This is a genomic window from Sphingomonas sp. 67-41 (assembly GCF_001899725.1).
Taxonomy (GTDB): domain Bacteria; phylum Pseudomonadota; class Alphaproteobacteria; order Sphingomonadales; family Sphingomonadaceae; genus Sphingomonas; species Sphingomonas leidyi.
Genome location: NZ_MKWJ01000013.1, coordinates 53,808 through 100,614, shown reverse-complemented (window position 1 = coordinate 100,614; position 46,807 = coordinate 53,808). Strand labels below are relative to the sequence as shown.

Annotated in this window: 36 protein-coding genes and 1 tRNA gene (1 of these 37 running past the window's edge); 22 read left to right on the top strand and 15 right to left on the bottom strand. The window is 67.9% G+C overall.

Annotated features, from left to right (window positions below; genetic code table 11):
- Positions 1 to 219: 219 nt before the first annotated feature.
- The 3 genes from BGP17_RS07465 to BGP17_RS07455 are packed head-to-tail and all read left to right on the top strand — an operon-like array spanning position 220 to position 3,589.
- A complete protein-coding gene (locus BGP17_RS07465; protein WP_286711533.1) occupies positions 220 to 1,827 on the top strand; it encodes a hypothetical protein in 1,608 nt (535 codons plus the stop codon).
- Between the two features lie 41 nt (positions 1,828 to 1,868).
- Positions 1,869 to 2,312 (top strand): MarR family winged helix-turn-helix transcriptional regulator, encoded by a 444-nt coding sequence (locus BGP17_RS07460; RefSeq protein WP_286711532.1) that lies wholly within the window; start codon positions 1,869 to 1,871, stop codon positions 2,310 to 2,312.
- The gene (locus BGP17_RS07455) at positions 2,309 to 3,589 is read left to right on the top strand and encodes an MFS transporter (RefSeq protein WP_167298161.1); all 1,281 of its coding nucleotides are present in this window, start codon (positions 2,309 to 2,311) and stop codon (positions 3,587 to 3,589) included. Before BGP17_RS07460 ends, BGP17_RS07455 begins: the two co-directional genes overlap by 4 nt.
- On the opposite strand, the gene BGP17_RS07450 is transcribed toward BGP17_RS07455, so the two are convergent.
- Together BGP17_RS07450 and BGP17_RS07445 are read right to left on the bottom strand one after the other, a co-directional pair.
- A complete protein-coding gene (locus tag BGP17_RS07450) occupies positions 3,586 to 5,178 on the bottom strand; it encodes a methyl-accepting chemotaxis protein (RefSeq protein WP_286711531.1) in 1,593 nt (530 codons plus the stop codon). The two genes, BGP17_RS07455 and BGP17_RS07450, sit on opposite strands and share 4 nt — an antisense overlap.
- 36 nt (positions 5,179 to 5,214) lie before the next feature.
- Positions 5,215 to 6,351 (bottom strand): acyltransferase family protein, encoded by a 1,137-nt coding sequence (locus tag BGP17_RS07445; RefSeq protein ID WP_286711530.1) that lies wholly within the window; start codon positions 6,349 to 6,351, stop codon positions 5,215 to 5,217.
- 112 nt (positions 6,352 to 6,463) lie between these two features.
- On the opposite strand from BGP17_RS07445, the gene BGP17_RS07440 reads away from it, so the two are divergent.
- A complete protein-coding gene (locus tag BGP17_RS07440; RefSeq protein ID WP_286711529.1) occupies positions 6,464 to 7,237 on the top strand; it encodes a DUF3108 domain-containing protein in 774 nt (257 codons plus the stop codon).
- Between the two features lie 10 nt (positions 7,238 to 7,247).
- Here BGP17_RS07440 and BGP17_RS07435 read toward each other — a convergent pair whose 3' ends face one another.
- The 7 genes from BGP17_RS07435 to BGP17_RS07405 form a co-directional block, all read right to left on the bottom strand.
- Positions 7,248 to 7,586, bottom strand: a complete 339-nt coding sequence (locus BGP17_RS07435; protein ID WP_286711528.1) for a gamma-glutamylcyclotransferase family protein — start codon at positions 7,584 to 7,586, stop codon at positions 7,248 to 7,250.
- 13 nt (positions 7,587 to 7,599) lie between these two features.
- Positions 7,600 to 8,217, bottom strand: a complete 618-nt coding sequence (yihA, locus tag BGP17_RS07430) for a ribosome biogenesis GTP-binding protein YihA/YsxC (protein ID WP_167299345.1) — start codon at positions 8,215 to 8,217, stop codon at positions 7,600 to 7,602.
- 17 nt (positions 8,218 to 8,234) lie between these two features.
- Positions 8,235 to 9,938 carry a membrane protein insertase YidC gene (gene yidC, locus BGP17_RS07425; RefSeq protein WP_286711527.1) on the bottom strand — a complete coding sequence of 568 codons (1,704 nt, stop codon included), beginning with the start codon at positions 9,936 to 9,938 and terminating at the stop codon, positions 8,235 to 8,237.
- Between the two features lie 22 nt (positions 9,939 to 9,960).
- On the bottom strand, positions 9,961 to 10,173 hold the full coding sequence (gene yidD, locus BGP17_RS07420; RefSeq protein WP_137863464.1) for a membrane protein insertion efficiency factor YidD: 213 nt from the start codon (positions 10,171 to 10,173) through the stop codon (positions 9,961 to 9,963).
- A gap of 34 nt (positions 10,174 to 10,207) precedes the next feature.
- Positions 10,208 to 10,540: a ribonuclease P protein component gene (gene rnpA / locus BGP17_RS07415; RefSeq protein ID WP_286711526.1), complete on the bottom strand. Its 333-nt coding sequence runs from the start codon at positions 10,538 to 10,540 to the stop codon at positions 10,208 to 10,210.
- A 17-nt stretch (positions 10,541 to 10,557) separates the two neighbouring features.
- Positions 10,558 to 10,692, bottom strand: coding sequence for a 50S ribosomal protein L34 (gene rpmH / locus BGP17_RS07410; RefSeq protein WP_086128886.1), 135 nt, complete (start codon positions 10,690 to 10,692; stop codon positions 10,558 to 10,560).
- Between the two features lie 87 nt (positions 10,693 to 10,779).
- A complete protein-coding gene (locus BGP17_RS07405; RefSeq protein ID WP_286711525.1) occupies positions 10,780 to 11,103 on the bottom strand; it encodes a hypothetical protein in 324 nt (107 codons plus the stop codon).
- A gap of 145 nt (positions 11,104 to 11,248) precedes the next feature.
- On the opposite strand from BGP17_RS07405, the gene BGP17_RS07400 reads away from it, so the two are divergent.
- From BGP17_RS07400 to BGP17_RS07385, 4 genes are all read left to right on the top strand, one after another.
- Positions 11,249 to 12,853, top strand: coding sequence for a glycoside hydrolase family 18 protein (locus BGP17_RS07400; protein WP_286711524.1), 1,605 nt, complete (start codon positions 11,249 to 11,251; stop codon positions 12,851 to 12,853).
- A 99-nt stretch (positions 12,854 to 12,952) separates the two neighbouring features.
- Positions 12,953 to 14,461, top strand: a complete 1,509-nt coding sequence (locus BGP17_RS07395) for a YifB family Mg chelatase-like AAA ATPase (RefSeq protein WP_286711523.1) — start codon at positions 12,953 to 12,955, stop codon at positions 14,459 to 14,461.
- A gap of 74 nt (positions 14,462 to 14,535) precedes the next feature.
- Positions 14,536 to 14,970 (top strand): DUF805 domain-containing protein, encoded by a 435-nt coding sequence (locus BGP17_RS07390; protein ID WP_286711522.1) that lies wholly within the window; start codon positions 14,536 to 14,538, stop codon positions 14,968 to 14,970.
- 125 nt (positions 14,971 to 15,095) lie between these two features.
- A tRNA-Leu gene (locus tag BGP17_RS07385) sits at positions 15,096 to 15,181 on the top strand.
- 61 nt (positions 15,182 to 15,242) lie between these two features.
- Here the strand turns inward: BGP17_RS07385 and BGP17_RS07380 are convergent.
- Together BGP17_RS07380 and BGP17_RS07375 are read right to left on the bottom strand one after the other, a co-directional pair.
- A complete protein-coding gene (locus BGP17_RS07380; protein WP_286711521.1) occupies positions 15,243 to 16,112 on the bottom strand; it encodes a tyrosine-protein phosphatase in 870 nt (289 codons plus the stop codon).
- Between the two features lie 12 nt (positions 16,113 to 16,124).
- Positions 16,125 to 18,422, bottom strand: coding sequence for a TonB-dependent receptor (locus BGP17_RS07375; protein WP_286711520.1), 2,298 nt, complete (start codon positions 18,420 to 18,422; stop codon positions 16,125 to 16,127).
- A gap of 121 nt (positions 18,423 to 18,543) precedes the next feature.
- Here BGP17_RS07375 and BGP17_RS07370 point away from each other — a divergent pair, with 121 nt between their 5' ends.
- Entirely contained in the window at positions 18,544 to 19,773 is a 1,230-nt protein-coding gene (locus BGP17_RS07370) for a TetR/AcrR family transcriptional regulator (RefSeq protein ID WP_167298172.1), read from the top strand.
- 40 nt (positions 19,774 to 19,813) lie between these two features.
- On the top strand, positions 19,814 to 21,157 hold the full coding sequence (locus BGP17_RS07365) for an MFS transporter (protein ID WP_286711519.1): 1,344 nt from the start codon (positions 19,814 to 19,816) through the stop codon (positions 21,155 to 21,157).
- A 62-nt stretch (positions 21,158 to 21,219) separates the two neighbouring features.
- Here BGP17_RS07365 and BGP17_RS07360 read toward each other — a convergent pair whose 3' ends face one another.
- The 3 genes from BGP17_RS07360 to BGP17_RS07350 form a co-directional block, all read right to left on the bottom strand.
- On the bottom strand, positions 21,220 to 23,991 hold the full coding sequence (locus tag BGP17_RS07360) for a TonB-dependent receptor (RefSeq protein WP_243857198.1): 2,772 nt from the start codon (positions 23,989 to 23,991) through the stop codon (positions 21,220 to 21,222).
- Positions 23,992 to 24,204: 213 nt separating this feature from the next.
- Complete coding sequence (locus BGP17_RS07355; protein ID WP_286711518.1) at positions 24,205 to 25,689, bottom strand: DUF885 family protein; 1,485 nt, start codon at positions 25,687 to 25,689, stop codon at positions 24,205 to 24,207.
- 14 nt (positions 25,690 to 25,703) lie between these two features.
- Positions 25,704 to 29,471: a LamG-like jellyroll fold domain-containing protein gene (locus tag BGP17_RS07350; protein ID WP_286711517.1), complete on the bottom strand. Its 3,768-nt coding sequence runs from the start codon at positions 29,469 to 29,471 to the stop codon at positions 25,704 to 25,706.
- A gap of 404 nt (positions 29,472 to 29,875) precedes the next feature.
- Here BGP17_RS07350 and BGP17_RS07345 point away from each other — a divergent pair, with 404 nt between their 5' ends.
- From BGP17_RS07345 to BGP17_RS07305, 9 genes are all read left to right on the top strand, one after another.
- Positions 29,876 to 30,679, top strand: coding sequence for a 2-keto-4-pentenoate hydratase (locus tag BGP17_RS07345; protein WP_353681865.1), 804 nt, complete (start codon positions 29,876 to 29,878; stop codon positions 30,677 to 30,679).
- Between the two features lie 44 nt (positions 30,680 to 30,723).
- Entirely contained in the window at positions 30,724 to 32,034 is a 1,311-nt protein-coding gene (locus BGP17_RS07340) for an MFS transporter (protein ID WP_167298178.1), read from the top strand.
- Positions 32,035 to 32,050: 16 nt separating this feature from the next.
- On the top strand, positions 32,051 to 33,499 hold the full coding sequence (gene uxaC / locus BGP17_RS07335; RefSeq protein WP_286711516.1) for a glucuronate isomerase: 1,449 nt from the start codon (positions 32,051 to 32,053) through the stop codon (positions 33,497 to 33,499).
- 15 nt (positions 33,500 to 33,514) lie between these two features.
- On the top strand, positions 33,515 to 34,357 hold the full coding sequence (kduI, locus tag BGP17_RS07330) for a 5-dehydro-4-deoxy-D-glucuronate isomerase (RefSeq protein ID WP_286711515.1): 843 nt from the start codon (positions 33,515 to 33,517) through the stop codon (positions 34,355 to 34,357).
- 148 nt (positions 34,358 to 34,505) lie between these two features.
- Positions 34,506 to 35,261 carry a 2-dehydro-3-deoxy-D-gluconate 5-dehydrogenase KduD gene (kduD, locus tag BGP17_RS07325; protein ID WP_167298181.1) on the top strand — a complete coding sequence of 252 codons (756 nt, stop codon included), beginning with the start codon at positions 34,506 to 34,508 and terminating at the stop codon, positions 35,259 to 35,261.
- A complete protein-coding gene (locus BGP17_RS07320) occupies positions 35,258 to 36,265 on the top strand; it encodes a sugar kinase (protein WP_286711514.1) in 1,008 nt (335 codons plus the stop codon). The genes kduD and BGP17_RS07320 overlap by 4 nt, the downstream gene beginning before the upstream one ends.
- A gap of 42 nt (positions 36,266 to 36,307) precedes the next feature.
- Positions 36,308 to 37,870 (top strand): carboxylesterase/lipase family protein, encoded by a 1,563-nt coding sequence (locus BGP17_RS07315; RefSeq protein ID WP_286711513.1) that lies wholly within the window; start codon positions 36,308 to 36,310, stop codon positions 37,868 to 37,870.
- An 82-nt stretch (positions 37,871 to 37,952) separates the two neighbouring features.
- A complete protein-coding gene (locus tag BGP17_RS07310) occupies positions 37,953 to 38,987 on the top strand; it encodes a LacI family DNA-binding transcriptional regulator (protein WP_167298184.1) in 1,035 nt (344 codons plus the stop codon).
- 433 nt (positions 38,988 to 39,420) lie between these two features.
- On the top strand, positions 39,421 to 42,747 hold the full coding sequence (locus tag BGP17_RS07305) for a TonB-dependent receptor domain-containing protein (protein WP_167298185.1): 3,327 nt from the start codon (positions 39,421 to 39,423) through the stop codon (positions 42,745 to 42,747).
- 153 nt (positions 42,748 to 42,900) lie between these two features.
- Here the strand turns inward: BGP17_RS07305 and BGP17_RS07300 are convergent, their stop codons facing one another.
- A complete protein-coding gene (locus BGP17_RS07300) occupies positions 42,901 to 44,799 on the bottom strand; it encodes a potassium transporter Kup (RefSeq protein WP_380926182.1) in 1,899 nt (632 codons plus the stop codon).
- Positions 44,800 to 44,992: 193 nt separating this feature from the next.
- On the opposite strand from BGP17_RS07300, the gene BGP17_RS07295 reads away from it, so the two are divergent.
- The 3 genes from BGP17_RS07295 to kdpA all read left to right on the top strand — a co-directional run.
- Positions 44,993 to 45,286 (top strand): hypothetical protein, encoded by a 294-nt coding sequence (locus BGP17_RS07295; protein ID WP_167298187.1) that lies wholly within the window; start codon positions 44,993 to 44,995, stop codon positions 45,284 to 45,286.
- 108 nt (positions 45,287 to 45,394) lie between these two features.
- On the top strand, positions 45,395 to 45,484 hold the full coding sequence (kdpF, locus tag BGP17_RS07290; protein ID WP_086128909.1) for a K(+)-transporting ATPase subunit F: 90 nt from the start codon (positions 45,395 to 45,397) through the stop codon (positions 45,482 to 45,484).
- Positions 45,485 to 45,496: 12 nt separating this feature from the next.
- Positions 45,497 to 46,807: the 5' portion of a potassium-transporting ATPase subunit KdpA gene (gene kdpA / locus BGP17_RS07285; RefSeq protein ID WP_286711512.1), read on the top strand. It continues 390 nt past the right edge of the window; only the first 1,311 of its 1,701 coding nucleotides appear in the window; the start codon lies at positions 45,497 to 45,499; the stop codon falls past the right edge of the window.

Genomic DNA, 46,807 nt, shown 5'->3' with positions numbered 1-46,807 from the left:
GGGCTGGCAACCGCCACGAAATGTCGACTCCCTTGACGCTCCTTGCGGGCGCGCGTCGGGGCGAAATGAAGGGGAATTGGAACACAAAGTGAACATATGAGACGTCGACATGTGTAGGAAAGTGCTGAAATATTGCTATTTAACAACGACTTGATTGGCGGTGGCGGCAGGGTTGCCAATGCGGAACGGCAGGCTAAGCTGGTCGAAAGGGGGGTGTTCATGCTGAAATCGGGTTGGATCGCGCTTGCGGTGATGGCGGCTGTCGTGCCGGCGCATGCCCAGACGGTGCCGCAGGCGCTGGATGCCGAAGCGCTGGACCAGGTCGGGATCGGGCGCTTTGCCGAGCCTTCGGAGCGCGCGTTGCTGCCGGTCCTGGCGACGGCGTTGATGGAGAAGGAATCCAAGGAAAGGCTGGCCGCCCTCGACGCGCTGCTCGCCAAGCTCGATCGGCCGACCCGGTTGCGGGGCATCGTCCAGTCGCTGCGCGGCACAATGCTGCTCGACGAATATCGCCATCCCGAAGCCCTCGCGGCGGTGGAGGAAGCGATCCGGCTCGCGCCCGGCGTGCCGCCGGTCAGGCTCTATGCCGTCCATGTGATGATCTTCGCCGGCGCGCCGCAGCGCGCGGCGGACCTGTGGCTTGCCATGAGCCGCGAATATCCCGCGATCGCGGCCGGGCTTGGCGGCTATGAATTGGATACGCTGCGCGACCGGCTGCGGGATATCGGCGACAACAAGCGGGCCGACGCGCTCTCCGCACGGATCGCGGAGGTGGGGGTGGTCACCCATTCCGGGCCGCGAGCCTCGGACGGCGCGCTGGCGCAGATCCGGCTCCGGATGGTCGAGGGGAAGATCGCGGAAGCGGCGGCGCTCGTCCCGGCCGTGCTGGTGACGCGCGACCTTGCGCAGCTCTATCTCGATCGCCGCTACGAGAAGCTGTGGCCGGCGATTGCCCGCTGGGGCGGCCAGGACCTCGGGCTTAGCCAGAAGCTCTATCTCGAGGCGCTGCGCCGCGATTGGCATGCGAGCAACACGCTGGAGGGCGCGACCGACTATGCCCGGGCGCTGAACGGAATGCGCGCCTATGCGGCGGTGACCCAGCTCTTCCTGCCGCTGCTGGCGCCCGAGGCGCTGAAACTAGACAATGACGGGGCGGAATATCTCGCGCCGCCCGTGGCGCGGGCGATGCTGGGGCAGGGCAAGGCCGAACCGGCCATCGCCCTGCTCAAGCGCGTCGATGCGACCTTCACGGAAGATACTGCGCAGAAGCTGAACCTGAGCGGCAACCTGGCGGAGACCTATCTCGCGATCGGCCGCTATGCCGAGGCGAGCGCCACCGCGAGCGAATGGCTGGTGATCGCGCAGCGCATGGGCGCGGAGATCAACAAGGCGGCGTTGATCGGCGTGCAGGCGATACGCGCCTGCGCGCTGATCCGCGGCGGCAAGGCGGATCAGGCCGGAGGCGATGTGGCCGATGTGCTGATATCGCGCACAGGGCTGCCCGATCCGGCAATGGACATCTATGCGTGCCGCGACAATTTCGCCGGCGGCAAGGCGCTGATGATCGAGAGCCTGAACGACGAACACCGGCGCGGCTGGGCGTTGCGCTGGCTCCAGCCGAGCGGGGTCAATCTCCCGTTCGAGGAATCGCGCCGTTCGGACCGTTCCCAGAAGCGGATCGCCGCCGATCCCGATGTGCGCGCCGCGGCGGAGAAGGTCGGCCGGATCCTGCCCATGACGGTGATCGAGCGCCTGCCCGACGGTTTCGACCCCATGGCGCCCGCCGATCTCCACGCACCGGATCAGGAGGCGCCTCCGGTGAGTTGAGGCTTGATCATGCATATGCATCATGCATACACATGATGCATATGCATGATGATTCACTCCCTTCCGTCTGCGCCTGCACGATGCTGCGCAAGGCCGCGCGCATTACCGGCCGCCTCTATGATTCCGCGCTGGCCGCGCACGGGATGACGACTGCGCAATTCGCGATCCTGCGGCACGTCGCTCGGGGCGAGCCGCTGGCGTTGAGCCGCCTGGCGGAGCAGCTCGAGATGGATCGCAGCTCGCTCTACCGCGCGCTTGCGCCGATCGAGAAGCGCGGCTGGGTGGGCGTGACTGCCGGGGCCGGCCGCAGCAAATGCGCATCGCTGAGTGCGGCAGGCAGAGAGGCGCTGCACGCTGCCGAGCCCGATTGGGCAGCGATGCAGCGGCGGGTGGAGGCGGAGGCGGGCCCGGCGCTATGGCGGGAGCTCAAGGCTGGAATCAAGGGCTTCACGCAAAGCCTCGAGCGCGCGGGAGGCCGGGCATGATCGCGCTGCTTTCCCGCCTGCCGGTGGGCGCGCGCGGCTATGCCGGCATCGTCGCCGCGATCACGTTCGTCGCACTGCTCGTCTCGGCCGGCCTGCGCTCCGCGCCGGGCGTGATGATGCTGCCGCTGGAGCAGCATTTCGGCTGGGACCGCGCGACCATCTCGGCCGCCGCGGCGATCGGCATCTTCCTCTACGGGCTGGTCGGCCCGTTCGCCGCCGCGCTGATGCTGACGATGGGGATCAGGCGGACGATGCTGGGCGGGCTGGTGCTGATGTCGGTGGCCACCTTCTCGAGCCTGTGGATGTCCGAGCCCTGGCAATATGTGCTGAGCTGGGGCGTGTTCTCGGGCGTGGGCAGCGGTGCGGTCGCCTCGGTGCTCGGCGCGGCGGTGGTCAATCGCTGGTTCGCGACGCGCCAGGGGCTGGTGATGGGCATGCTGACCGCGAGCACCGCGACCGGTGCGCTCGTCTTCCTGCCGTTGCTCGCCTGGCTGGCCGAGGGCGGGGCGTGGCGGCCAGTGGCGCTGGCGGTTTCGATCGCCAGCGCGGCGGTGATCCCGCTGGTGCTGCTGTTCGTGCCCGAGCATCCGCAGCAGCTGGGCGTGCGCCGCTTCGGCGAGACCGAGGCGAGCATGCCGCCGCCCCCGCTCAAACAGGCGGCGACGCCGGCGCTGGCCTTCACCGCGCTGTTCCGCGCTTCGAAGAGCATGACCTTCTGGCTGTTGTTCGGAACCTTTTTCGTCTGCGGGCTTACCACCAACGGGCTGGTGGGCACCCATCTGATCGCCTTTTGCGGCGATCATGGCATCGCGCCGGTGCAGGCCGCCGGGCTGCTCAGCCTGATGGGGCTGTTCGACCTGATCGGCACCACGGCATCGGGCTGGCTGACCGATCGCTATGATCCGCGCAAGCTGCTGTTCGTCTATTACGGGTTGCGCGGCCTTTCGTTGCTGGCGCTGCCGTTCCTAGATTTCAGCGCCTCCAGCCTGCTCCTGTTCGCGATCTTCTACGGGCTCGACTGGATCGCCACCGTGCCGCCCACGGTAAAGCTCGCCAATGTCCATTTCGGCGAGCGCGATGCGCCGATCGTGTTCGGCTGGGTGATGGTGGGGCACCAGATCGGCGCGGCGACCGCGGCGTTCGGTGCGGGGGCGGTGCGCGCCTGGACGGGAACCTACACGCCGGCTTTCCTGGTGGCGGGCGCCTTCGGACTGGTCGCGGCGGTGGCGATCCTGGCGGCGCGGGCGGAGAAGGCGCCGCGGCCGGCGCTGGCCTAGGCTGCCCGCAGCGTCTCTAGGAAGCTGCGCATCTCGCCGAGCAGGCGGCGGGCCTGGTTGACCAGCTCGTCGGTGGCGGCGTCCATCTCGGCGGCGGTGCGCGCGGCTTCGCCCGTGGCGCTCTCGGCGCCCGCCGCGCCGGCCTGGAGATCGGCGGTGAGTGTCGCGGCCGTGCCCGCATAGGCCTGGATCGAGCGGATCACCTCGCCCTGATGCCGTACCGCATGACCCACCGCTCCACCGACTTCGCCGATCCGGTCGAAGCTGTCGCGCATATCGCCGACGATGGCGGTAGTGGCATGGACCGCGCCGGTCATCCGGGCGAGCTGGGCGCGGATGTCGTCGGTGGCGTGCGCCGTCTGGGCGGCGAGGCTCTTCACTTCCTGCGCGACGATCGCGAAGCCGCGGCCGGCCTCGCCGGCGCGTGCCGCCTCGATGCTGGCGTTGAGCGCGAGCAGATTGGTGCGTGCCGCGATCTCGGCGATCATGTCGGCGATGGTGCCCACGCTGGCACTGTGCTCGACCAGCGTGGCGAAGCGGGTATCGGCCGAGCGGGAAAGGCCATAGAGGTGCGCGGTGGTCTCGCTCTGGGCGTCGAGGCTGGCTTCGACCGCGGCAAGCGAGCGTCCGAGATTGGCCGATTCCTCGAGCAATGTCGCGGCGCCGGTGTCCGCGCGGGCGGCGCGATCGGCGACGCCGCGAATCTCGTCGCGCGTGGCGGCGGCAGTGCCGACCAGGCCGCCGGCGGAGGTGCGGGTCTGTTCGGCCGCGGCGGCGAGTTCGCTGATCGCCGCGACGAACTGGCGCTCGAACCGGTCGGCGATGCGGGCGATCTCGGCGCGGCGGTCGCGCTCGGCATCGAGCTGGGCGCGGTGGCGCGCTTCGGCGGCCTGGGCGACCTGTTGCAGCTCGTCGCGCTGGGCCGCGGCGCGCAGCAGGTCGCGCTCGCCGGCGGCGCGGGCGAGCGCCTCGCCCTGCGCGAACTGCTCGCCGACCAGCGCGGCCTGGCCCATCACCGTGCGGGCGAGCAGGGCGACGAAGACGGCGAGGAAGAGGAACACGCCCGCCGGGATGTTGGCGAAGATGGCATAGAGCGCGCAGATCACCACGGCGATGCCGAGCCAGGCAAGGCTGGCGGGCGGCAGCGGGGCATAGCGCAGCGCGCCGATCGCGACGACGCCGGCAATGGCGGTGGTGGTGACGATCAGTTCCTGGTCGGTCGCGCCCAGGCCGATCGTGGCGAGAAACAGGAACCAGCCGAACGCGGAAGCGGCGGCCTCGATCACCGCGGCACGCAGAGTTGCGGCGGGATCGTCGACGCGCCAGTCGCGGCGCTTGCCGTCACGCCAGCGGACAAGGACCGCGGTGCCGATCGCGAGGTGCAGCGCCAGGGCGGCGATGTGCCAGGACCAGAAGCCCTCGGCGTGGATCGTCAGCGCCAGCGCGATGCTGACGAAGACGCTGGCGGCATAGGAGACGGGATAGCCGCGCTGGATGGCGACGGCATGGGCGCGCATCAGCAGCGGCGGGAGCGCCGCCCATCTGTCCCAGATCGCCCGCCGCAGGGCGTGTGCGCTCGCCTCTCCCATTCGGCACCGATTAGCTCAGCATGGTTACCATGGCGTTTACAGTCGCAGGTGGATGCCGCGGCGGTGGAGCGGGATCAGCAGCGCCAGCACGAGCAGCAACGCCGCCAGCGCGAAGAGGAACGAGGCGAGGAGGAGATTGCCGGGGAGGAGCGCGGCGAGCGCATTCCACGCCCAGGCCTGGAATCCCGTGCGCATCGCGGCGAGCGAAAGCAGCAGCGAGAGCAGATAGCCGAGGATAGCGTTCATCCCCAGTACGTCGAGCGGCCACAAGACCTTGCGGACCGCTGCGCTGCGCGCGGCGAGGATGCAGCCGGTGAACAGGATCGCTGACAGGCCCGAGGTGAGCAGCGCGAAGCTGCTGGTCCACAGCTTCTTGTTGAGGGGAAGCCAGGGTGCGAGCAGGAGGCCGAGCGCGGCGAGGGCGATGCCGGCGAGCAGGATGCGCATCGTCGCGCGTTCGGGCGCCGCCTTCCAGAGCAGGGCGGCGAGCGCGCCGAGCAGGACGTTGACCAGCGCGGGGAGGGTGGAGAGCAGCCCCTCGGGATCATAGACGATATTGCCCGCCGCATCGGTGCCGAGGCGGTACATATGGTGCGTGGTCACCGCGATCCGGTCGACATAGCCGGCGAGGTTGCCGGCGGGGCTGAGATCTCCCGCGCCGTGCTCGGGCACGGGCACGAAGGCCAGCAGCGCCCAATAGCCGAGCAGCAGCACGACGCTGGCGATGCCGAGCGCGGGGGCGCTGAGATGCGCGCGCCCGTCCGCGTCGCGCCGGGCAGTGAGGATCGCCAGCGCGGCGGCGAGGCCGTAGCAGAGGCCCAGGCGGGGCAGGACGCCGAAGACGCGGAAATCCGCCAGGCCGGGGCGGGCAAGCATCTGCCACGCCCAGCCGATCAGGATCAGCAGTAGCGCGCGCCGGACGACACGGCCCCAGAGCCGGGCATCGGCCCTGCGGGGGAAGGACAGGCCCAGCGCCACGCCCATCGCGCAGAGAAAGGCGGGGAAGACGAGGTCCGTGGGCGTGAATCCGTGCCACTCGGCATGGTCGAGCGGCCACCAGACATGCGCCCAGCTGGCCGGCGTATTGACGAGGATCATGAAAGCTACCGTCAGCCCACGGAACAGGTCGAGCCCGCCGAGCCGTGCGCCTGCCTCCATCCTGCCTTCGGTCATCGCGTCCCTCCCGGCCGCACCATGGATCGGTTGGGTCGCCCGGTCAAAGCGCCGCGCTTGCAGCGGAAACGGGGTGTGTTAGTGATCTAGCACGATAATGTGGGAGACGGGCATGGGCGGAGTGAGGATCGGCCGGCGGGGCGTGCTCGCGGCAGCGGTGGCGGCGCCGGTCGCGGCGATGGCCAAGACGGCGCCGGCCAGGCTCACTGTCGGCGACCGGCTGGCGCGCTTCGACCTGCTTCGCCCCGGTGCGCGCAGCTATCTCCGTTCGTCCGAGAAGGACGGCGCACATGTCGCGCGCGACATCTGGCGGCGGGAAGTGCGGTTCGAGACGATCGACGGCGTGCGGAAGCTGCGCATCGTGCAGCGCTGGGACGGGACGGGGGCGAAGCCCTCGCTGGTCACCCGCGATTCGGTGTTCGAACCGGGGACCTGGCGGCCGTCCAGCCATCTGCGCGTCACGACGGTGGACGACAGGAAGACGGTGGAGGGTTTCCTGTTCGCGCCCGACAGGATCACCGGCCTGCCGGGCGTGGCGGACAACAGCCGCGCCGATTTCAATGTCGCTTTCCCGGAACCCATGTTCAACTTCGAGACCGACATGGAGATGCTCGGCACGTTGCCGCTGGCGCCGGGCTATCAGGTGTCGATCCCCTTCTACCATCCGGCCGGCGGTCCGCCGGCGCGCTACTTGTGGACGGTGACCGGCGACGAGAAGCTGGCCGGGCTCGACGGGCGGCCGATCGACTGCTGGATCGTCGAATGCGACTATAACAGCGGCAAGGACCCGTCGCGCTTCTGGTACGCCAAGCGCACGCAGCAGTTCATCAAGCTGGAGGCGAAGGCGCCGGACGGATCGCTGTTCCGCAAGACGCTGTTGTTCTGAACGGAGGCGTCTACGCCTTCACATACACCCAGGCCGTCGCGCCGCTCGCGAGCGGCGCCTCGACCCGGACATAGTTCTCGCTCTCATACACGTCCGCCGCGGCCAGTTCCCCGAGCGTCAGGCGGAAGACCTTGCCGGGAATGGGCGGGGCATCGGCGTCGGGAACCAGGGCCAGATGCACCGCGATGCCGCTGGCTTCCAGCACGTCCGGGTCGCGGATGGTGATCTCGATCTGCCCATAGCCGTGGAGAACATCGTCCTCCCCTTCGAGCAGGCGGCCGAACTGGCTGAGTTGCACGCTCGCCAGCTGGAGCGTGCCATAGGAGAAGAGCAGTGCGCTCCCGCTCATCCGGCGACGCCGCTCACCCGATCGCTTCGAGCACCGCGGCGCGCAGCTCGGGAATGCCCATGCCCTTCTCGCTCGACGTCGCGATGATGTCCGGATGCGCGGCGGGCCGCTTGCGGGCCTCCGCCTCGGTGCGTTCGCGGACTTCGACGAGTTCGGTCGCCTTGATCTTGTCCGTCTTGGTGAGGACGATGCGGTAGCTCACCGCGGCGCCGTCGAGCATGTCGAGTATCTCGCGATCGACTTCCTTGATCCCGTGGCGCGCGTCGATCAGCACCAGCCCGCGCTTCAGCGCCTGGCGGCCGCGCAGATAGTCGTTCACCAGATAGCGCCATTTGCGGACCATGTCCTTGGGCGCCTTGGCGAAGCCATAGCCGGGCATGTCGACGAGGCGGAAGCGCAGCGGCTCGCCCACGTCGAAGAAGTTCAGCTCCTGGGTGCGGCCCGGCGTGTTCGAGGTGCGCGCCAGGGCGTTGCGCCCGGTCAGCGCGTTGAGCAGCGACGACTTGCCCACGTTCGAGCGCCCCGCGAACGCGACCTCGGGCACTTCCTGGCCGGGCAGGAAGGCGAGCGTCGGCGCGGACTTCAGGAATGTGACCGGGCCGGCGAAGGTCTTTCGCGCAGCCTCGATCATATCTTCGTCGAACCCGCTCACTTCGCTGGGGATTCCTTCTTCACCGGCTGTTTCAGCACCGGGTGGCGCGAATAGAGCCATTGCTGCTGCAGGATGGTGATCACGTTGGAGGTGATCCAGTAGACCTGCAGGCCCACCGCGAACGGCGCCATCAGGAACATCAGCATCCACGGCATGATCGCGAAGACCTGCTTCTGGATCTCGTCCATCGGCGCCGGGTTGAACTTCATCTGGAAGTACATCGACACGCCCAGCAGCACCGGGATCACGCCGATCGCCAGGAAGGAAGGCGGCGTGAAGTGGAGATAGCCGAACAGGTTGATGATCGTCGCGGAATCGGGCGCCGAAAGGTCGCGGATCCACAGCACGAAGGGCTGGTGGCGCATTTCGATCGTGAGCAGCAGCACCTTGTACAGCGCGAACATGATCGGGATCTGGAGCAGGATCGGGAGGCAGCCCGCCAGCGGGTTCACCTTCTCTTCCTTGTAGAGCTTCATGATCTCCTGCTGCTGGCGCTGCTTGTCGTCCTTGTAGCGTTCCTGCAGCGCCTTCATCTTCGGCTGGATGACGCGCATGCGGGCCATCGATTCGAACTGCTTGTGCGCGATCGGGAAGAGCAGGCCGCGGATGGTGATCGTCAGCAGGATGATCGCCACGCCGAAATTGCCGACCAGGCGGAACAGCATGTCGAGATAATAGAAGATCGGCTGCTCGATCACGCCGAACCAGCCCCAGTCGATCGCATAGCTGAACCGGGTGATGCCGAGCTTTTCCTGATAGGAATCGAGGAGCTTCACTTCCTTCGCGCCGGCGAAGAAGCGGCTGGAATAGCTGGTCTGCTTGCCCGGCGCGATGACGAGCGGCTGATCGAGCTGATAGTCGGCCTGATAGGCCTTGCTGGGGTTCTGGCGCTGGCCGAAGGTGACGCCCAGCCGCTGATCGGGGATCAGCGTGGTCAGCCAATAATGGTCGGTGAAGCCGGCCCAGCCGCCCTTGGTCCTGAATTCCTTGGGCGTGCCCTCGACATCGGCCCAGCCGAGATAATGGGCTTCGTCCGCGGTGGCGGCGATCGGGCCGACGCGGGCGGCCCATTGGCCGGCGTCCTTCGAACGCTCGGCGCGCGAGACCGAGGCATAGGGCGTGACCGAGACCGGCGCCTGGCCGAGATTCGCGACCGTCTGGCGGATCGTGAACATGTAATCCTGGTCGACCGCGAGATCGATGCGGAAGGTCTGGCCGGTGGCGGTCCTGGCCGTCAGCGTCACCGGGGTGGTCGGCGTCAGCCGGGTGCCGCTCGCCTGCCACACGGTATTCGCGTTGGGCGCCTGCACGCCCGCCCCCGACCAGCCGAACTCGGCGAAATAGGCGCCCTGCGTGCCATTGGGCGAGAGCAGGTGGATCGGCGGCGAGTTCTTCGCGGTGGTCTCGTCATATTTGACGAGGACGAGATCGTCGATCCGCGCGCCCTTGAGGTTGATCGAGCCCTTGAGCGAAGGCGTTTCGATTGCGACGCGCGGGCTCTCGGCCAGCACGACGGCGCGGTCGCGCAGCGCCGCGGGGGCATCCGCGGTCGGCAGCGCCTTGGCCACTTGCTTGCCGTTCACCATCTGGGTGGCGGCCGGCTGCTGCGGGAAGAACCAGTGCATGGCATAGGGCCATGCGAACAGCAGCAGCCCCGCGATCACCGCGAACAGCAGGAAATTCTTCTGATCGTCCTTCACGTAACCGATTCCCCGGAAAAACTTATGGCACTGGGTCGTAGCCGTGCCCGCCCCATGGGTGGCAGCGGGCGATCCGCCGGATGGCGAGCCAGCTGCCTTTGACAGCCCCATAGCGGCGAAGCGCCTCGATTGCATAGGCCGAACAGCTGGGCTGGTAGCGGCAGCTGGGCGGAAGCACCGCCGACGGGCCGATCTGCCACGCGCGGGCGAGCAGGATGAGCAGCCTGGCCATCATGCCGATTCCCCAGGATGACGGACAAGGGCGCAGCTCACCGCCTTATCTTCCCCAAGGCCTTGACCAGCTCGGCCCTGAGATCCTCGAACGGGCGCTCGATGCCGCCATTGCGGCCGATCAGCACATGGTCGGCGCCGGGCAGGCCGGCTTCGGGCAGCACTTCGCGGGCGAGCGCCCGGAACCGGCGCTTCATCCGGTTGCGGATCACCGCGTTGCCGACTTTCTTGGATACGGTAATGCCGACCCGCATGACCGGATCGGCATCGTTGCGCGCATGGACGATCAGGACAAAGCCGGGCATGGGCGCCCGCTTGCCCGCGTTCGCCGCGAGATAGTCCTTGCGCTGCGTGAGCCGGCCAAGGCTCACCGCCGCACCGTCGGCGATTACGCCGACAGCTTGTTGCGGCCGCGGGCGCGGCGGGCACGGATCACGTTGCGGCCGCCCGGGGTCGCCATGCGGCTGCGGAAGCCGTGCCGGCGCGCACGCACCAGGTTGCTCGGCTGAAAGGTCCGCTTCATCGCTCATCCTCAAGTATCTAGAACGTAAAAGGGCCACCACAGGGGCGGCCGCGTGTCGGGTGCCCATAGTGGGGAGATCCGGCCGAGTCAACGCGTTCCATTCCGCAAACCGGGCAGTTCGGCCTCCGCACGCGCGATTTCCGCCGCCCCTTCGCGCAGGCGGCGCCTGCGGGCGCTGCGGCGGCGGAGCGCCATGTCGGCATAATGGCCGAATCGCGGCCAGCGCCGCTTGGCGCGACAGAAGGCCCGCTGCGCCCAGGCCGAGGTCCGCAGCACGAGGACGAGCCCGGCGGCGAAGACGAAGATCCCGCCCGGACCCGGGAGGATGCCGACCAGCGGCGAGACGGCGATCACCAGCACCCCCGCGACGAACAGGGCGGTGCGGACGATCGGGCTGCGCGCGCTTGCCATGCGATCGAAATGGGGAGTGTGTATTGCCTATGCAAGACACGTCGGCCGTGGTTCATCGCTGCTTAGCCTTGTTTCGTCGCCCCCCGGTCGCCCCCGGTCGCGCGCGCGTCGCTCCCTTCGGAGGGGAATCGGCATAGGCGCGGCCATGACCCGCTCTTCCTGCCTGCTCGCCCCGATGCTGTTCCTTGCCGCCTGCAGCGGCGGGGGAGGCGATGGCGGTGTCGTCGCGCCAGTGCCCACGCCTTCGCCCAGCCCGTCTCCGTCTCCGTCGCCGACGCCCACGCCGAGCCCCACCTCCGCGGTGGTCGTCGAAGTCGGCCCCGCGGCCTTCTCGCTGCCCACCCAGGCGACTCGCCACTTCGCCTGCAACGTCACCGGCGCGACCGACACGCGCTGCACCTGGTCGGTGCAGGAGGCGAATGGCGGGGCGATGTCGGCCGACGGCATTTATGCCGCGCCGGCCAGTCCGGGTACCTATCACGTCGTGGCGACGAGCGTCGCCGATCCCGCCAGCTCCGCCAGCACGGCAGTGACGGTGACGGTCCCGGTCACCAACAAGCCCTGGGTGACCGGCTATTATCTCGGCTATTTCTCGCACACCATGTATCCGCCGGCGCAGGTCGACATGACTGCGCTCACGCATTTCGTGTTCGGCCGCGTCGCGCCGGGCGGGGGTTCGCTGGACGGCAATCCGGGCGATGTCGTGCTCGGCGGCGGCAATTCGCACGATCCCGGCCTGTCGCCCGACGGGGTGCGGAGCATCGAGGACTATCTGATCAAGAAGGCGCACGATGCCGGGCGCAAGGCGCTGCTGATGATGGGCGGCGCGGCGGACGGCGATGGCTTCCTGCTCTCCACCACCGATGGCCGCCGGAAGGACTTCGCGCGCAAGATCGTCGATTACATGGTCGCGCACGACTATGACGGGCTCGACCTTGACTGGGAGGACAAGTTCGAAGGCAGCGACGAGATCACGCCGCATGTGAGCGGCGCCGAGGCCAAGCGTCGCGCCTTCGCGCTGATTGCGGATCTCCGCGCCGAATTCGCCCGGCGGCCGCGCTATCAGGGTGCGGGCAGGGCGGCGCTGCTCACGCTGCCGGGCTACACGGTCTCGATCAACGATCTGGAGCCGGGCGGCAGGGTGGAGCAGTGGCAGGCCGATCTGGCCAACAGCGTCGACCAGTATAATCTGATGAGCTACGGCATCGGGACGACCTGGAACGGCAATGGCTGGCTGTCCTGGTTCAGCAGCCCGATCTACGGCGCCACCGGCGTCACCCCGCGCGACCTCAACACCAGCGTCGAGGCCTATGAGCGGAGCGGCGTGCCGCGTGGCAAGATCGGTGTCGGCATCGGCTTCTACGGCATCTATTTCGGCCCCACGATCACCGGGCCGCGGCAGGACACCGAGCGCAACCCGGTCTACGAGACCGATGACGTGGCGCTCAACTATGCCGACATGGTCGGGATGGGGTACATGTCCCATGGCACCTATCATTGGGACGAGATCGCGCAGGTCGGGTATCGCAGCTATCCGAATGGTGGCTATATCCCGACGGGATCGGGCCGGAATCCGGCGGGCTTCCTTTCCTATGAGGATCCCCTCTCGATCGCCGCCAAGGCGCGCTATGTCCGCCAGGCGGGGCTGGGCGGCGCGATCATCTGGGCGATCAACTATGACTATCTGCCCGACGGCACCAGCCCGCTGCTGGGTGCGGTGAAGCGCAACTTCCTCACCGCCACGCCCTGACCGTCACGCTCTGATCGATTGGTCCGTTCCGGGGACATCCCGGTGCGCACCGGGCGCCATCGCCGCTATCGTCCGGCTCCGGTTTGGGGGGAAACGGGCTTGGTCGCGAGCGTATCGACGGTTGCCTATCTGGGACTCGAGGCGCGTGCGGTGGAGGTGCAGTGCAACCTCGTCGCCGGGCTGCCCAAGTTCGTGGTGGTCGGCCTGCCCGACAAGGCCGTGGCGGAGAGCCGCGAGCGCGTCCGTGCCGCCATGGCCGCGATCGGGCTCGCATTGCCGCCCAAGCACATCATCCTCAACCTCTCGCCTGCCGACCTGCCCAAGGAAGGCTCGCATTTCGACCTGGCGGTGGCGCTGGCGCTGCTGGGGGCGATGGGGGTGGTCGATGCCGAGACGCTGTCCGGCTATGTCGTGGTCGGCGAGCTGGCGCTGGACGGACGGATCGCGCCGAGCCCCGGCGTGCTGCTCGCCGCGCTCCACGCCGCCGAGATGGGCAAGGGGCTGGTCTGCCCTGCCGCCCAGGGGCCGGAAGCGAGCTGGGCAGGGCAGGTGGACGTGGTCGCCGCGCCCGATCTCATCGCGCTGCTCAACCATTTCAAGGGCGACCAGCTGTTGCCTGCGCCCATGGCCGGCACGGTCGAACCGCCGGCTCCGGGGCCCGACCTCGCCCAGGTGAAGGGGCAGGAGACGGCGCGGCGCGCGCTCGAGATCGCGGCGGCGGGTGGGCACAATCTGCTGATGTGCGGGCCGCCCGGAGCGGGCAAGTCGCTGCTCGCCTCCTGCCTGCCGGGCATCCTGCCGCCGCTCGATGCCGCCGAGGCGCTGGAGGTGTCGATGGTCGCCTCGGTGGCGGGGACGTTGCAGGGCGGGCGGCTGACGCGGACGCGGCCCTTCCGCAGCCCGCATCACTCGGCCTCGATGGCGGCGCTCACCGGCGGCGGGCTCAAGGTGAAGCCGGGCGAAGTGAGCCTGGCGCATCTCGGCGTGCTGTTCCTCGACGAACTGCCCGAATTCCAGCGGGCGGTGCTCGATTCGCTGCGCCAGCCGATCGAGGCGGGCGTGGTGAGCGTGGCGCGGGCGAATGCGCACGTTACCTTCCCCGCGCGGGTCCAGCTGGTCGCGGCGATGAATCCGTGCCGCTGCGGGCATCTGGGCGACCCCGCGCTCGCCTGTGCCCGGGCGCCGCGCTGCGCGGCGGACTATCAGGCCAGGGTCTCGGGTCCGCTGCTCGACCGGATCGACCTGCATGTCGAGGTGCAGCCGGTGCGTGCCGTGGATCTGGTGCTCGATCGGCCGGCAGAGGGCTCGGCGGCGGTGGCGGAGCGGGTGGCCGAAGCGCGGGCGGCGCAATCCGCGCGCTATCGCAATGTTCCCGCGCGCACCAATGCCGAGGCGGACGGTGATCTGCTCACCGATCACGCCCTGCCCGACGAGGCCGGCCGCAAGCTGCTGGCGCAGGCGGCCGAGGCGATGCGGCTCTCGGCGCGCGGCTATACCCGGGTGTTGCGTGTCGCCCGCACGATCGCGGACCTCGCGGGCGCGGATGGCGTGGGGCGCATGCACGTCGCCGAGGCGCTGAGCTATCGCCGCCAGGCCCCGCGAAGCTGATCGGGATTGTATCGCGGCCGGTCTTGTGTCCTGATGCCGGCGCTTCGCTGGGGATGCGTTCGAAAGGGGATTGCATGCGCTGGATGACGATGCCGCTCAGGCGCTATTTCGATTTTTCGGGCCGCTCGCGGCGGCTCGAATACTGGATGTTCGTGCTGTTCGTGTTCCTCGCGGCGTTCGCCTGGATAATCTTCTTGTTCCTGCTTGGCGACGTGACCGGGAGCGATTTCCGTTCGTCCCGCGTGTTGAACGGCGCGGAGACGGCCTGGGTGGTGGTGGGCTGCCTCCTCTATCTCGCGATCCTGATCCCGGCCATCGCCGTGCAGGTGCGCCGCTTCCACGATCAGGACAGGACGGGCTGGCTGTGCCTGCTCAACTTCATTCCCTATGTCGGGGGGCTGATCGTGCTGGTCTTCATGCTGCTGCCCGGCACCAGGGGCGAGAACCGCTTCGGCGACGATCCCAAGGATCCGCACGGCGCGGAGCAGGCGGCCGACGTCTTCAGCTAGGACGCATGCATGTGGCGAGCGCCGGGCCTGGCGCGCGCCACAGGGCATCTTAGTATCTGGAAATCCTGCCAGCGCCTTCCTATAGGGGGGGCCAAGTCGATCCATGGCCCCGTGCCGATCGGCATGCGGGTGTGGCGGAATGGTAGACGCAGCGGACTCAAAATCCGCCGTTGGCAACAACATGTCGGTTCGAGTCCGACCACCCGTACCATCGAAATCCCCGGGAAGTGCCGAAGGGGCCGGCGGCGCGGCGCCGCCAGCCCGGATGTCGGTCAGCGCGTATAGGCCTTGCGCAACTGGGCCAGCTTCGCCGGGCTGAGGCCGAGCGCGTCGTTCAGATAGCCGGCAGCGCCGCCGCGATGCCTGTCCATCACCGCGAACACCGCTTCGATATAGGCGCGATCGGCGGCCATATAGGCCTTGAGCACGTCCATCGGCAGCTTGCGCCACGCCTGCGAGGCCTGGTCGTCGGCCTGCACCGCCTTGCGCGGATCGAAATATCTGTTGGTCAGCAGATAGTCCTGGATCACCGTCTCGCGCGGCACGTCGAGCGCGGTGAGGATCAGCGCGGCGGCGACGCCGGTGCGGTCCTTGCCCGCGGTGCAGTTGAACGCCAGCGGCGCCCGCCCGGCGAGCAGCTCGCCGAACATGCGGCGATACTGGCCGTTGAACTGCTTCAGCAGTTGCGGATACAGCGCGGTCATCGTCGCCTTCGCCTCGGCTGCGCTGGGCGGGCGATCCGGCCGGGGGGCGAGCGCCGCCGTGTCCATCGCATAATCGTCGGCAAGCACGCGCGGCGCCTTGCCCGCCGGCCACGCCACCGGCTCGGTGCTGCGCTCGCTGGTGCTGCGGAAGTCGCAGACGGTGCGGATGCCGCGCTTGGCGAGATAGTCGAAATCCGCGCGCGTCAGGAAGTGCATCGAGCCCGAGCGATAGAGCATGCCCCAGCGCACCGTGCGGCCGGTGCGGGTGCGATAGCCGCCGAGGTCGCGGAAATTCTGCCCGCCCTGGAGCGGGAGCAGCCGCGCATTCTCGCCCTGTGCCGCCGGGGCCTGCTGCTGGAGGGCGTTCGCCGCGAGCGGCACCGCCGCGGCGGCCAGCACCGCAAGGCCGATCACGCGGAAGGAAGTGGTGATACGCATGTCGGGTTCTCCTTAGAAACGGACCGTGCCGGTAAGGCCGTAGGTGCGGGGCTCGTTGAAGATCCCGTAGGTGCCGAGCGCCGCGCTGGTGTTGCGCAGGTACAGATACTGGCTGTCGAACAGGTTGCGGGCCCAGACCGAGAGCTCGAGGCGCGCGGCGCCGTCGTCCAGCGCGATGTCCGTCAGCGCCAGGCGACCGTTGACGATGAACGAGGGATCGCCCAGCGTCGGGTCGCTGGTCGAGCTGTACTGGCTTGAGGCGTAGTTGCCGTCCAGATGCGCGACGAGCGTCGCGGCGCCCATCGGCACGCGATAGTCGATCGCGCCGCTCGCCGAATTCTTGGGCGCGAAGATCGGATAGACCGGCACCAGCGGATTGCCGGCGACGAACGGATTCGGCGCCGCGGGCAGGCGGATATGCTGGCGGGTATAGTTGCCCGACAGGGTGAGGTTGGCGACGGGCATCACCGTCAGTTCGGCCTCGAAGCCGGAGATCCGGCCCTTGCCGGCGGTGTTGGTCGTCTCCAGCGTGCCGCGGTTCGAACCGGGGATGACGGCGTTGAAGTCGATCTGCACGTCCTTGTAGGTGCCGGTATAGGCGGCGAGGTTCAGGCGGGCATGGTTATCGAGGAAGCTGGCCTTCACGCCGCCCTCGAACACCGAGACCGATTCCGGGCCGAACCCGCGATAGGTGAGCGAACGCGAATTGGCGCCGGCCGACTTATAGCCCGTGCTCCACTTGCCGTAGAGCATCACGCCGTCGGCGACGTCGAACGACAGGTTGACCAGCGGATCGACGCGATCCGAGGTGACGTTCATCGGCACCACTGCGGTGACGCCGTTGACCGTCGGGATCCGGCCGTTGACCTGGTCGAGCTCGCCGGTCTTCTTGTCGTGCGAATAGCGGCCGCCGAGCGTCAGGTGCAGCCGGTCGCCCAGCAATGCCGGGGTGTAGGTGAGCTGGCCGAACACCGCGGCGCTGTTCGTCCTGGCGATGCTGGCGCGATCGGGGAAGGGCGTGGCCGAGACCGGCGCGGGCAGCACGCTATAGCCGGTGCCGTCGGCGTTGAACTTCAGCGTGTTGGGCGCGAAGGCGTTATCGCCGACATGTTCGTTGTAATAGAAGGCACCGGCCACGAAGCTGAGGCGCGGCAACTCGCCGAGCAGCTGCACTTCCTGGCTGAACTGGCGCTGCCCGAAATTGGCGATGCTGTAGCGCGCGAAATTGCCGTTGGGGGCGAACACCGAGAGGATCGCCGAGCCATTGTCATACTGGCTCTGGGTCAACGTGCGGTAGCTGGTGATGGAGCGGGCGCGGAGGCCGCCGCCCAGCTTCCAGTCGAGATGGAGCGACATGCCGGTGGTGTCGCCGACGCTGGGCTGGAGCGGCACGCCGACATTGCCGGCCTTGGCGCGTTCGGGCTGGAGCTTGAGGATCGGCGCGAGCGGCAGGCTGCCCTTGCGGAGCAGCTGGAGATAATTGGGCGAGCCCTCGTCATGCGAAACGTCGAACTGCCAGAGCGCGCTGAACTTGTCGCTCGGCTCCCACAGTGCGGCGACATGCGCGCCGCGGCGGTCATGGCTGTTGAAGTCGAGCTGCCCGGCCATCGGATTGTCGATCGTGCCGCCGCGCTTCTGGATCACGCCGTCGAACTTCAGGCTGATATTGCCCGCACGCGGCAGGTCGAGGTGCAGTGCGGTTTCGTAGCCGCCGAAATTGGCGATGCCGGCCGAGGCATTGAGGCGGAATTCGCCGCTCGGCTTCTTCGTCACGATGCTGATCGCGCCGCCCTCGGTATTGCGGCCGAACAGCGTGCCTTGCGGGCCCTTGAGCACTTCGATCCGCTCGATGTCGTAAAGGGCAGTGCCCAGGCCCTGGGCGCGGCCGAGATAGATGCCGTCCATATAGACGCCGACGCCTTGTTCGCGGGCCGGCTGGTTGGCATCGCCCAGGAAGCCCACGCCGCGAATGCCGATCACCAGCGCCGAAGTGCGCGAGAAGAAGGGCGCGACGCGCAGGCCCGGGACCGAACCGTCGGCCAGGTCGGCGAGGGTCTGGATGTGACGGTTCTGGAGCGCCTCGCCGCTCAGCACCGCGATCGAGATCGGAGTCTTCTGGAGATTGGTCTCGCGGCGCTGGGCGGTGACGACGATCTCGCCGAGGCCGCCGCTCTGATCCTGTTCGTCGGCCGCGACCATGCTGGCCGTATTGGCCTGCTGGGCGAAGGCCGGCGCGGCGAGGAGCAGCGCCGAGGCGGCGGCTCCGGACAAGGCTGCCAGGCGCAGCCGGTGCTTGACGTTCCGTTTCATGATGACCCCCATCTGGCTGATGACGAGCGGGCAACTAGAACGATTGTATGTATCTTCTGTGACGCTTGTATGGAGTTGCGCATTCCGGCATTGGCTTGGGCGCGAAAAGGGGGAGGGCGGGATGTCCGGTCAAGGTATCGCAGCTGCCGGCAAGGGCAGCGGGAGTGCCGAAAAATGGATTGCGGCGGTGCTAAGTGCCTGGGAAGTGAGCGGCCAGGCCGCGGTCTCGGCGCGCGGGCTCGCGCAGGCGACCGGGCTGCCGGCGTCGTCCATTTATCACCATTTTGGTGACCTTGAACGTTTGTATGTATGCGCGCACGAACATGCCCAGGCACTGGCGGCGGAATGGTGCGGGGCGCGGCTGGATCAGCTTGCGGACGTGCCCGGGGGCGCCGAGTCGCTGCCGGCCTTGCTCGCCGCACTGATCGACGATTGGTGCGAGGGGCAGCGCGGCCTGGCCTTTGCCTGGCGCGAATGCCAGCTGCTGGTCGCGCGCGATCCGCGCTATGGGCCGGCCGCCCAGCGCTGGCGCACGCTTTGGGCGGGATTCTGGCGCCATGTCTGCGACCGGCTCGGCATCCCCGGCACCGCGACGATCACCGAACGGCTGTTCGACGGGGAGAGCTTCCTGCACATGATGCGCTGGCGCCGCTCGGTGGATCGCGCCGCGCTGGACGAACTGTGCCGCGGCTGGGGCAATTGGCTGGGCGGCACCCTGGCCGGGCCGTCGCCCTGGCGCGACATGGCGCGCGGCTGCGCCCAGCGTTCCGCGCCGCTGCCCGAGGCGCGCGACGAGACTGCGGAACGGATAGCCGAAGCGGCGGCGGCGATCGTCGCGCTGGGCGGGGTGGCCGGCGTGACGCACCGCGCGGTGGCGGCCGGGGCCGGGCTGACGCTCGGCGTGGTCTCGCACAAGTTCCGGACGAGCGCCGAGTTGCTCGGATCGGCCTTTGAAGTGATCTATCGCCACAACGTGCCGGCCGGCGAACTCGAGGCGGAACTCGCCGCGGCGACCGATGGCGACGGCCGGGCCATGCTCGACAGGCTCGGCGAGCGGCCGGGGGCGGAGGCGTTCCGCCTCGCCACTTCCGAACTGATGATGGCGGCGATGCGCGATCCGGCGCTTGCGCCCTTCGCTGCGCAACTGCGCTATCTGCGCGGGCGCACCTCGCGGCTGTTCCTGCAGGCGATGATCGGTCGCGACCGGCCGGTCGGCGCGCTCGACGCGGCGATCTTCTCGAGCTTCGCGATCGGACAGGGCAATGCGCACCGGGGCCTGCCCGACGACGAGCGCCAGGCGGCGAGCCTAGCCGAGACCGAGGCGCTGCTCTCCTTCCTGCGCGGCGGCTGACGGTCGCATATTTGTCATCCCCCTGGGCCAGAGGGGATTGGTGAGCGGGGATATCCGATCGAGTCGAACCGAGCGGCTGAGCCGGGTGGACCTGTTCGCCTTCTCCTCTCCGGTCATCCTGTTCCAGGCGGTCGAGCTTGCCTGGCGAACCTATCTTCCCGCCTTCTTTGCCGCGACGCTGGGGCTGCCGATCGCGGCGGTGGGCATGCTGCTGCTTGCCGCGCGGCTGTTCGACGGGTTGATCGATCCGTGCATCGGCTGGGCAAGCGATCGGTTCCCGACGCGCTTCGGCCTGCGCCGGCCATGGATGGTGGTGGGAGCGCCGCTGGTCAGCCTGGGCGCGCTCGGGCTGTTCTGGGCGGTGCCCGGCACCGGCATCGCGACGCTCGCCGCGTGGAGCCTGGTGTTCCATCTCGGCTACACGCTCATCGCCACGCCGCATGGCGGCTGGGGGCTGGAGCTGTCGCGCGACGCGCATGAGCGGGTGCGGGTGATGGGCGCGAAGATCTGGGTGGCGATGGCGGGAATGATCGTCACCCTGGTGCTGCCGAGCCTGCTCGAGCGCGGTTTCGGCCTGGGGCGGGCGGCGCAGGTGGGGGCGCTGGGCGCGGCGATCGTGCTGCTCGCGCCGATCACTGTATTGCTGGTGCTCCGCCGGATTCGGGAGCCGGATGCGCCTTCGACCACGCGCGTGGCCAATCCCTTCGCGCTCTTCGCCGGAATGCTGCGCACGCGGGAGATGCGGCGCATCCTGATCCTCTACGGCCTGGTCGGCATGGCCGATGCCGCTGCGGCCGGCACCTTCCTGTTCTTCGTCGAGCAGGCGCTCGCGCTGCCCGGCTGGGGTAGCACGCTGATGCTCGTTCAGGGCGTGGTGCCGCTCGCATTGCTGCCCTTCTGGGCGCGGATGAGCCGGCGGTTCGGCAAGCGGCGGGTGCTGCTCGCCGGCTATGGCTGGCAGGCGTTGGTGGCGCCGCTGGCGCTGCTGCTGCCCGCGGGCGGGCTGGCGCTCCTGGTCCTTTGGCTGATCGCGCGCAGCCTGGTCTTCGGGGTCGACTACATGCTGCTGCGTGCGATGGTGGGCGATATCACCCGGCGCGAAGTGGAGCAGGGGCAGCGCTGGGCATCGAGCCGCTATGCGTTGTTCAATGTGACGCTCCGGCTGGCGATGGGGCTGGGCGTCGCCGCGGCGCTGGGCGCGCTGGGCTGGGCCGGTTTCGCGCCGGACGAGGCCGGGCAGGCGGAAGCCCTGTTCGCGGTGCGCGCCGCCTATGCGCTGCCGCCGACGGTCGCGGCGCTCATTGCCTGCGCCTTGCTGTTGCGCGGCGGCGAAGCGCGCCCGGCCGGGCCGGCGGAACGGCCGGGCGCGGCCCTGGCGGCCTGATCCCCAAAGGAAAGGGCCGCCGCATCGAATGATGCGACGGCCCCTAGTGGTCGCGGAGGCGATCAGAGTTTCAGGCGCGCGCCGAACAGGATCGTGCGGCCGAAATGATTATACTCGTAGTTCCGGTTCGCGGCCGTGTCGGTGTAGCGGTCGCGATAGGCGTCGGTGAGGTTGGTGCCCTCGACCGACAGCTCGATCCAGTCGGTGAGCTTGTAGCGGACCGAGGCGTCGACATTGGTGATCGCATTATAGCCTTCGAACACGTTGCCGGTGCCCGAGCCGGCATCGACATAGGGCCCGCGATAGCTGACCGAGGCGCGCGCGCTGAACTTCTTGTCCTCATAATAGAGCGTCGCGTTGAACGCCTTTTTCGACACGCCGTAGAGCGTCGAGGTGAAGGGCCGGTTCGGCAGCGTCAGCGAGCCGTTGGCGTTCACCGCCGTGGCCGGGGCGGACTGGCTGTAGGTCGCGGTCGAATCGATGAAGGTCGCGTTCGCGATGCCGCCGAAATTCTTCAGGAACCCCGGCAGGAAGCGGAACGGGGCCTGCACCGCGATCTCGATGCCCTTGAGCGAGGCGCCGGTGCCGTTGACCGTGGTCACCACGGTCCAGATCGGCTGGGCCTGCTGCGCGGGGTTGAGGAAGGCCGGCGACGAGGCGGAGAGCACGGAGGCGGGGAGGCCGGTCGAAGTGAAGGTCTGGCCGGTCAGCGTGGCGCTGACCGGGAAGCTCTTCACGTCCTTCTTGAACACTGCGACCGAGAAGATCGACTGCGGGGCGAAATACCATTCGGCCGCAAGGTCATAGGCGGTGGCGCGATAGGGATCGAGGTTCGGGTTGCCGAACGAGACCCGGTAGTTGAAGCCGTCGGCCGAGCCGCCCGGCGTCAGGCTGCCCAGCGTCGGTCGCGTCATCACATCGGCGATGGCGCCGCGCAGGATGATCTTGTCGGTCGGGAACAGCGCGATGTTCATCGACGGCAGCCAGTCGTCATAGGTGCGCTCGAAGGTGACCGGCAGCGTCCCGTTGATGCCGGTCGAGCTCTGGCGGGTCGATGCATAGCGCATGCCGGCGTTGAGCGCGTAGCGCAGGCCGAGCAGCTCGCCCTTGGCGTCGAACTGCAGATAGCCGCCCTTCACTTCCTCGGTCACGCTGCGATTGTTGCCCACGTCGAGCAGCAGCGGGCGGTTGTAGAGGCCGGTATAGGCCGCCGCCGCGTCGATATTGGCGATCACCCAGCTCGTCGTGGTGCCTGCCGGCTGGCCGGCCTTGCCCAGGTTGACCAGCTCGGTCAGCGCCGGCGTGGCCTGGAAGCCGTACACTGCCGTCGGACCGAAGGCCGAGGTGGGCGAGCAGGTGATCGTCTTGAGTACCAGATCGAGGCCGCCATTGCCGCACACCGCGGTGTCGCGCTGGAACGCCTTCACGTCATAGTCGAAGCGGCGGTACATCGCGCCGGACTTGATCTGGAAGCCCTCGGCCACGTCCCATTCGGTGCGCAGCTGGGCGGTACGGAACTTGTTGGTGACATTGGACGGGCGATCGCGGATCTCTGCGAGCTGGAAGTTCGCCGGATCGGTCACGCTGGTGCCGAAGCTGAGCACCGGGCTGCGCATGTTGGTGTAGTCGTAGCGATAATTCTGCGCATCGCGGTCGTCGAGGACGATGGTAGTCTCGACCGGGATGTCGGCGTTCGACTTGGAGAGGCCGCCGAGCAGCGTGAAGCGGAAGCTGTCGCCCAGCTGCTGGTCCCAGGTGCCGCCGATCTGGTAGAATTCGGTGTCCGACTTGCGCAGATAATGCTCGGTGCGCACCCAGGCGTCGTTGAGCGTCGCCGAGATCATGTTGTTGTTGCCGTCGTAGACCGGATTGACGACATTGATCGAGCGCTCGTTCGAGCGCAGCAGCACCTCGAGCCACTTCTCCTCGCGCGTTTCCTTGAATCGCGAATAGAGGCCGTCGATCGAGATCTTGGTCGCGTCGCTCGGTGCCCATTGCACGCTGCCGGTGAGGCCCAGGCGCTCGCGATCGTGGCGGACGCTGCCGTAGCGCGGGATGCGCGGATGGAAGGCGAGCGCGGCTTTCGAGCAGACCGCGCTGGGGACATAGGTGCCGCCCGAATTCGCCGTGGTCCAGCAATTGGTGCCGTCGACCTGATCGAACGTCGCCTGCGCCCAGCGTACCGAGTTGTTGCCGAGCTCGAGATTGTCGGTCTTCGAATAGGCGCCCGAGACCGCGACGCCGAAGGTGCCGCTGGGCGACTTCCACGAGACCAGACCGGCGACGCGCGGCCCCCAGTTCTTCGAGAGGTCGTTATAGCTGCCCTGAACCGATCCCACGAAAGTGAAACCGGCCTTGCCGGCGAGCGGATTGCCGGTGTTCAGATCGACCACCGCGCCGAGCGAGCCCTCGTCGAGCGATGCCTCTGCGGTCTTGTGGACGACCAGCGAGCTGAACAGCTCGGAAGCGAACACGTTGAAGTCGAACGCGCGGTCGCGATTGGCCGAAGCGCCGTCGGTCGACGTGGCGACCGTCTCGAGCCCGTTGACCCGGACGCGCGTGAACTGGGCGCCGAGGCCGCGGACGGTGATCGCGCGGCCTTCGCCTGCGTCGCGCTGGATCGAGATGCCCGGGATGCGCTGGAGCGATTCCGCGAGATTCTGGTCCGGGAACTTGGCGATGTCCTCGGCGACGACTGCGTCGACCGACGACACCGAGGCGCGCTTCACGTTGAGCGCCTTGTCGAGCGATTGGCGGAAACCGGTGACAACAATGGCGCCGTCGCTGGTCTGGTCCTGCTCCTGCACGCCCGTATCGGCCGGTGCCGCGGGCATATCCTGCGCCAGCGCCGGGGTCGCGATGCCCGCACCGGCGATCACGGCCAGAGAAACGCCGGCGCACCACAGATTCCGCCTCAAAATCCCCTTACGCATCCCAATTCTCCCATGGTCAGTGTTTCCGGGGCCGCACCGTCTTCGCGGCTCGCCCGGCATTTCGGCCGGCTTGCGCCAGCTCTCTGTTGCTTCCTGGCCGGCTCTCGCCCGCCGCTATGCGATCATCGCGAAGCGTCTGCGCCCGTCGGCGAGCAGCCTGCGATGGAATTTCCTGAGCGATTCCGGTCCGTTGCGCTGCGCGGTGGACCCCAGACGGGTCAGCCCGAGCCAAGTGAGCGCCTCCGCGGCGCGCATGGCGGGCTCAATGCAGATTCGCTCGATATCCTGCGCCATCGGCGCGAAATAAGCCGCCTCTCCCTGCAATGTCGCGAGCTTGCTGCTCGTCTGTGCCAGTGTTTCTTGTCCGATATGGACACCGGTGTCAACCAGTCCGCGGCCAATCCGGAACAGCAGCCAGTGCAAATGGCCGAGAAGGGCATGGTCGTCGCCCGCGAATGCGCCCCGGGCCGCCATCAGCTGCTCGGCATAGATCGCCCAGCCCTCGGCGAAGGCGGGGGCATATTCGATGCGCAGCGGATGCGGCTCCGACGCCGCCTCGATGGGCAGCTGGATCATGTGCCCGGGCAACAGCTCGTGATGGACGACGGCCGGCAGCGTCCAGGAAGGGCGATCGCGGATGCGCGCGAGGTCGGGGAAATAGGCGCCCGCGATGCCGGGGGCGGGGATGGTGCGATAGCCCTGCTTGCCCTCAGCCTCCTCCTGTGGGGGCATCCGCAACGCCGACACGTTCAGGCATTCGGGCGGCAGCGGGCCGAACAGCGCGGGCAGGTGCGGGCGGGTGGCGGCCAGCGTGGCGTTCATGTCGGCCACCGCGCGGTTCCGCCCGGCATCGTCGTCGCTGTAGAGGAAGCGGCGATCCTTGAACGCCGCGCTGATCCGGGCGCCGACGGTGCCCTGGGCATGGCCCAGGCGCTTGAGCACGGCATCGGCGCGCGCCGTGAGCGCTTCCGCCACGGCGAGCATCTGGCGATGCGCTTCGGCCGGGGCGATGGCGGCGCCGTAATGGCGCTCGAGCAGGAGGGCGAAATAGCGGGCGCCGCCGGGAAAGCGGCTGGTGCCGGGCTCCTTCGGCGCGCGCGGGGCGAGGTCGGCAAGCAGCCGGGCCTGGCCGGCGAGCGCCGCCGCGGCGGGACCCGTCGCCTTGCCCGCTGCGGCGATGATGCCGGAGCGGGTCCTTTCGAGCAGCGGCGCCGGAAGGAGCACGCCGTGCCGGGCATCCGCGGCGATCTGCGCGTTCTCGGCTTCGATGCGCTGGGCGTCGGGTGCCTTCTCGCGCCAGGCGCCGGCATTGGGGGCGATGACATAGGGTGAGCGGCCCAGCCGGCCCACAGGCAGGCTGCGGAGCAGCTCGGCATCGACGGCGAGGCCGGCGCGCACCGTCTCCAGATCGATCCGGGCCGAGGGCGAGAGCGACGCGGGATCGAAGCCCTTCAGCCGCGCGCGCCTGGCGGCGGGCGTGTCGAGCTTCGCCAGGCCGTCGAGCGCTGCGCGAAGATCGGCATCGCGGTTCGGCACGGCCAGCGCGGCGCGGGGAAGCGCGGCGACACTGGCGGCGGCGAGGAACTGGCGGCGGTGCATCGCGGCTCTCCGGTTCAGCGGGGCAGCTGCACCACATTGTTGAGCCGGGTCACTTCGGGGGCATTGCCGGGAAGCGCCACGCGGATGCGCGCCGCCCCCTTGGGGAGGTTGAGCTTCACGGTCGTGGCTCTGGGGACGAGGTCGAGCGGGGCGGCGAGGGCCGGGATCGGAGCGGTGGCGAGCGCCTTGCCCGCCGCGTCCTCGATCGTGAGCGTGCCGCCGGCCACATCCTGCGCGCCGAGGCTGTGGACGGTAACCGCCAGCTTGCCGCCCTTCACCACCACATCGTCGCTGCCGATGCCGAGGTCCGGGCGCGTGGCGACATCCTCGCCCGGCGTCTTCAGGGTGAACGCGATCTCGGTCGTCGCATGCGGCGCGAAGGTCACCCGGGTCGCGGCGCTGCGTTCGAGATGGAGCACGGTGGTGGTGCCGTTCGTCACCATTTCCCATTCGCCGGCAGTGATATTCCACGTGCTCATCTCGGCGGTCTGCGGGGTGTCGCCGGTGTTGTAAGCGATCACCTTGAAGCGGGTCGGCGTTGCGCCAGGCACCAGGATCGCGGTCTTCAGCGCGCCTTCGGGATCGTCGAAGCGCCAGCTCACCGCATTGCCCGGCCAGGTCTGGTTGCGGCGGAGCGCGATGCCGCCAAGCCGCTCGCGCTGGAGGATCTCGTTCGGCTGGTCGACCCGATCGGACCACCAATGGCCTTCGGTATACATGTATTGGCGCTGCGATTTGTCCGCGATCGCCGCGGCGTGGAGCGATTCCAGATATCCGGTGTCGCCGGTCGCATCCCATGCGGCCCATTGCTCGAAGGCGCCGCCTTTCTTCGCCTTGTCGGCGAGCGTCTTCGACCAATCCTTGTCGGCGCCGAGCAGCTTGATCGCGTTCTCGTTGATGTCCTGCACCGAGGCGGGGCCGCTCTTGCCCACCCGGGCAAGGATCGGGGCCAGGTATTTCGCCTCGCCGGTGAAGCGATATGCCGCCCATGCCGCCTGGAGTGGGGTGGAGGCGCCGCCGCCATCGCCGGCGCGCTCGGCATCGGTGCGCCAGTTGATCTCGTTCGGCCAGCTCCAATTGCTGTTCGCGTCCTGCTTGCCATGGGCGAGGAGGCCGTCGGTGACGCCGGTGATCAGGCTGCGTGCATCGGGATTGCCGTTATAGAGGCCGAGCAGCGTCGGCGCGTGGAGGACGACGAAGCTATAGGGCTTCTGCCACTCGAACGGCCCCTCGCGGTACATCTTGCGCGCGCCGTACCAGTTGCTCGCGAAGTGGAGATGGCCGGCCGGGTTGGGGAGGATGACGGTCTTCAGCGCCTTCACCGTCGCCATCAGCCGCTCCACTGCGCGCGGCTCGCCCCAGTTGAGATAGAGCCGCTCGGCATCCGAGTTCATGCCTTCCTCATAGGCGTGGAGCTCGTCGGTGGTGATATGGCCCAGGCCGTTCACCATCATGCCGTTCTTGTACACCGCCTCGGACAGCGCGCGGAGCGAGCCGTTGATCTTGTCCGGGTCGACGCCCATCAGCGCCAGGCCCGGCCATTGCTGGGTCAGGTCGGTATCGTCGGAGATGCCGCCGCCGAAATCGCCATAGGGCACCTGGCGATTGTCGATCCACCAGTTCACGAACTGGCGGGTGATCTTCAGGTCCTCGAGCTGGCGGAAGGCCCAGAGCGGCACGCCGGCGGGGGCTTCCGGCTGTTTGAACGCGGGCAGGTTCTGCGCGCCATAGCTGATGTCCGCCCAATAGCGGCGCCCTTCGACATGATCGGGATCGACGCGGAGCAGGTCGCTGACGTCCGCGAAGACGCGGGCATACATGGCGGCGCGCTTCGAGGCGGTGTGCTCCTCTACCAGGAAACCCCAATTGTCCTTCACCTGGTTGAACCGGTCGGCGACGTGCTCGGGAAGCGCGGCGGCGCGGTCCTTGAAGACCAGGCGGATGTTCATCCCGTCGAGCGATGCCGGGCCGAAATCGGGAGCCGCGGAGGCGATGGCGAGATAGAGGCTGTCGTTGGTAAGGATGCGGTCGCGCAGATCGAGCCAGAGCGTGCGCGCCTCGCCGGGGCGGACCGAGACGGACAGGTCGATCGTGTCGCGACCCGGCCAGATCGGGTCCTTCACCTTGATGTTCAGCGGGATCAGCCCGTCCCTGCCGGGCGTCGCCTTGAGCGCGGGAATGTCGATCGCGATGCCGTCGAGCCCGTCGCGGCTGTTCTCCCAGCCATAGTTCCAGGCGCGGGCAAGCGCGCGGCCGGGGAAGGCGTCGCCGAAGCCCGAGGGGATCAGGATGTGGACGATCGGCATCGCCCCCGCGACATGCGCGGCGGCACCGGTCGAGGCGGCGCTGCCCGCGCCCGCGGCGGCCGATCCGGCGCCGGGGGGCAAGGCGAGCACGGTGTTGCGCTCGTCGGCGGGATAGCGGCCGCGGATGAAGCGGTTGAGCCCTTCGAGCGCGGCAAGATCGGCGGAGACCTGGGCATTCACGGTGTAGCCGAGCTTGAAACTGCCCTCGGGCTCCCTGGCGGGGCCGATATCATAGGCCCAGATCTCCTGGATCGGCTGCTCCGGCATCACATTGGTGAAGCGGAGCGCGCCGCCCTGCGCCGTGCCGAGGGAAGTGACGCTGCGAACGGCGCCCTGGGGGCGCTTCGCGAGGTTGCGGAAGCTGGAGCCGTCCGCGCTGTAGTCGAGCGCGCCATAGGCGGCGCCGCGGATCTCGACGCGGTTGAACTTCTCGCCCGCGGGAACGGTCAGCGTGTAGGTCTTGCCGCCTTCGACATAGACGTTCCAGTCGGGCAGCTCGAAATAATCGTCGCGGCCGGGGAGCCTGGAGCGATTATAGACGCCGGGCCAGGTCGTCTCGGCGATGCCGTCCACGCCCTTCCACATCCACTCCTTCAGGTCCTTCGCATCGGCGAACTCGACCTTGCGGACGCCGGTGACCCTGTCGGCGAGCACCGGCGGGGAGGCGGCGTCCCAGCCGAAGCGATGGAGCCAGGCAGTGCGCTTGCCCGCCTGGTCGGCAGCCGGGGCGGTGGCGGGTTCGGCCTTGGCGGCGAGCGCGGCGATGCCCGCCCCGTCGAGCATGCGATCATAGACGCGGATCTCGTCCAGGTCGCTGCCGCGCATGAAATTGTAGCGGCTCTGCACCTGATGCGGTGCCATCACGCGGCCGGCCATGCCGAACTGGTCGAGCCCGGTATCGAGATCGGCCCTCTGGTCCTTGCGCGCGACTTCCTTGCCGTCGACGAAGAGCCGCACGCCGACGCTTTCGTCCCAGGCGAAGGCGATGTGCTGCCACGCATCGGGCGCGGGGTTCTGCGGCAGCTTGAACGACACCCGGACGCGCGAGAGGTTCGCATCGGTCACGAAGGCGTCGAAACCGTGGCCGTTCCAGTCGATGCGCAGGAACGCCATGTCCCAGCTGGAATGATCGGCATAGCCGACGCGGAAGATCACGAAGGGCGCCTCTCCCACCGGCTCGCGCGAGCGCCAGAAGAAAGAAAGGGTGCCGCGCTGCGCCTGGATGTTGCCCGGCGCGTTCCAGGCGATGTAGCCGTCGTCCGCCCAGCGAAAGGCGCCGCCGATCGCGCCGTCGGGCACGTTGGTCACCTTGGTCTGGAAATTGGGGACCGCGTCGCCGCCGGCCTTCTCGGCCGTGCCGCCCCTGTCGCCCGAGGCGCGGAAGAGCAGGCGCTCGTCCGTGCTCTGGGCCGCGGCGGGGTTTGCGGCGAGCGCGAGCGCCCAGGCCAGGGCGATGCTGGTGGACGTGCGGATCATGACATGCCTCTCTGAACGAACAGGACGGTCTGCGCCGTCGCTTCCGTCAAGCATGGCGACGCTTGACACCGGTGACAATAGCTTTCTCGTTTCCGTGCGATGTCGACGATTGCGTTCGAGGTGCGTTGACGCGCCGATCTGACACCGGTAGCATCGGCGCGACATCTGCGGAACCGCACAAAGCCGGACGCAGGACTTCGGAGAGGAGATCGCGCGCAAGTTACTCGACATGGCCCGGCACCGGTTCCGGCCTGTCTTCTCCCATGGCTCTTGGACCGCAGGAGGCGAGCGGTTCCCGGGCAGGCGAAGCGGGAAGGGGCGGCGATGTCGGGCGACGGCTTGCGCGTGCGCGGGCCGAACATGGCGGGCGGCCCTTACGCGACGGGAACATGGGGAATTTCAAGTTGATCGAAGGACGGGAATCGGCCGAGGCCATCGCCCAAGCATTTGTCGCGGCCCGACAGGCAGGAAATGCACTGACCGACTATCCGGGCGCGCTGCCGGGCACGCTCGAGGAAGCCTATGGCATCCAGGAACGCGCGATCGCGCTGTTCGGCGACCGGATCGCGGGATGGAAAGTGGGCAAGATCCCCGCGCCGCTCGACGCGACCTATGGCACCAACCGGCTGACCGGGCCGATCTTCGCCGATTCGGTGGTGACCGCTGCCAATGGCGAAGTGCCGGAAATGCCGGTGTTCGAGCAGGGCTTCGCCGCGGGCGAGGCCGAATATCTGCTCCGCCTGGGCGCGCTCCCCGAGGATTTCGACCGGCCGTGGACCAATGCGGAAGTCGCCGAATATGTCGATGCCATCCATGTCGGCATCGAGGTCGCCAGCTCGCCCTTTGCGGGGATCAACGCGCACGGCCCGGCCGTGACCGTCTCGGATTTCGGCAACAACAACGGCCTGGTGATCGGTGCGGAAATTCCGCGCGGCACGGATTTCCTTGAATGGCCGGTAGCGCTAACAATCGAAGATGAAGTGGCCGGCGAGGCGACCGCGAGCACCATGCTCGACGGCCCGTTCGGCGCCGTCCGCTTCCTGTTCGAGCTTGCCGCCGACCGGCAGCTGCCGCTCGCGCCGGGCCAGTGGATCTCCACCGGCGCAGTCACGGGCGTCCATCCGGTTCGCGTCGGCGAGCTGGTGGAGGCGCGGTTCGCGGATGACTACAGCGTCCGGTGCCGTATCGTCGGCATCCACGACGCCTGAGGACCGGTCGGGAAACGCGATAAAGAGAGACGAGGGAGAGGATGATGGCGAGTAAGGGAGAGGCGGCAGTCTCCGGCGCGGTTTCGCGCGTCGGGCGCTATCGCTGGGTGATCGTGGGGCTGCTCTTCGCCGCCACCGCGATCAACTATGTCGACCGGCAGATGATCGCGGTGCTCAAGCCGGACCTGTCGAAGGAGCTCGGCTGGACCGAGACCGACTATGCCAACATCGTCTTCTACTTCCAGGCCGCCTATGCGATCGGCTATCTCGCCTTCGGCAAGGTGGTCGACGCGATCGGCGCGCGCTTCGGCTATGCCATCGCGGTAGTGATCTGGACGATCGCGCACGTGGCGCATGGCGGCGTGCACACCGTCATGCAGTTCACTCTGGCCCGCTTCGGCCTGGGCATCGGCGAATCGGGCAATTTTCCGGCCGGCGTCAAGACCGTCGCGGACTGGTTCCCGGCCAAGGAGCGCGCCTTCGCGGTGGGCCTGTTCAACGCCGGATCGAACGTCGGCGCGATCCTCACGCCGCTGCTGATCTGGGCGATGGTGCCCGCCTTTGGCTGGCGCATGACCTTCGTGATCACCGGCATCTTCGGCGTGATCTGGCTGGTCGCCTGGCTCGCCATCTTCCGCGACAAGCCGGCGGATCACCCCAAGGTGGGTGCGGCGGAGCTCGCCTATATCACCCAGGATCCCGCCGATCCCGAAGTGAAGGTGAAGAACCTGTGGGGCAAGCTGCTCCGCACCAGGGAGACCTGGGCCTTTGCGCTCGGCAAGTTCTTCATCGATCCGATCTGGTGGTTCTACCTGTTCTGGCTGCCAAGCTGGCTGGGCAAGGAATATGGCCTGAACCTGACCAGCTGGGATTCGCCGACCGCGGCGATCGCACTGGGCGCGATCTATCTGATCTCCGACGTCGGCTCGGTCGCGGGCGGCTGGCTCTCGGGCAAGCTGATGAGCACCGGCATGAGCGTGAACAAGGCGCGCAAGCTCACCATGCTGATCTCGGCCTGTTTCGTGCTGCCGGTGATGTTCACCACCTTCTATGGCAATCTCTGGCTCAGCGTGTTCGTGGTCGGCGTGGCCGCGGCGGCGCACCAGAGCTTTTCGGCGACGCTCTACACCATTCCCTCGGACACGGTGCCGCGCTTCGCGGTGGGCTCGGTGATCGGGATCGGCGGCACGCTGGGCGCGGTCGGCGGCATGGTGTTCTCGAAATATGCGGGTTATGTGCTCGACGCGATCGGCAGCTATGCGCCGCTCTTCATCGTCGCGGGTGCGGCCTATTTCCTGGCGCTGCTTTCGATCCACCTGCTTTCGCCGCGCCTGGCGCGCGCCGACGTCGCGTAACGGAAAGGACTGGACGATGGCCCGGCCCCTGAAGCTCGATCCCGACCGGTTGTTCCCGGCCGAGGACCGCACGCGGGAGATCGCCCGCGCGCTCTATGCCGAAGTGGCCGGGCTGCCGATCATCAGCCCGCACGGGCACACCGATCCGGCCTGGTTCTCCACCAACGCCAACTGGTCGAACGCCACCGAATTGCTGCTCTCGCCGGATCACTATATTTATCGCATGCTCTATTCGCAGGGCGTGGCGCTGGACGCGCTGTGCGTGCCCGACAAAGCGGGCATGCCGGCGACCGATCCGCGCGGAGCCTGGCGCACCTTTGCCGAGCATACCCATCTGTTCCGCGGTACGCCCTCGGCGATGTGGCTGGGGCATGTGTTCGGCGAGGTGTTCGGCTTCGACGTGGCGCTCGATGCCGGCACCGCCGATCATTATTACGACACGATCAACGCGAAGCTGGCGACCGACGCGTTCAAGCCGCGGGCGCTGTTCGACCGCTTCAACATCGGCTTCCTCGCCACCACCGAGGGGCCGCAGGACGACCTGGCGCCGCATCACGCGATCCATGCCTCGGGCTGGGGCGGGCGCGTCGTCACCACCTATCGCCCCGATGCGGTGATCGATGTCGAGCATGAGCAGTTCGCGGGCGCGATGAAGGTCTTCGCCGAGAGGACGGGCGAGGACGTATATTCGTGGGACGGCTATCTCGCCGCCCACCGCAAGCGCCGCGCCGATTTCCGCGCCGCCGGTGCCACCGCGACCGACCATGGCCATCCGACTGCGGCGACCGCGAACCTGGGCAGGGACGAGGCCGAGCGGCTGTTCCGCACCATCCTGTCCGATCGCTGGACCCCGCAGGACGCCGAGCTGTTCCGCGCGCAGATGCTGACCGAGATGGCGGCGATGAGCGTCGAGGACGGAATGGTGATGCAGATCCATCCGGGATCCTTCCGCAACCACAATGGCGGACTGTTCGAGAGCCATGGCCGCGACAAGGGCGCGGATATCCCGATGCGCACCGATTACGTCCACGCGCTGAAGCCGCTGCTCGACCGGTTCGGCACCTCGACCGACCTTTCCATCATCCTCTTCACGCTCGACGAGACCGTCTATTCCCGCGAGCTGGCGCCGCTGGCCGGCCATTATCCCTGCCTGAAGCTGGGTCCCAGCTGGTGGTTCCATGATTCGCCGGAGGGCATGCGCCGCTTCCGCGAGCAAGTGACCGAGACCGCCGGTTTCTACAACACCGTCGGCTTCAACGACGACACCCGCGCCTTTCTTTCGATTCCCGCCCGGCACGACGTCGCCCGGCGTGTCGACTGCGCCTTCCTCGCGCGGCTGGTCGCCGAAGGGCGGCTGCTCGACTGGGAAGCGGCCGAGCTGGCGCACGAACTTACCAACGGGCTGGTGCGCAAGGCGTACAAGCTCGATCAACCCGCGCCGGCGCCCGTCGCCGCCGCTGCCTAACCCAACGGAGTCCCCATGTTCGACCGGACCTATTACGCCACGCACCCCGACATGATGGAGTGCGTCTCGAACGAGGAACTGCGCGACCGCTATCTGATCACGGACCTGTTCCGTGCCGGCGAGTGCGTGCTCAACTATACCCATGCCGATCGCATGGTGATCGGGGGCGTCGCGGTGGCCACGGGCGCGGTGAAGCTGCCCGACCAGACCGAGCCGGCCTCGGCGGCGGGGCACCCGTTCCTCGAGCGCCGCGAGCTGGCGGTGGTGAACATCGGCGGCGTCGAAGGCATCGTGACCGTGGACGGCGAGGCCTTCACGCTGGGCAACAAGGACTGCCTGTACGTGACGATGGGCGCCCGGGACGTGCAGTTCTCGGGCGACGGCGCGCGCTTCTACCTGGTTTCGTGCCCGGCGCATAAGGGCTTCCAGACCCGCAAGCTCGGTATCGCCGACGCCAACCGGCTGGACCGCGGCACGCTGGAGGAATCGAACGAGCGCTCGATCTATCAGCTCGTCATCCCGGGCGTGTGCGACAGCGCGCAGCTCGTCATGGGCCTGACGGTGCTCAAGCCCGGCAGCGTGTGGAACACCATGCCGCCGCACATCCACGAGCGCCGCAGCGAGATCTATCTCTATTTCGAGCTCGACGATCTCGAGAAGGACCGCGTGTTCCATTACATGGGTGAAGGGGAGGCGACCCGGCACATCGTGATGCAGAACGAGGAGGCAGTGATCAGCCCGCCCTGGTCGATCCACATGGGCGCAGGTACGAAAGCGTACGCGTTCATCTGGGCGATGGCGGGCGAGAACCAGGACTATACCGACATGAACGTGCTGGACATCTGCCAGCTGGCGTAAGGCCGCCTCTCCCCCTCCCCGCAAGGGAGGGGGCCGGGGGTGGGTGGCGTGCTCGCGTTGCTGACGTCGCGAGCAGGACCGTCGCCGTACCGCCCGGACGCTACCCACCCCCAGCCCCTCCCTCGCCGGGAGGGGAGTGAGAAGAGCCATGACCAATCCCTTCGATCTTTCCGGCCGCGTCGCGGTCGTCACCGGCGCCAATACCGGCATCGGCCAGGGCATCGCGCTGGCGCTCGCCGCGGCCGGTGCCGATATCGCCGCGGTGGGCCGCACGCCCGCGCAGGAAACGGTGGAGAAGGTCCGTGCGCTGGGCCGCAGGGCGGAGATCGTCTCGGCCGATCTCTCGACCATCGCGCCTGTGGACAGGGTTGTGGACGAAGCTGTGGATAAGTTGGGCGGACTCGACATCCTGGTCAACAATGCCGGCATCATCCGCCGTGCCGACAGCCTCGACTTCACCGAGGCGGATTGGGACGCGGTGGTCGATACGAACCTGAAGTCGGTGTTCTTCCTCTGCCAGGCGGCGGCGAAGCACATGGTGGGGAACGGCCGGGGCAAGATCATCAACATCGCCTCGATGCTCACGTTCCAGGGCGGCATCCGCGTGCCGAGCTATACTGCGTCCAAGTCGGGCATCGGCGGGCTGACCAAGCTGCTCGCCAACGAATGGGCGGCCAAGGGCATCAACGTGAACGCGATCGCCCCCGGCTACATCGCCACCAACAACACGGCGGCGCTGCAGGCGGACGAGAACCGCAACCGCTCGATCATGGAACGCATCCCGGCCGGCCGCTGGGGCGATCCGGCGGACATGGGCGGCGCGGCGGTGTTCCTCGCCTCGGCGGCTTCGGACTATGTCCAGGGCCATATCCTGGCGGTCGATGGCGGGTGGCTGGCGCGATGAGCATTGCCTTTTTCGGCGAGCTGATGCTGCGGCTCTCGCCTCCGGGGCGCGAGCTGCTGCTCCAGACCCCGAAGCTCGAGGTGAATGTCGGCGGGGCCGAGGCGAATGTCGCGACGGGGCTGGCATGCCTCGGGCACAAGGTGCGGATGATCTCCGCCGTCTCGGACAACCCGCTCGGCGGCGCGGTGATCGGCGAGCTGCGGCGGCGCGGAGTCGACACTTCGACGATCGTCTCCGAGCCCGGCCGGCTCGGCCTGTATTTCCTGACGCCCGGCGCGGGGCTGCGCGCGTCCGAAGTGGTCTATGACCGGGCGTATTCCGTGTTCGCCCGGCGCCCGGCCGATGCCTGGGACTGGGACGCGCTGCTCGAGGGTGCCACGCGGCTGCACCTGTCGGGCATCACGCCGGCGCTCGGCCACAACACCGCGAGCGCGGCGATCGCCGCGGCGGAAGCGGCGGCCGCCAAGGGCATCCCGGTCTCGTTCGACGGCAACTACCGTGCGAAGCTGTGGGAGAGCTGGGACAGTGACCCCAAGGCGGTGCTGACCCGGCTGATCGGCCATGCCGACCTGCTGTTCGGCAACCATCGCGACATCTCGTTGCTGCTCGGGCGCCAATTCTCGGGCGACGGCGCCGATCGCCGGCGCGAGGCGGCGGAAGCGGCGTTCGCGGCCTTTCCGAAGCTCCAGACGATCGCCAACACCGCGCGCCATGTCGACGATGCCGACAGCCACCGCGTCTCGGCGCGGGTCGATACGCGGGCCGGCGGCTACCAGACCGACGAGGTGCTGATCGCCGGGATCGTCGATCGCATCGGCGCCGGCGATGCGTTCGCCGCGGGCGTGCTGCACGGCCTGATCGAGAGCGGCGGCGACGCGAAGGCGGCGGCGCGGGCGGGCCTGGCGCTCACGGCGCTCAAGCATTCGCTGCCCGGCGACGCGAGCCTGTTCACGCGCGCGGACCTGGCGGCGTTCGACGAAGGCGGCCTCGACGTCCGCCGTTGAAGCCTCGCCCGATCCGAGGCGAGGAAATTGGGTCGGGAGAGGATGATGCAGGTTTCGAGGCGAAGCGTGCTGGCGGGTGGCGCGGCATTGGCGGCGGTGCCGCTGGCGGCGCGCGCCGCATCCGGCGAAGCGGTGGTCGCGACGCGAGCCGGGCGGTTCGAAGGCGATCGGCTGGGCGGCGGCATGCTGCGCTTCCGTGGCATCCGCTATGGCAACGCCCCGCGCTTCCGCGCGCCGACGGCCGTCGCGGCGCCCGGCGCCGTCGTGCCCGCCCATGAATATGGCCCGATCTGCCCGCAGGGCAGGGGGGATCAGCGCGCCTCCGAGGACTGCCTGTTCCTCAACATCTGGACGCCCGGTGCCGATCCCGCGGCCAGGCGCCCGGTGATGCTCTACATCCATGGCGGCGCCTATTCGAACGGCACCGTCACCGTGCCGCTGAACGACGGCGCGAAGCTGGCGGCGGCCGAGGACGTGGTGGTGGTGACGGTCAACCACCGGCTCAACGCGCTCGGCTATCTCTATCTCGCCCGCTTCGATCCGCGCTTCGCGGACAGCGGCAATCTCGGCCAGCTCGACCTGATCCTCGCGCTGCAATGGGTGCGGGACAATATCGCGGCGTTCGGGGGCGATCCGCGGCGTGTCTTCGTGTTCGGCCAGTCGGGCGGCGGCGCGAAGATCGCGACGCTGATGGGCATGCCGGCGGCCAGGGGGCTGTTCCATTCGGCGGCGACGATGAGCGGGCAGCAGGTGACTGCATCGGGGCCGCTCAACGCGACGAAGCGGGCCCAGGCCTATCTCGCCAGGCTGGGCGTGCGGGAGGGGGACCTCCAGCCCCTGCTCGACATGCCGGTCGAGAAGCTGGTCGACGCGCTGGACGCGACCGACCCGATCCTGGGCGGCGGCGTCTATTTCGGGCCGGTGCTCGACATGAAGTGGCTCACCCGCCATCCCTTCTGGCCCGACGCCAATCCGCAGAGCCTGGCGATCCCGATGATCCTGGGCAACACGCATGACGAGACACGCGCCTTCATCGATCCCAATGCGGAGAAGGTGCGGGGGCTGACCTGGGACAATGTCGCCGCGCGCATGGCGCCCGAGCTGCGCATGGACCTGCTGCCCGAATGGGTGGTCGCCCAGTATCGCGCGCATTTCCCGGCCGATACGCCCGAGCAGCTCTTCTATCGCGCCACCACCGCCGGCCGGAGCTGGCCGGGCCAATGGCTCGAAGCGGATGCGCGGGCGGCGGCGGGGGCCAGGGCGACCTGGGTCTATCAGGTCGACTTCCAGTCGCCGACCAGGCCCGAGCGCGGCGCGCCGCACACGATGGACATCGCGCTGGCCTTTGGCACGCTCGATGCGCCGGGATCCTATACCGGCACCGGCCCGGCGGCGCAGAAGCTGAGCGGGCAGGTGATGGGCGCATTCGCTGCGCTCGCACGCACCGGCCGGCCGGTGGCGAGGGGCCTGCCCGCCTGGACGCCCTATGCCTTGCCGGGCCGCGCGACGATGCTGTTCGACGCGCCCAGCCGCCTGGCCAGCGATCCGCGCAAATGGGAGCGCGAGCTGTGGAGCCGGGTGCCGTACATCCAGCCGGGGAGTTGAGCCGGCAAATTGACACCGATGGCCAATTCGCCCGGCCGATAATATCGTATCGCTTTGTCCTGCAAGCCATTATGTTCGCGGGATGGAGAGAACCGGAAAGCCCACGATCAACGACGTCGCCCGTATCGCCGGCGTCTCGAAGAAGACCGTCAGCCGGGTGATCAATCGCTCGCCGTTGCTCAATGGAGACACGCGCGCGAAGGTCGAGCAGGTGATCAGCGAGCTGGGCTATGTCCCCAATGTCCAGGCGCGCGCGCTGGCGCTGCGCCGCAACTTCCTGATCGGCCTGATCCACGACAATCCCAACGCGCAGATGGTGATGAACGTCCAGGCCGGCATGCTCGAGGCGATGCGCGACACCGAGTTCGAGCTGATCGTCCGCCCGATCGACCGGGGCAGCTCGACCATGCTCGAGGACGTGCGCAACTTCCTCGAGCGCCAGCGGCTCTATGGCGTGATGTTCCTGCCGCCCGTCTCGGAGAACGAAATGGTGGCGGAGCTCTGCCGCGAGCTCGGCATCCGCTATGTCCGCATGGGATCGGCCACGCTGGACGCGTCCGAGCACATGGTCGCCTCGAACGATTGCGACGTGGTGACCGAGGCAGTGAACCATCTGATCTCGCTCGGCCATCGCCGCATCGGCCTGATCGCCGGCCCGCACGGCTTCCGTTCCGCGCGCGAGCGCCGCAAGGGCTTCGAGAATGCGCTGGAGGGGGCGGGGATCAAGCTGCCGCGCAGCCTGATCGCCGACGGCAACTACACGTTCGAGACCGGGCTGGCCGCCGCCGACCGGCTGCTCGACCTGTCGCCGCGCCCCACCGCGATCTTCGCCTCGAACGACGAGATGGCCGCCGCCACGCTCCATGCCGCGCGCCGCCGAGGCATGAGCGTGCCCGAGGACCTGTCGATCGTCGGCTTCGACGATACCGCCATCGCCTCGCACATCTGGCCGCCGCTCACCACGGTGCACTGGCCGATCATCTCGATGGCGCGCTCGGCGGCGCTGAAGCTGCTGGCGGACTTTTTCGGGGACGACGGCAATGCCGTGGAGGAGCCGTCGCTCTTCCCCTCGACGCTGATCCACCGCGCCTCGGTCGCGCCGCCGCGCGAGGGATAGATTCGAGCGCCAATCGGCAAATGCCGTCATCCCGGCGAAGGCGAGATGGCGGCGGAGAATGCGAAGGGGGCGCCATCGCCCGCCGGCAACCGGCTCGAAAGGCCGCCTGAAACCCACGCTGCACGGCGGCATTTCCCCGATGTTGCTGAAATGCCGCAATCGTCCGATTGTGACATTTTGTTCAATGACACCGGTTGACACACAGGGGTGGTAGCGCGATCAATGGAGTGAACAAGCGTGGCTGAATACGCTTGCGCCCAAGTGGACGCGAAGATCCGCAAGAGGGGCGTGGGAGGGGGCAAGTCGCGACATGGCTGGATCTTGCGGAACGGCTCGCGTCGTTTTCCGCAGTGCTGCGTCGCACCCTGATTCCAGGCTCCGCCGGGCGCATCGACTCATGCTTGTCGATGAGAGGACTTTGGGGGAGGAAACCATGCTTTCTATCGCTGACACCCTTGCCGCGCGCCGTTCGGCGTTGCGCGGCACGACGGCGCTGGGTGCGCTCGGCATGGCGCTGCTGACGGCGGCGCCGGCCTGGGCGCAGGCCACCGAGACCGCCGCCGCGGCGACTGTCGCCGCGCAGGACGATCCGCAAGCCGCGCCGCAGGACCAGACGGAAAGCGGCGACCTGATTGTTGTCACCGGTTTCCGCGCTTCGCTGGCCAGCTCGGTCAACATCAAGCGCAATTCGAACCAGATCGTCGACGCGATCACCGCCGAGGACATCGCCGACTTCCCGGACGCGAACCTGGCGGAATCGATCCAGCGGCTGCCCGGCGTCTCGATCGACCGCGACAATGGCGAGGGCCGCACGATCACCGTGCGCGGCCTGGGCGGCGACTTCCAGATGGTCCGCCTCAACGGCGCCGATGCGCAGAACGTCTCGGGCGGCAACCAGTCCGATGCCGGCGCGAACCGCTCGCGCGGCTTCGACTTCAACACCTTCGCTTCCGAGCTGTTCGGCGGCATCAAGGTGACCAAGTCGACCGCGGCGGAGAATGACGAAGGCTCGCTCGGCGCGATCATCGACCTGACCACCGGCCGCCCGCTTTCCTACAAGAAGAACCGCTTCGCCGTGGGGGCCGAGGCCGAGTATCGCGAGAACGGCAAGAAGTGGAACCCGCGCTTCACCGGCCTCGCCTCGGTGCGGGTGACCGACAATTTCGGCATCCTCGTCTCGGGCGCGTACCAGAAGCAGGAACAGCAGATCGACGCTTATCGCCGCAACATCGGCGTGTTCGAATATGCCTATCGCAACTCGCAGATCGCCGGCGTGACGCCGAACGTGTTCGGCTTCGCCCGCCCGAGCAACCAGGGCACCGGCGCCACCTTCGGCTCGGACCCGGCGGCCTATGCGCTGGTCACGCCGACCACGATCATCCCGGGCCTGCCCTCGGTCGGCCGCCAATATCTGGACTATGAGCGGATCGGCGCCACCGCGACGATGCAATGGAAGCCGGGCCCGGGCACCGAGATCACGCTGGACGGCGTCTTCTCGCGCTACGACCAGAACAGCAACAACACCGGCATCACGCCGATCGGCCTCAACCGCAACGGCACCAATGCGCGCGTGGTGGGGACGGGCACCAACGGGCTGCGCGCGATCGGCACCGCCAATGGCTATGCCGACCGCGTGGCACTCTATGCGAACTGCGTGCCCAGCGCGATCATCGACTGCAATGGCGACCAGGCGGGCAACGGCGTCGGCCAGGCGCCGCTCGCCGGCTATTACAACAGCCTCAACCCGAACAACCTCAATCCGTTCGACTATTACAACAATCCCGCCTCGCCGGGCTATGTCGCGACCGCCAACCAGATCGGCTATTACAACGAGCTGCTCGGCCGCCCGAACACCAAGATCCGCGAGGCGCATGTCAACAGCGCCGGCCAGGCCGATTATCTCGTCCTCGACGATGTCGACTGGCGCAGCTTCGCCGATACCCAGTTCGGCCGGACCGATTTCAAGCAGGTGACGCTGAACGTCCATCAGGAACTCGCGCCGGGCCTTTATGCCGATGCGACCGGCGGCTGGTCGAAATCGCAATTCCGCGCCTATGGCCTGCTTGCCGAGTTCAACGCGATCGACCAGGACGGCTACACGTTCGACGAGCGCGCCGGCGGCAAGATGCCGGTGTTCAAGCCGGGCTTCGATGTGGCGAACCCGAACAGCTGGACGCTGGTGAAGGGCCTGTCGACGATCCGCTACTTCACCAACACCGTGGACAACGAGTTCAAGGTGGCGCGGGTGAATTTCACCTATGAAGCGTTGCCCGAGATGTCGATCCGCTTCGGCGGGACTGCCAAGCAATTCGCCTATTCCGGCGATCAGGGCCGCCGCAACCAGTCGATCGAGGCGATCAACCCGACGCTGGCCGAGGCGCGGCTGGGCATCACCGATCTCGGCCAGACCATTGGCTTCGGCCAGGGGCTGAACGTGACGCAGGGCACGCCGACCAGCTATTATGCGCCCGATATCAAGAAGTTCATCAATCAGTTCGGCATCAACTGCAACTGCGTGAACAAATGGGGCGATTTCCGTGCCGTGGTCGACGGGCGGCAGCGCTCGGGCGTGACCGAGAACGATGTGTCGGGCTATTTCCAGGTCGACTACAACGTCAACCTGCTCGGCCGGCCGCTGCGCGGCAATATCGGCCTGCGCGTCGCCAACACCCGCGTCTCGGGTTCGGGCAATGTCGGCGGCGCCGATGGCGTGGCGGGCCTCGCGGTGACCGCGAAGAACGAATATTGGGACTGGCTGCCCGCGATGAACGCGAACTGGGAAGTCGCCGACAATTTCCTCGTCCGCTTCGCCGCCTCCAAGGTGATGTCGCGCCCGCAGCTCGCCAGCCTGACGCCGGGCACCACTGCCTTCACCACCAGCCTGAACGCGAACGGCACGGCGCCGACGCTGACGGTGGGCAATCCCTATCTCAACCCGTTCCGCGCGACCAATCTCGACCTGAGCTTCGAGAAATATTTCGCGAATAACGGCCTGATCGCGGTGAACCTGTTCAAGAAGAACATCGATACCTTCCCGCAGCAGGTCGCGCTCGAGGCGCCGCTATCGGCCGTGTTCGAGCCCGAGGTGTACCAGCAGGTGCTGACCTTCGTCACCAACCCCGCGCTGCTCGGCTACACCATGGCCGGCGGCACCTGGGGCATCCGCCAGTTCAAGGATGCGCCCGGCGGCCATATCAAGGGCGTGGAAGTCAATCTGCAGACCGACTTCTTCTTCCTGCCCGGCTTCCTGAAGCATTTCGGCGTGATCGCGAACTACACGCATATCGATTCCAGCCTGAGCTACCTGACCGGCACGGGGCTGAGCACCAGCCAGACGGTGTCGGGCACGGCGGTGAACAGCTATGCCGAGGGGCCGTTCCTCAACACCTCGCCGGACGCGTTCAACGCGACGCTCTATTACGAGGACAGCAAGTTCTCGGCGCGCGTCTCGGGGGCATGGCGGGCGCGCTACGTGAACCGCTTCCCGCTGGCGACGGGCACCTGCTCGGTGGGCACCACCACCGTGGGCGGCGGCCCGTGCAACTCGCCGGTGTTCGCGGACTTCGGCTATAACGAGAACCAGCTGAACATCGACTTCGCGATGTCCTATGCGGTGACCGACTTCGCCAAGCTGTCGCTCGAGGGCCGCAACATGACCAATACGCCGCAATATCGCACCATGTATGCGGCGAACCCGGTCAGCCAGACCTATGCCAGCACCGGGCGGATCATCACCGCCGGCCTGCGCATGAGCTTCTGATCGCGTGGGGGAGGGGGCGGCGCCGCGGGGCGCTGCTCCTTCCTCGCCGCTCTTGTCTGCACCTATCTCCTTGCGACAGGCATCCCTGTTTCGTCATCCCCGCCTGTGCGGGGATGACGGCTATCGGGCGGCATAGGGCAATGGGATTGCAGGCTAAATCTCCACCTGGCTGCCCAGTTCGACCACGCGGTTGGTGGGAAGCTTGAAGAACTCCATCGCGCTTTCGGCGTTGCGGACCATCCAGGCGAACAGCTTCTCGCGCCAGATCGCCATGCCGGGCCGGGCCGAGGCGATCAGCGTCTGCCGCGCGAGGAAATAGCTCGTCTCCATTGCCTTGAACTTCTCGCCCACGGCCTCGCCCAGCGCATGGAGCGCGGCGGGGATGTCGATCTCGTCCATGAAACCGTAGTGGAGGATGATCCGGTAGAAGCCCTCGCCGAGCGGCTTCACTTCGGCCCGGGCTTCGGGGGCGACGTGCGGCACCTGCTCGATCGCGACGGTGAGGATCACCACGCGATCGTGCAGCACCTTGTTGTGCTTGAGGTTGTGGAGCAGCGCGGGCGGAATGTCGTCGGTGCTGGCGAGGAACACGGCGGTGCCCGGCACGCGCTGCACCGAATGGCCGGCGGACTGGATGAAGATCTGGATCGGCATCGCCCCCTCGTGCAGCCGCGCGCGAACCAGCCGGCGCCCGGTTGCCCAGGTGGTGAGCAGCGTGAAGACGATCGCGGCGACGAGCAGGGGGAACCAGCCGCCATCGGGGATCTTGGTGACGTTCGAGGCGAAATAGAGCCCGTCGATCAGCAGGAAGCCGCCGGTGACCAGCCCGGCCACCACCGGCGGCCATTTCCACACCGCGAAGGTGAGCACGCCCAGCATGCAGGCGGTGATGAACATCGTGCCGGTCACCGCGATGCCATAGGCGGCGGCGAGGTTGCTCGAGCTGCGGAAGCCGAGGACGAGCAGGATCACCATGATCAGCAGCAGCCAGTTGGTGAGCGGGACATAGATCTGCCCCGCCGCCTTGGCGCTGGTGTGGCGGATGCGCAGGCGCGGAAGGAAGCCGAGCTGCACTGCCTGCTGCGTCACCGAGAAGGCGCCCGAGATCACGGCCTGGCTGGCGATCACCGTCGCCATGGTGGCGAGGATGACGAGCGGGAGGCGGGCCCAGTCCGGTGCCAGCAGGAAGAACGGGTTCTCCACGGCTGCCGGATTGCTCAGCAGCAGCGCCGACTGGCCGAGATAGTTGAGCATCAGGCAGGGAAAGGCGATGTAGAGCCAGGAGACCATGATCGCCTTGCGGCCGAAATGGCCCATATCGGCATAGAGCGCTTCGGCCCCGGTCACCGCCAGCACCACCGATCCCAGCGCCAGGAAGGCGAGCATGGGATCGAGCAGGAAGAAGTTGAGCGCGTACCATGGGTTGAGCGCCCACAGGATGTCGGGGCTCCGCGCGATCCCGAGCACGCCGAGCACCGCGATGACGGCGAAATAGAAGACCATCACCGGGCCGAACAGCCGCCCGACCCGCGCGGTGCCGTGCGACTGGATCATGAAGAGGCCGATCAGGATGGCGATGCTGATCGGCAGCACCAGCTGCGACAACGAGTCCTCGACCGTGGCGAGCCCCTCCACCGCCGACAGCACGGATACGGCGGGCGTGATGATCGCGTCGCCATAGAAGAGCGCGGTGGCGATCACGCCCAATATCGTCACCCACGGCGTCCAGCGCGTCTCGCCCAGCTTGCGCGCGATCAACGCGAGCAGCGCCAGGCTGCCGCCTTCGCCCTTGTTGTCCGCGCGCAGGATGATGATGACGTACTTGATCGTCACCACCAGCACCATCGTCCAGAAGACCAGCGAGAGCACGCCGAAGATGTGCTCCCGGTCCACCGCCAGCGGATGATGGCCGATGAAGCTTTCCTTGAGCGAATAGAGCGGCGAGGTGCCGATATCGCCGAACACCACGCCGATCGCGCCGACGGCGAGCGTGCCGAGCCGATCCTGATGGCCGGGCGAATGGCCGGTTTCGGCGGTCTGCGTCGCGTTCAAGGCGTGCCTTTCCCTGCCGGCTCCCCCTTCGGCGCCGTCGAGCCTCGCCTAGTATTCAGAGGTTTCGGCCGCTGCCAACGATTTTATGGAATCTTTATGCGGCGCCCGAACTTCCCCGTGGAACCTTAACTGGCCTCCGCCCCACATCGCCGCTCGCGACATCCTGTCCGGGAGATTCATCGTGGGTGCGTTGATGCGCCGTCTGGAAAGCGGAGCCGGGGGCTGGCCGGCACAGGCCGGGCTGCGGCTGGGCGGCGCGCTGCTGCTCGGCGGCTGCGCGCTGGCGGTGTGGGCGCTCATCGTCTCGATCCACCGCCTGCCGCTGCACAATGCCGACCCCGCCGAGTTCGGCGAGGCCGTTTTTTCCGTCATCGCCTGGGCGCTGGGCTGGGCGCTGCTGATCGAGGGACCGGGCCTGTTCCGGCTGATCCCCGTGCCGCCCCGTCACGTCCGCTTCGACAATCGGCGCCGCGATCGCCGCCAATAGGGGAAAGAAGACCATGAACGACCTGATCTGGCTGGGAGCGCTCGCAGGGCTGTTCCTGCTCACGCTCGCCTGCGTCCGCCTTTGCGACCAGGCCTGAGGAGAATCGCCGTGCCGCTGCCGCTCGCGCTCGCCGGGCTCACCGCCCTGGGCCTGCTCATCTACCTCGTGGCCGTGCTCGTCCGGCCCGAGCGCTTCTGATCGGACTACACCATGACCGTACAAGGCTGGATGCTGATCCTCGTCTTCCTGATCCTCCTCGTCGCGCTCGCCAGGCCGATGGGGAGCTGGCTCTTCGCCATCTATGAAGGGCGGCGCACGCCGCTCCACGTCGTTCTCGGCCCGGTCGAGCGCGGCTTCTACAAGCTCGCCGGCGTCGATCCGAACGCCGAGCAGGGCTGGCGCCGCTATGCGCTGCACATGCTGGCGTTCCAGCTGGCGACCTTCGCCTTCACCTATTGCGTGCTGCGCTTCCAGGACGTGCTGCCGCTCAATCCGCGCGGGCTGGCCGGCCAGTCGCCCGACCTTGCCTTCAACACGGCGGTGAGCTTCACCACCAACACCAACTGGCAGAGCTATTCGGGCGAGAGCCTGTCGATCCTCAGCCAGATGCTGGGCCTTGCCATCCACAATTTCCTGTCGGCCGCGACCGGCATCGCGATCGCCTTCGCGCTGTTCCGCGGCTTCGCGCGGCGCCAGGCCGCGGGCATCGGCAATTTCTGGGCCGACATGACCCGGGTGACGCTCTACGTCCTGCTGCCGGCATGCATCGTCTATGCGATCTTCCTGATCGCGAGCGGCGTGCCGCAGACCTTCCTGACCTCGGTCGACGCGACGACGCTGGAAGGCGCCAGGCAGACGATCCTGATGGGGCCGGTGGCCAGCCAGGAAGCGATCAAGATGCTCGGCACCAATGGCGGCGGCTTCTTCAACGCCAATTCCGCGCATCCCTTCGAGAATCCGGGCGCGCTCACCAACTTCGTCCAGATGCTGTCGATCCTGGTGATCGGCACGGGCCTGACCCACACGTTCGGCCGGGCCGTGGGCAATACCCGCCAGGGCTGGGCGATCCTCGCCGCGATGCTGGTGATGTTCGTCGCCGGCACCACCGTCACCTATTGGCAGGAAGCCGCGGGCAACCCGGCGCTCCATCATCTCGGCCTCGCCGGGGGCAGCATGGAGGGCAAGGAAGTCCGCTTCGGCATCGCGGCCAGCGCCCTGTTCAGCGTGGTCACGACGGCTGCGTCCTGCGGCGCGGTCAATGCCATGCACGACAGCCTGACTCCGCTCGGCGGCATGATCCCGCTGTTCAACATGCAGCTGGGCGAAGTCGTGATCGGCGGCGTCGGCGCGGGCATCTACGGCTTCCTGCTCTTCGCCATCCTCGCGGTGTTCGTCGCGGGGCTGATGGTGGGCCGCACGCCCGAATATGTCGGCAAGAAAATCGAGAGCCGCGAGGTCAAGCTCGCCGTGCTGGCGATCGCGGTGCTGCCGCTGATGATCCTGGGCGGCACCGCGCTCGCC

Coding starts and splice junctions, on each gene's coding strand:
- BGP17_RS07340 (WP_167298178.1), top strand. CDS start 30,724: ATGGCGAGTAAGGGAGAGGCGGCAGTCTCCGGCGCGGTTTCGCGCGTC.
- BGP17_RS07295 (WP_167298187.1), top strand. CDS start 44,993: ATGCGCCGTCTGGAAAGCGGAGCCGGGGGCTGGCCGGCACAGGCCGGG.
- BGP17_RS07320 (WP_286711514.1), top strand. CDS start 35,258: ATGAGCATTGCCTTTTTCGGCGAGCTGATGCTGCGGCTCTCGCCTCCG.
- rpmH (WP_086128886.1), bottom strand. CDS start 10,692: ATGAAGCGGACCTTTCAGCCGAGCAACCTGGTGCGTGCGCGCCGGCAC.
- BGP17_RS07305 (WP_167298185.1), top strand. CDS start 39,421: ATGCTTTCTATCGCTGACACCCTTGCCGCGCGCCGTTCGGCGTTGCGC.
- BGP17_RS07460 (WP_286711532.1), top strand. CDS start 1,869: ATGCATGATGATTCACTCCCTTCCGTCTGCGCCTGCACGATGCTGCGC.
- BGP17_RS07360 (WP_243857198.1), bottom strand. CDS start 23,991: ATGCCCGCGGCACCGGCCGATACGGGCGTGCAGGAGCAGGACCAGACC.
- BGP17_RS07435 (WP_286711528.1), bottom strand. CDS start 7,586: ATGAGCGGGAGCGCACTGCTCTTCTCCTATGGCACGCTCCAGCTGGCG.
- BGP17_RS07455 (WP_167298161.1), top strand. CDS start 2,309: ATGATCGCGCTGCTTTCCCGCCTGCCGGTGGGCGCGCGCGGCTATGCC.
- BGP17_RS07310 (WP_167298184.1), top strand. CDS start 37,953: ATGGAGAGAACCGGAAAGCCCACGATCAACGACGTCGCCCGTATCGCC.
- BGP17_RS07400 (WP_286711524.1), top strand. CDS start 11,249: ATGACCCGCTCTTCCTGCCTGCTCGCCCCGATGCTGTTCCTTGCCGCC.
- BGP17_RS07450 (WP_286711531.1), bottom strand. CDS start 5,178: ATGGGAGAGGCGAGCGCACACGCCCTGCGGCGGGCGATCTGGGACAGA.
- BGP17_RS07380 (WP_286711521.1), bottom strand. CDS start 16,112: ATGCGTATCACCACTTCCTTCCGCGTGATCGGCCTTGCGGTGCTGGCC.
- BGP17_RS07375 (WP_286711520.1), bottom strand. CDS start 18,422: ATGAAACGGAACGTCAAGCACCGGCTGCGCCTGGCAGCCTTGTCCGGA.
- BGP17_RS07355 (WP_286711518.1), bottom strand. CDS start 25,689: ATGCACCGCCGCCAGTTCCTCGCCGCCGCCAGTGTCGCCGCGCTTCCC.
- BGP17_RS07350 (WP_286711517.1), bottom strand. CDS start 29,471: ATGATCCGCACGTCCACCAGCATCGCCCTGGCCTGGGCGCTCGCGCTC.
- yihA (WP_167299345.1), bottom strand. CDS start 8,217: ATGATCGAGGCTGCGCGAAAGACCTTCGCCGGCCCGGTCACATTCCTG.
- kduD (WP_167298181.1), top strand. CDS start 34,506: ATGACCAATCCCTTCGATCTTTCCGGCCGCGTCGCGGTCGTCACCGGC.
- BGP17_RS07440 (WP_286711529.1), top strand. CDS start 6,464: ATGGGCGGAGTGAGGATCGGCCGGCGGGGCGTGCTCGCGGCAGCGGTG.
- BGP17_RS07315 (WP_286711513.1), top strand. CDS start 36,308: ATGATGCAGGTTTCGAGGCGAAGCGTGCTGGCGGGTGGCGCGGCATTG.
- yidD (WP_137863464.1), bottom strand. CDS start 10,173: ATGATGGCCAGGCTGCTCATCCTGCTCGCCCGCGCGTGGCAGATCGGC.
- BGP17_RS07405 (WP_286711525.1), bottom strand. CDS start 11,103: ATGGCAAGCGCGCGCAGCCCGATCGTCCGCACCGCCCTGTTCGTCGCG.
- BGP17_RS07445 (WP_286711530.1), bottom strand. CDS start 6,351: ATGACCGAAGGCAGGATGGAGGCAGGCGCACGGCTCGGCGGGCTCGAC.
- BGP17_RS07370 (WP_167298172.1), top strand. CDS start 18,544: ATGTCCGGTCAAGGTATCGCAGCTGCCGGCAAGGGCAGCGGGAGTGCC.
- BGP17_RS07465 (WP_286711533.1), top strand. CDS start 220: ATGCTGAAATCGGGTTGGATCGCGCTTGCGGTGATGGCGGCTGTCGTG.
- kduI (WP_286711515.1), top strand. CDS start 33,515: ATGTTCGACCGGACCTATTACGCCACGCACCCCGACATGATGGAGTGC.
- uxaC (WP_286711516.1), top strand. CDS start 32,051: ATGGCCCGGCCCCTGAAGCTCGATCCCGACCGGTTGTTCCCGGCCGAG.
- BGP17_RS07390 (WP_286711522.1), top strand. CDS start 14,536: ATGCGCTGGATGACGATGCCGCTCAGGCGCTATTTCGATTTTTCGGGC.